The sequence below is a fragment of the Curvibacter sp. GW821-FHT01G03 genome (assembly GCF_059422285.1).
Genome location: NZ_JBWKWP010000025.1, coordinates 1 through 54,753 on the forward strand (window position 1 = coordinate 1; position 54,753 = coordinate 54,753).

55 protein-coding genes and 1 tRNA gene (1 of these 56 only partly in view) are annotated in these 54,753 nt (G+C 65.3%); 29 read left to right on the forward strand and 27 right to left on the reverse strand.

The window, feature by feature from the left end; genetic code table 11:
• Both argF and AC07VS_RS25930 read right to left on the reverse strand, forming a co-directional pair.
• The coding region (argF, locus tag AC07VS_RS25925) for an ornithine carbamoyltransferase (RefSeq protein ID WP_494752403.1) at window positions 1-876 on the reverse strand (876 nt) is incomplete at its 3' end.
• Window positions 873-2,078, reverse strand: a complete 1,206-nt coding sequence (locus AC07VS_RS25930) for an aspartate aminotransferase family protein (protein ID WP_492347963.1) — start codon at window positions 2,076-2,078, stop codon at window positions 873-875. The genes AC07VS_RS25930 and argF, both read right to left, overlap by 4 nt.
• Window positions 2,079-2,463: 385 nt before the next feature.
• Between AC07VS_RS25930 and AC07VS_RS25935 the strand changes: the two genes are divergently transcribed.
• Window positions 2,464-2,784, forward strand: coding sequence for a DUF3579 domain-containing protein (locus tag AC07VS_RS25935; protein WP_494656912.1), 321 nt, complete (start codon window positions 2,464-2,466; stop codon window positions 2,782-2,784).
• Window positions 2,785-2,880: 96 nt separating this feature from the next.
• A complete protein-coding gene (locus tag AC07VS_RS25940; protein WP_494752404.1) occupies window positions 2,881-4,119 on the forward strand; it encodes a mechanosensitive ion channel family protein in 1,239 nt (412 codons plus the stop codon).
• Between the two features lie 148 nt (window positions 4,120-4,267).
• Here AC07VS_RS25940 and rpsT read toward each other — a convergent pair whose 3' ends face one another.
• Window positions 4,268-4,567 (reverse strand): 30S ribosomal protein S20, encoded by a 300-nt coding sequence (gene rpsT / locus AC07VS_RS25945; RefSeq protein ID WP_027478026.1) that lies wholly within the window; start codon window positions 4,565-4,567, stop codon window positions 4,268-4,270.
• A gap of 111 nt (window positions 4,568-4,678) precedes the next feature.
• Between rpsT and murJ the strand changes: the two genes are divergently transcribed.
• Both murJ and AC07VS_RS25955 read left to right on the forward strand, forming a co-directional pair.
• Window positions 4,679-6,244, forward strand: a complete 1,566-nt coding sequence (gene murJ, locus AC07VS_RS25950; RefSeq protein WP_492347966.1) for a murein biosynthesis integral membrane protein MurJ — start codon at window positions 4,679-4,681, stop codon at window positions 6,242-6,244.
• A gap of 86 nt (window positions 6,245-6,330) precedes the next feature.
• Window positions 6,331-7,182 (forward strand): SirB1 family protein, encoded by an 852-nt coding sequence (locus tag AC07VS_RS25955; RefSeq protein ID WP_492347967.1) that lies wholly within the window; start codon window positions 6,331-6,333, stop codon window positions 7,180-7,182.
• A gap of 34 nt (window positions 7,183-7,216) precedes the next feature.
• Here AC07VS_RS25955 and AC07VS_RS25960 read toward each other — a convergent pair whose 3' ends face one another.
• From AC07VS_RS25960 to AC07VS_RS25975, 4 genes are all read right to left on the reverse strand, one after another.
• The gene (locus tag AC07VS_RS25960; RefSeq protein ID WP_494752405.1) at window positions 7,217-8,242 is read right to left on the reverse strand and encodes a GlxA family transcriptional regulator; all 1,026 of its coding nucleotides are present in this window, start codon (window positions 8,240-8,242) and stop codon (window positions 7,217-7,219) included.
• Entirely contained in the window at window positions 8,242-8,880 is a 639-nt protein-coding gene (locus AC07VS_RS25965; RefSeq protein ID WP_494752406.1) for a DJ-1/PfpI family protein, read from the reverse strand. Before AC07VS_RS25965 ends, AC07VS_RS25960 begins: the two co-directional genes overlap by 1 nt.
• Complete coding sequence (locus AC07VS_RS25970; protein WP_494752407.1) at window positions 8,877-9,443, reverse strand: isochorismatase family protein; 567 nt, start codon at window positions 9,441-9,443, stop codon at window positions 8,877-8,879. Before AC07VS_RS25970 ends, AC07VS_RS25965 begins: the two co-directional genes overlap by 4 nt.
• A 125-nt stretch (window positions 9,444-9,568) precedes the next feature.
• Window positions 9,569-10,441, reverse strand: coding sequence for an EamA family transporter (locus AC07VS_RS25975; RefSeq protein WP_494752408.1), 873 nt, complete (start codon window positions 10,439-10,441; stop codon window positions 9,569-9,571).
• Between the two features lie 75 nt (window positions 10,442-10,516).
• Between AC07VS_RS25975 and AC07VS_RS25980 the strand changes: the two genes are divergently transcribed.
• Window positions 10,517-11,032 (forward strand): MarR family winged helix-turn-helix transcriptional regulator, encoded by a 516-nt coding sequence (locus AC07VS_RS25980; protein WP_492347972.1) that lies wholly within the window; start codon window positions 10,517-10,519, stop codon window positions 11,030-11,032.
• A 75-nt stretch (window positions 11,033-11,107) separates the two neighbouring features.
• On the opposite strand, the gene purM is transcribed toward AC07VS_RS25980, so the two are convergent.
• Window positions 11,108-12,154: a phosphoribosylformylglycinamidine cyclo-ligase gene (gene purM, locus AC07VS_RS25985; protein ID WP_494752409.1), complete on the reverse strand. Its 1,047-nt coding sequence runs from the start codon at window positions 12,152-12,154 to the stop codon at window positions 11,108-11,110.
• 95 nt (window positions 12,155-12,249) lie between these two features.
• On the opposite strand from purM, the gene AC07VS_RS25990 reads away from it, so the two are divergent.
• The 5 genes from AC07VS_RS25990 to folK are packed head-to-tail and all read left to right on the forward strand — an operon-like array spanning window position 12,250 to window position 16,881.
• Window positions 12,250-13,320, forward strand: coding sequence for an AI-2E family transporter (locus AC07VS_RS25990; RefSeq protein ID WP_494656906.1), 1,071 nt, complete (start codon window positions 12,250-12,252; stop codon window positions 13,318-13,320).
• Window positions 13,321-13,346: 26 nt separating this feature from the next.
• Complete coding sequence (gene hda / locus AC07VS_RS25995) at window positions 13,347-14,033, forward strand: DnaA regulatory inactivator Hda (RefSeq protein ID WP_492348124.1); 687 nt, start codon at window positions 13,347-13,349, stop codon at window positions 14,031-14,033.
• A gap of 47 nt (window positions 14,034-14,080) precedes the next feature.
• Window positions 14,081-14,755, forward strand: a complete 675-nt coding sequence (locus tag AC07VS_RS26000) for a histidinol-phosphatase (RefSeq protein ID WP_492347975.1) — start codon at window positions 14,081-14,083, stop codon at window positions 14,753-14,755.
• Window positions 14,752-16,386, forward strand: coding sequence for a polynucleotide adenylyltransferase PcnB (pcnB, locus tag AC07VS_RS26005; RefSeq protein WP_492347976.1), 1,635 nt, complete (start codon window positions 14,752-14,754; stop codon window positions 16,384-16,386). The genes AC07VS_RS26000 and pcnB overlap by 4 nt, the downstream gene beginning before the upstream one ends.
• Window positions 16,387-16,404: 18 nt before the next feature.
• Window positions 16,405-16,881 carry a 2-amino-4-hydroxy-6-hydroxymethyldihydropteridine diphosphokinase gene (gene folK, locus AC07VS_RS26010; RefSeq protein WP_492347977.1) on the forward strand — a complete coding sequence of 159 codons (477 nt, stop codon included), beginning with the start codon at window positions 16,405-16,407 and terminating at the stop codon, window positions 16,879-16,881.
• Window positions 16,882-16,903: 22 nt separating this feature from the next.
• Here folK and AC07VS_RS26015 read toward each other — a convergent pair whose 3' ends face one another.
• Complete coding sequence (locus tag AC07VS_RS26015) at window positions 16,904-17,887, reverse strand: Bug family tripartite tricarboxylate transporter substrate binding protein (RefSeq protein WP_492347978.1); 984 nt, start codon at window positions 17,885-17,887, stop codon at window positions 16,904-16,906.
• Between the two features lie 136 nt (window positions 17,888-18,023).
• On the opposite strand from AC07VS_RS26015, the gene AC07VS_RS26020 reads away from it, so the two are divergent.
• On the forward strand, window positions 18,024-18,347 hold the full coding sequence (locus AC07VS_RS26020; RefSeq protein WP_494752410.1) for a hypothetical protein: 324 nt from the start codon (window positions 18,024-18,026) through the stop codon (window positions 18,345-18,347).
• A gap of 219 nt (window positions 18,348-18,566) precedes the next feature.
• On the opposite strand, the gene AC07VS_RS26025 is transcribed toward AC07VS_RS26020, so the two are convergent.
• Window positions 18,567-19,607: a CDP-6-deoxy-delta-3,4-glucoseen reductase gene (locus AC07VS_RS26025; protein WP_492347980.1), complete on the reverse strand. Its 1,041-nt coding sequence runs from the start codon at window positions 19,605-19,607 to the stop codon at window positions 18,567-18,569.
• A 48-nt stretch (window positions 19,608-19,655) separates the two neighbouring features.
• On the opposite strand from AC07VS_RS26025, the gene AC07VS_RS26030 reads away from it, so the two are divergent.
• On the forward strand, window positions 19,656-20,576 hold the full coding sequence (locus tag AC07VS_RS26030) for an SDR family oxidoreductase (protein WP_494752411.1): 921 nt from the start codon (window positions 19,656-19,658) through the stop codon (window positions 20,574-20,576).
• A 35-nt stretch (window positions 20,577-20,611) separates the two neighbouring features.
• Here the strand turns inward: AC07VS_RS26030 and AC07VS_RS26035 are convergent, their stop codons facing one another.
• Window positions 20,612-21,352, reverse strand: coding sequence for a TerC family protein (locus AC07VS_RS26035; protein WP_494656903.1), 741 nt, complete (start codon window positions 21,350-21,352; stop codon window positions 20,612-20,614).
• Between the two features lie 257 nt (window positions 21,353-21,609).
• Here AC07VS_RS26035 and ppk2 point away from each other — a divergent pair, with 257 nt between their 5' ends.
• Entirely contained in the window at window positions 21,610-22,857 is a 1,248-nt protein-coding gene (gene ppk2 / locus AC07VS_RS26040) for a polyphosphate kinase 2 (protein WP_492347983.1), read from the forward strand.
• 227 nt (window positions 22,858-23,084) lie between these two features.
• Window positions 23,085-24,644 (forward strand): AMP-binding protein, encoded by a 1,560-nt coding sequence (locus AC07VS_RS26045; protein WP_494752412.1) that lies wholly within the window; start codon window positions 23,085-23,087, stop codon window positions 24,642-24,644.
• 41 nt (window positions 24,645-24,685) lie between these two features.
• On the opposite strand, the gene AC07VS_RS26050 is transcribed toward AC07VS_RS26045, so the two are convergent.
• Together AC07VS_RS26050 and AC07VS_RS26055 are read right to left on the reverse strand one after the other, a co-directional pair.
• The gene (locus AC07VS_RS26050) at window positions 24,686-25,936 is read right to left on the reverse strand and encodes a CaiB/BaiF CoA transferase family protein (RefSeq protein ID WP_494656901.1); all 1,251 of its coding nucleotides are present in this window, start codon (window positions 25,934-25,936) and stop codon (window positions 24,686-24,688) included.
• A gap of 254 nt (window positions 25,937-26,190) precedes the next feature.
• Window positions 26,191-27,387: an acyl-CoA dehydrogenase gene (locus AC07VS_RS26055; protein WP_019574607.1), complete on the reverse strand. Its 1,197-nt coding sequence runs from the start codon at window positions 27,385-27,387 to the stop codon at window positions 26,191-26,193.
• 172 nt (window positions 27,388-27,559) lie between these two features.
• On the opposite strand from AC07VS_RS26055, the gene AC07VS_RS26060 reads away from it, so the two are divergent.
• Both AC07VS_RS26060 and AC07VS_RS26065 read left to right on the forward strand, forming a co-directional pair.
• Window positions 27,560-28,504 (forward strand): LysR substrate-binding domain-containing protein, encoded by a 945-nt coding sequence (locus AC07VS_RS26060; protein WP_494752413.1) that lies wholly within the window; start codon window positions 27,560-27,562, stop codon window positions 28,502-28,504.
• A gap of 143 nt (window positions 28,505-28,647) precedes the next feature.
• A complete protein-coding gene (locus tag AC07VS_RS26065; protein ID WP_494752414.1) occupies window positions 28,648-29,550 on the forward strand; it encodes a dioxygenase family protein in 903 nt (300 codons plus the stop codon).
• A gap of 562 nt (window positions 29,551-30,112) precedes the next feature.
• Here the strand turns inward: AC07VS_RS26065 and AC07VS_RS26070 are convergent.
• Entirely contained in the window at window positions 30,113-30,283 is a 171-nt protein-coding gene (locus tag AC07VS_RS26070; protein ID WP_169737782.1) for a hypothetical protein, read from the reverse strand.
• Window positions 30,284-30,479: 196 nt separating this feature from the next.
• On the opposite strand from AC07VS_RS26070, the gene AC07VS_RS26075 reads away from it, so the two are divergent.
• Window positions 30,480-31,040 (forward strand): DUF2889 domain-containing protein, encoded by a 561-nt coding sequence (locus AC07VS_RS26075; RefSeq protein WP_492347988.1) that lies wholly within the window; start codon window positions 30,480-30,482, stop codon window positions 31,038-31,040.
• A gap of 27 nt (window positions 31,041-31,067) precedes the next feature.
• Here the strand turns inward: AC07VS_RS26075 and AC07VS_RS26080 are convergent, their stop codons facing one another.
• Both AC07VS_RS26080 and AC07VS_RS26085 read right to left on the reverse strand, forming a co-directional pair.
• Window positions 31,068-31,952, reverse strand: coding sequence for a ParB N-terminal domain-containing protein (locus AC07VS_RS26080; RefSeq protein ID WP_492347989.1), 885 nt, complete (start codon window positions 31,950-31,952; stop codon window positions 31,068-31,070).
• Window positions 31,953-32,205: 253 nt separating this feature from the next.
• Window positions 32,206-32,469 (reverse strand): hypothetical protein, encoded by a 264-nt coding sequence (locus AC07VS_RS26085; RefSeq protein ID WP_492347990.1) that lies wholly within the window; start codon window positions 32,467-32,469, stop codon window positions 32,206-32,208.
• A gap of 72 nt (window positions 32,470-32,541) precedes the next feature.
• Here AC07VS_RS26085 and AC07VS_RS26090 point away from each other — a divergent pair, with 72 nt between their 5' ends.
• Window positions 32,542-33,705 carry a GGDEF domain-containing protein gene (locus AC07VS_RS26090; protein WP_494752415.1) on the forward strand — a complete coding sequence of 388 codons (1,164 nt, stop codon included), beginning with the start codon at window positions 32,542-32,544 and terminating at the stop codon, window positions 33,703-33,705.
• Window positions 33,706-33,716: 11 nt separating this feature from the next.
• On the opposite strand, the gene AC07VS_RS26095 is transcribed toward AC07VS_RS26090, so the two are convergent.
• Window positions 33,717-35,294, reverse strand: a complete 1,578-nt coding sequence (locus tag AC07VS_RS26095; RefSeq protein ID WP_494752416.1) for a methyl-accepting chemotaxis protein — start codon at window positions 35,292-35,294, stop codon at window positions 33,717-33,719.
• A gap of 275 nt (window positions 35,295-35,569) precedes the next feature.
• On the opposite strand from AC07VS_RS26095, the gene AC07VS_RS26100 reads away from it, so the two are divergent.
• On the forward strand, window positions 35,570-36,031 hold the full coding sequence (locus AC07VS_RS26100; RefSeq protein WP_492347993.1) for a DUF1569 domain-containing protein: 462 nt from the start codon (window positions 35,570-35,572) through the stop codon (window positions 36,029-36,031).
• Between the two features lie 400 nt (window positions 36,032-36,431).
• On the opposite strand, the gene AC07VS_RS26105 is transcribed toward AC07VS_RS26100, so the two are convergent.
• Window positions 36,432-37,322, reverse strand: a complete 891-nt coding sequence (locus tag AC07VS_RS26105) for an AraC family transcriptional regulator (protein WP_494752417.1) — start codon at window positions 37,320-37,322, stop codon at window positions 36,432-36,434.
• Between the two features lie 131 nt (window positions 37,323-37,453).
• Between AC07VS_RS26105 and AC07VS_RS26110 the strand changes: the two genes are divergently transcribed.
• On the forward strand, window positions 37,454-37,873 hold the full coding sequence (locus AC07VS_RS26110; RefSeq protein WP_494752418.1) for a putative quinol monooxygenase: 420 nt from the start codon (window positions 37,454-37,456) through the stop codon (window positions 37,871-37,873).
• Between the two features lie 102 nt (window positions 37,874-37,975).
• On the opposite strand, the gene AC07VS_RS26115 is transcribed toward AC07VS_RS26110, so the two are convergent.
• The gene (locus tag AC07VS_RS26115; protein ID WP_492347997.1) at window positions 37,976-38,446 is read right to left on the reverse strand and encodes an Lrp/AsnC family transcriptional regulator; all 471 of its coding nucleotides are present in this window, start codon (window positions 38,444-38,446) and stop codon (window positions 37,976-37,978) included.
• 69 nt (window positions 38,447-38,515) lie between these two features.
• Between AC07VS_RS26115 and AC07VS_RS26120 the strand changes: the two genes are divergently transcribed.
• The 4 genes from AC07VS_RS26120 to AC07VS_RS26135 all read left to right on the forward strand — a co-directional run bounded on the left by AC07VS_RS26120 (window position 38,516) and on the right by AC07VS_RS26135 (window position 42,154).
• Complete coding sequence (locus AC07VS_RS26120; protein ID WP_494752419.1) at window positions 38,516-39,169, forward strand: LysE/ArgO family amino acid transporter; 654 nt, start codon at window positions 38,516-38,518, stop codon at window positions 39,167-39,169.
• Between the two features lie 364 nt (window positions 39,170-39,533).
• Window positions 39,534-40,340: an AraC family transcriptional regulator gene (locus AC07VS_RS26125; protein ID WP_494752433.1), complete on the forward strand. Its 807-nt coding sequence runs from the start codon at window positions 39,534-39,536 to the stop codon at window positions 40,338-40,340.
• A gap of 81 nt (window positions 40,341-40,421) precedes the next feature.
• Entirely contained in the window at window positions 40,422-40,847 is a 426-nt protein-coding gene (locus tag AC07VS_RS26130; protein WP_492347999.1) for a cupin domain-containing protein, read from the forward strand.
• A gap of 335 nt (window positions 40,848-41,182) precedes the next feature.
• Complete coding sequence (locus AC07VS_RS26135; protein ID WP_494752420.1) at window positions 41,183-42,154, forward strand: IPTL-CTERM sorting domain-containing protein; 972 nt, start codon at window positions 41,183-41,185, stop codon at window positions 42,152-42,154.
• Between the two features lie 419 nt (window positions 42,155-42,573).
• On the opposite strand, the gene AC07VS_RS26140 is transcribed toward AC07VS_RS26135, so the two are convergent.
• Window positions 42,574-43,119, reverse strand: a complete 546-nt coding sequence (locus tag AC07VS_RS26140) for a uracil-DNA glycosylase family protein (RefSeq protein ID WP_494752421.1) — start codon at window positions 43,117-43,119, stop codon at window positions 42,574-42,576.
• Between the two features lie 193 nt (window positions 43,120-43,312).
• Window positions 43,313-43,397: transfer RNA gene (locus AC07VS_RS26145), tRNA-Leu, on the reverse strand.
• A gap of 39 nt (window positions 43,398-43,436) precedes the next feature.
• Here AC07VS_RS26145 and cysM point away from each other — a divergent pair.
• From cysM to AC07VS_RS26160, 3 genes are all read left to right on the forward strand, one after another.
• On the forward strand, window positions 43,437-44,339 hold the full coding sequence (cysM, locus tag AC07VS_RS26150; RefSeq protein WP_494752422.1) for a cysteine synthase CysM: 903 nt from the start codon (window positions 43,437-43,439) through the stop codon (window positions 44,337-44,339).
• A 55-nt stretch (window positions 44,340-44,394) separates the two neighbouring features.
• Window positions 44,395-44,928, forward strand: coding sequence for an NUDIX domain-containing protein (locus AC07VS_RS26155; protein WP_494752423.1), 534 nt, complete (start codon window positions 44,395-44,397; stop codon window positions 44,926-44,928).
• Between the two features lie 64 nt (window positions 44,929-44,992).
• Window positions 44,993-45,220 carry a sulfurtransferase TusA family protein gene (locus AC07VS_RS26160; RefSeq protein ID WP_492348007.1) on the forward strand — a complete coding sequence of 76 codons (228 nt, stop codon included), beginning with the start codon at window positions 44,993-44,995 and terminating at the stop codon, window positions 45,218-45,220.
• Window positions 45,221-45,336: 116 nt separating this feature from the next.
• On the opposite strand, the gene galU is transcribed toward AC07VS_RS26160, so the two are convergent.
• Window positions 45,337-46,224 carry a UTP--glucose-1-phosphate uridylyltransferase GalU gene (gene galU / locus AC07VS_RS26165; protein ID WP_492348008.1) on the reverse strand — a complete coding sequence of 296 codons (888 nt, stop codon included), beginning with the start codon at window positions 46,222-46,224 and terminating at the stop codon, window positions 45,337-45,339.
• Window positions 46,225-49,116 carry a valine--tRNA ligase gene (locus AC07VS_RS26170; RefSeq protein WP_494752424.1) on the reverse strand — a complete coding sequence of 964 codons (2,892 nt, stop codon included), beginning with the start codon at window positions 49,114-49,116 and terminating at the stop codon, window positions 46,225-46,227.
• Window positions 49,117-49,407: 291 nt separating this feature from the next.
• Here AC07VS_RS26170 and AC07VS_RS26175 point away from each other — a divergent pair, with 291 nt between their 5' ends.
• The gene (locus AC07VS_RS26175) at window positions 49,408-50,253 is read left to right on the forward strand and encodes a hypothetical protein (RefSeq protein ID WP_494752425.1); all 846 of its coding nucleotides are present in this window, start codon (window positions 49,408-49,410) and stop codon (window positions 50,251-50,253) included.
• Between the two features lie 14 nt (window positions 50,254-50,267).
• Window positions 50,268-51,347 (forward strand): adenylate/guanylate cyclase domain-containing protein, encoded by a 1,080-nt coding sequence (locus tag AC07VS_RS26180; RefSeq protein ID WP_494752426.1) that lies wholly within the window; start codon window positions 50,268-50,270, stop codon window positions 51,345-51,347.
• Between the two features lie 95 nt (window positions 51,348-51,442).
• Here the strand turns inward: AC07VS_RS26180 and AC07VS_RS26185 are convergent, their stop codons facing one another.
• The 4 genes from AC07VS_RS26185 to AC07VS_RS26200 all read right to left on the reverse strand — a co-directional run.
• Window positions 51,443-52,018, reverse strand: a complete 576-nt coding sequence (locus tag AC07VS_RS26185) for a YceI family protein (protein WP_494752427.1) — start codon at window positions 52,016-52,018, stop codon at window positions 51,443-51,445.
• 75 nt (window positions 52,019-52,093) lie between these two features.
• Window positions 52,094-52,672 (reverse strand): YceI family protein, encoded by a 579-nt coding sequence (locus AC07VS_RS26190; protein ID WP_492348013.1) that lies wholly within the window; start codon window positions 52,670-52,672, stop codon window positions 52,094-52,096.
• 73 nt (window positions 52,673-52,745) lie between these two features.
• The gene (locus tag AC07VS_RS26195; protein WP_492348014.1) at window positions 52,746-53,312 is read right to left on the reverse strand and encodes a cytochrome b; all 567 of its coding nucleotides are present in this window, start codon (window positions 53,310-53,312) and stop codon (window positions 52,746-52,748) included.
• A gap of 185 nt (window positions 53,313-53,497) precedes the next feature.
• A protein-coding gene (locus AC07VS_RS26200) for a heme biosynthesis protein HemY (protein WP_494752428.1) crosses the window boundary here: on the reverse strand, window positions 53,498-54,753 show its 3' portion. The gene runs 22 nt beyond the window's last position; only the last 1,256 of its 1,278 coding nucleotides appear in the window; its start codon lies off the right edge, out of view — the gene reads right to left on this strand; its stop codon occupies window positions 53,498-53,500.

The following is a 54,753-nucleotide window of genomic DNA, read 5'->3' on the forward strand; positions in this document are numbered from 1 at the left end:
CATTCGGTTCTCTGCTTCGTCCCAGACGACGGATTGGGGGCCGTCGATCACGTCGGCTTCGACCTCTTCACCGCGGTGGGCGGGCAGGCAATGCATGAACAAGGCGTCCGGTCGAGCCACCTTCATCATCTCGGTGTCCACGCACCAGTCGGCAAAGGCGGCACGGCGGGCCTCGTTTTCGGCCTCGTAGCCCATGCTGGTCCAGACATCGGTGGTCACCAGGTCAGCGTTGCGGCAGGCTTCCAGCGGGTTGCTGAACACCTCGAAGCAATCGCGGCGGCTGACACCGGCCACGCTTTCGTTCACCTCGTAGCCATTGGGGGTGCTGACATGGACCTTGAAGTCGAGCAGTTCGGCCGCTTGCAGCCAGGTGTTGGCCATGTTGTTGCCATCGCCCACCCAGGCCACGGTCTTGCCCTGGATCGAGCCGCGGTGCTCGATGTAGGTGAAGATGTCGGCCAGGATCTGGCAGGGGTGGAACTCGTTGGTCAGGCCGTTGATCACGGGCACGCGCGAGTGCTCGGCAAAGCGCTCGATCTTGTCCTGGCCGAAGGTCCGGATCATCACCAGATCGACCATGCGGCTGATCACCTTGGCGCTGTCGTCGATGGGCTCGGCGCGGCCCAGCTGGCTGTCGCCCGTGGTCAGGTGCACCACCGAGCCGCCCAACTGGTACATGCCGGCTTCAAAGCTCACCCGGGTGCGGGTGCTGGCCTTCTCGAAGATCATGGCCAGCGTGCGGTCGGCCAAGGGATGGTACTTCTCGTAGGCCTTGAACTTCTTCTTGATGATGGCGGCGCGCTGCAGCAGGTGCGCATACTCATCGGCGCTCAGGTCCTTGAACTGCAGGTAGTGGCGCAGGGCGGTCGTGCTCATTGGGTACCTCCTGCCAGGAAGGCCTTCACCAGCGGCGCCAGGATCGCCACGATCTGGTCGGCTTCATCGGTGCTCAGGATCAGCGGCGGCACGATGCGGATCACGCTGTCGGCGGTCACGCTCAGCAGCAGGCCGGCTTCGGCTGCCTGGCCGGTCAGGGCGCCACAGGGGCGGTCCAGCTCGACGCCGATCATCAGGCCTTGGCCGCGGATCTCCTTGACCCCGGGCAGGCTGCCCAACTCGCGGACCAGGGCGGCGCGCAGGTGGGCACCAACACGGGCGGCGTTGTCCAGCAGGCCGTCTTCTTCCATGATGCGGATGGTTTCAACCCCGGCGCGCATGGCCAGCGGGTTGCCCCCGAAGGTGGTGCCGTGGTTGCCGGGCTGGAAGATGGCCGCAGCCTTGGGGCCGGCCACCACGGCGCCGATCGGCACGCCCGAGCCCAGGCCCTTGGCCAGGGGCATCACGTCGGGCACGATGCCGGCCCACTGGTGGGCAAACCACTTGCCGGTGCGGCCCATGCCGCACTGCACTTCGTCGATCATCATCAGCCAGTCACGTTCGGTGCACAGGGCGCGCAGCTGCTGCAGGTACTCGATCTGCATCGGGTTGATGCCGCCTTCCCCCTGGATGGTCTCGAAGAACACGGCCACCACGTTGGGGTTGCCTTCGGTGGCCTTCTTGAGCGCTTCGATGTCGTTCACCGGCACCCGCAGAAAACCCTCGACCAGGGGGCCAAAGCCTTGCTGGATCTTGGTGTTGCCGGTGGCCGACAGCGTGGCGATCGAGCGACCATGGAAGGCCTTCTCGTAGACCACGATGACGGGCTTGTCGATGCCCTTGTCATGGCCAAACTTGCGGGCGAGCTTGATGGCGGCTTCGTTGGCTTCCAGTCCGGTCGAGCAGAAGAACACATTGCTCATGCCCGAGAACTCGACCAGCTTGGTCGCCAGGGCTTCCTGGCCGGGCACGTGGTAGTAATTGCAGCAATGGATCAGCTTGGCGATCTGGTCTTGCAGGGCAGGCACCAGCTTGGGGTGGTTGTGTCCCAGGGTGTTGACGGCAATGCCAGCCAGACCGTCGAGGTACTTTCGCCCATTCACGTCCCAGACCCAGGCGCCTTGCCCGTGCGACATCGCGATGGGCAGGCGGCCATAGGTGTTCATCACGTGGGGTGAAGAGGCCTCAATCAGTGCGGTCATGCTGTACTCCAAAACAGGGCTTAGGGTCGCCAAAAACCAGGGCTCGCTCTATAAAGGCGTGTCGGTCGGGCTTGGCATCGGTCTTGCGATGCCTTTCAGCCTGTGACGGGATGAATTCCCGGGCAGGCCTGAAGGGCATTTCGCTTGGCGGATTTCGAGCCCGGCTGGGTGCCAGCGGGGCCGGTTTGTGGCCGGTAGCTCAGCGACGGTCAAACCGCTGAAACGCAATTCTAGGCGCTGCTTGGCGAAGCTTTTTTGACCATTTCGCATTACAGCAATGCATGTCGTCAGGTGGTTTTTAGTCTTATATAAGATAGAATACTCATGCTGAACCGGCCAGTGATCCTGGCTGAGCTTCTTCCAACCCCCACAAGCCCTCACCCCCATGGTTTCTGATTCCGCCAAAGAAGTCTTCATCCAGGGTCTTACCCATGATGGCAAGACCTTCCGGCCCAGCGATTGGGCAGAGCGCCTGGCAGGGGTCATGAGTCAGTTCCGCCCTGGTGGGGCGCATCCGGGCAGTCACCTGAGCTATTCGCCCTGGTGCATCCCGACCACGCTCAACGGGGTCAAGTGCGTGGTGGTGCATCGGGATCTGCGCGATTTCGAGCCCATGGCCTGGGATTTCGTGCTGAATTTCGCCCGTGACAACCACCTGCAGGTGGCCGAGGCCTGCCTGGTTCCCGACGCGCCCAAAGCCAGCTGAGTTCCGGCCGTACGCCGGCATAACGCTGTCGGCGCAGCTGCAGACACTTGCACATGTAACGCTTGCGCTGGTTTCGACCCTCCTATCATCGGTCGCATGACGACCGATCTGATTTTGGCCTGGGGCTTGGCGGCTCTTGAAACCGCCTTGCTGTTGGCGTGTTTGTGGGGCATCTGGCGTGTGGCAGCGCGTTTGCGGCACTGGCTCGATGATTCGCTGCGATCCGGCGTGGAGGATGGGGTCGATCCCCATGCCGATCCTCATGGCGACTCCCATTCAGACCGGCACGTGCTGCCGGTGCATGTGCATGTGCCAGGCTGGATGCCGTATTTGCGCTCGCTGCTGGCGCGGATCGTCGAGCTGACGGCCATTTTCTTGTCGGCAACGCTGTTGTTCTCGTGGTTGAGCTCGGTGCTGCTGTTGTTTCCGCTCACCGAGGCGGCTGGCCACCGGCTGGGCAACTTTCTGGGTGATGCCTTGAGCGCCGTGGGGCAGAGCGTGCTCAAGCAGGCGCCCGGGCTGATCGTGGTGGTGGTGATCGTGGCCTTGGCTCAGGCGGCGGTGCAGACGTCCAACACCTTGTTCCGGGCGGTGTCGCGGCGGCAATTGCAGCTGTCGGTGATTCATCCGGAAACCGCTTCTGCCACCCGACGCCTGGTGGCGTTGGCGATCTGGGCCTTTGCTGTGGTGGCTGCCTATCCCTATTTACCGGGCTCACAAAGCGAGGCTTTCAAGGGCTTGTCGGTGTTGCTGGGGGCCATGGTCACGCTGGGCTCCAGCGGGGTAATGAACCAGCTGATGAGTGGATTGGTGTTGGTCTACTCGCGAGCGCTTAGGGTGGGTGACCACGTGGTGGTCGGGCAAGGCGCAGACGCTGTGGAGGGGGTCGTGCAGCAGGTGGGGGCCTTGGCGACCAAGTTGGTCAATGTGCGCAACGAGGAAATCACCATCCCCAATGCCGTGCTCATGAGCAATGCCATCAAGAACTACTCGCGACTGTCGGGCAGCTCGGGCACCTTGTTCAGCACCCGCATCAGCATTGGCTATGACGCCGAGTGGCGGCAGGTGCACGCCCTGATGTTGCAGGCGGCCACACGCACGCCGGGTCTGCGGACCTCGCCCAAGCCCTATGTGCTGCAGCGGGCCTTGGGTGATTTTTATGTCGAGTATGAGTTGCTGGCCCATCTGGACCGGCCGCTGCTGAGGCTGCAGGTGCTGTCGCACCTGCATGAAAACCTGCAGGACTGCTTTAACGAGGCTGGCGTGCAGATCATGTCGCCGCATTTCATGATGCAGCCAGGTCACCCGGTGATGGCCCGGCGTGAGGTTTCATGACCTCGAGCCTTTGTCGGGCATGACGCAAAAACGACAGACAACAAAAAACCGCCCGTAGGCGGTTTTTGCTTTGCTGACAGCGCACCCGTGGCAAACGGCGGACAGATCGCTTTGAAAGCGGCCCGTCCGGGCTGTTTTACCTGAAAACTCAGGCGGCGAGGGCCAGGGCCTTCACCTTGGCGGCCAGGCGGCTCTTGTCGCGCGCGGCCTTGTTCTTGTGGAAGATGCCCTTGTCGGACACGGTGTCGACCACGCTCTGGGCCTTGGCAAAGGCTTCAGCAGCCTTGGTCTTGTCGCCGGCGGCGACGGCCTTTTCGACGTTCTTCACAGCGGTGCGGTACTTGGAGCGCAGCGAGGTGTTGGCGGCGTTGATCTTGACGTCTTGGCGAACGCGCTTGCGGCCGGAGGCCAGACGCGGGTTCTTTTTCTTGGGCTTGGTAGATGCCATTTTTTAAATTCCTTGTGTGTTTGGAGATGTTGCCAGCAAAGCCCGCGATTGTAGCCCAAGTGTCATGAAGCGTCCAAGATTGGCGCCTTGTACTGCGCATACACTTGGTGCGTGACCCTTTTCAAAGCCGCCTCTACCGTTTCGCTGCTCACGCTGGCGTCCCGAATCACCGGTCTGGTGCGGGAACTGCTGGTGGCTTCGGCCTTTGGTGCCAGCGCGATGACCGACGCCTTCAACGTGGCGTTTCGCATTCCCAACCTGTTTCGGCGCTTTTTTGCCGAAGGCGCGTTCAGCCAGGCCTTCATTCCGGCGCTGGCGGCCAGCAAGGAGCAGCACGGTGAGGAAGCCACCCGGCGCGTGATCAGCCAGGTGGCCACGGTGCTGGCCTGGGCCTTGGTGGCCACCTGTTTGCTGGGCGTGCTGGGCGCGCCCCTGATGGTCTGGGGCATGGCCAGCGGCCTGCAGCAAGACCCGGCGGGTTATGACGCGGCCGTTTTCATGACGCGCTGGATGTTCCCCTACATCGGCTTCATGTCGATGGTGGCGCTGTCGGCCGGGGTGCTCAACACCTGGAAGCGCTTTGCCGTGCCGGCCGCCACGCCGGTGCTGCTCAACCTGTCGATGATCCTGGCGGCCTGGCAGGGGGCGCCCTGGCTGGCGCGCATGAACATCGAGCCCATTTTTGCCATGGTCGGTGGGGTGATGCTGGGCGGTGTGTTGCAGCTGTTGGTGCAAGTGCCGGCCTTGCGTCGTCTGGGCCTGTTGCCGCGCATCGGCTTGAGCTGGCGCCAATTGCGCCAGGCCTGGCGCGACCCAGCCACCCAACAGGTGGTGGGGCTGATGCTGCCGGCCTTGCTGGGCGTGGGCGTGGCTCAGATCTCGATGATGATCAACACCCAGATCGCCTCGCACCTGGCTCCCGGCAGCGTGAGCTGGATCACCTATGCCGACCGGCTGATGGAGTTCCCGACCGCGATGCTGGGCGTGGCACTGGGGGTGGTGCTGATGCCACAGCTGGCGGCCGCAAGATCGCGCAAGGACACCGCCGGGTATTCCGACCTGCTCGACTGGGGCTTGCGCCTGGTCATGCTGATGTCGGTGCCCAGTGCCGTGGCCCTGCTGACCTTTGCCAAGCCCCTGGTGGCCACGCTGTACCACTACGGCCATTTCAGTGATCGCGACGTGTTGCAGACCACCACGGCCCTGATGGGCTGGGGCGTGGGCCTGGTGGGCGTGGTGGCGATCAAGGTGCTGGCACCGGGCTACTTCGCCAACCAGGACACGCGCACGCCGGTGCGCATTGCCATCGGCGTGCTGGTGCTGACCCAGGTTTTCAACTACCTGCTGGTGCCTTATCTGCAGCACGCCGCACTCACCCTGTCGATCGGGCTTGGGGCGCTGGTGAATGCGGCATGGCTTCTGGTCGGCCTGATGCGCCGGGGTTCCTACCGGCCGCTGCCCGGCTGGGGCCTGTTCATGCTGCAGGTGGTGGCGGGCAGTGCGGTGCTGGCCATCTTCCTGATCTGGGCGGCCAACAACTACGCCTGGCTGACGCTGCGCGACACCCCCTTGGTGCGGGTGGCGCTGCTGGGCGGGGTGATGCTGGGCGCCATGTTGATCTATTTCGGCGCCTTGTGGGCCGCCGGGCTCAAGTTGCGACATCTGCTGCGGCGTTGATCTGCGGCGTTGACCCGGGGCCAGGCCTGCCGGCCGGTTGGCGTTGCGGGCTTGACGGTCGTGTTCACCCCATTTAAAACCTGACCATGGAACTGCGTTTTTCCACTCCCACGCCCTTGGCGTACTTCCGCACGCTGGTGCAGAGCGACGAGCAATTTCCGCTGCTGGAGGCCGTGGCCAGCCTGGGCCACGACGAGTACCCCGAGCTGGACGTGCAGCAGGTGCTGGGCGACGTGGATCAGTTGCAGGCCCGGCTGCGTCGGCGCATGGCCGCCGATGCCGGGGCCATGCAGAAGCTTCAGGTGCTCAACCAGTTCTTTTTTGCCGACCTGGGTTTTGGCGGCAACCTCAACAACTACTACGACCCCGACAACAGCTACCTGCACGCCGTGCTGCGCACCCGTCAGGGCATTCCCATCTCGCTGGCGGTGTTGTGGCTGGAGCTGGCCCAGGGCTTGGGGTTGCAGGCCCAGGGCGTGGGGTTCCCGGGGCATTTCCTGGTCAAGGTGAACCTGCCTGAGGGGCAGGTGGTGATCGACCCGTTCAATGGCCAGTCGCTCGGGCGCGAAGCCTTGTCCGAACGGCTGGAGCCCTTTCGGCACCGCAGCGGCCTGGGCGACGATTTCGAGGCCCCGCTGGGCCTGTACCTGCAGGCCGCGCGGCCGCGCGATGTCGTGGCGCGCATGTTGCGCAACCTCAAGGAGATCCACCGGGCCCAGAAAGACTGGGAGCGCCTGGTGGCGGTACAGAACCGCCTGGTGATTCTGCTGCCCGATGCCTGGATCGAGTACCGCGACCGCGGTCTGGCCTTGGCCGAGCAAGGCCAGGATGCGCTGGCCCGCGAAGACCTGCAGACCTACCTGCGCCATGCCCTGGACGCGATGGACGTGGCCGAAGTGGCCGATCGGCTGGCCAGCCTGCGCCCCTCGGGGGCCTGAACCTGGCCGGGAAGTCCGTCCTCAACCCGCGCCTTCAACCCGCGCCAGACAAGCCGGAGGGCAGGCCGGCCATGCCCAGGTCATGCCAGGTGCGCCGCAACTGGGTGTCTGAGCTGAAGCCCGCCATCGCAGCAGCCTGGGTGACGTTGTGACCGGATTGCAAGGCCGCCTGGGCCACGGCCAACCGTAGCTGGCGCAGATAGGCCAGGGGGGCGATGCCTGCATGCTCGGCGAACAGCCGGCCCAGGTGCCGGGCCGAGGTGTGGGCCACATCGGCCATGCGGGGCACGGTCCAATCCAGCTGTGGCGCCTGGCTGACGGCATCCTGCACGCGGTGCAGCGCCGGGTGCAGGTGGTTGCGGTGGTTCAGAAAGGGCGACAGCTCCGGGTCTTGCGGGCCGCGGCGCAGCGCCACCACCAGGGTCTGGGCCACGAGGGCGGTCACGGCCGGTCCGCATTCTCCGGCAATGCGGTGCAACATCAGGTCGATGCCCGTGGTCACGCCGGCGCTGCTGCTCAGGGGCGGGTCGAGCACAAAGACCCGGTTTTGCACCACCTCGCAGCGGGGCTCTGCTTCGCGCAGTTCGTCCAGGTGCTGGTGGTGGGTGGTGGCCCGGTGCTGGGCCAGCAGGCCCGCATGGGCGGCAATCACAGCACCGGCGCAGACGCACAGCAGCTCCAGCCGATCGGGGGCCAGCCGCAGGCCGCGCAGCCAGTGCAGCACGGCCCGGCCCTCGGCATGGTCCAGGTCCAGCCGGCGCCCGGGTTGTCCCACCAGCACCACCCAATCGCAGCGGGTGGCAGCGCCTGCCTCGGCCTGCGCCGTCGGCTGCAGCACGGGCAAGGGCTCGATCTGGCTGATGCAGGCCCCGACCGAGCTGCGCGCATCGGGGCTGGGCCCCACGAAATGCAGCTCGAACAGCGCCTCCTGCCCCTGGGCCAGCAGCACCTGATTGGCGATGCGCAAGGCCTCGGCCGGCCCGGCCCAGTCGAGGATCAGGCTGTCGGGCAGCAGCACGAAATGCACCGCCACCCGCCGCGGCTGTCGGGTTGCAGGCATCAGCCCGCCTGAGTCAGCCATCGGTAGTCCATCTGATGTGCGGTGCGCTCTGCCAGGGCCTGCCCAGCCAGGCGGGTCACCAGGTGCAGACTCATGTCGATGCCCGCGCTGATGCCAGCCGAGGTGAGCAAGCTGCCGTGTTCCACCCAGCGCACACCTGCTCGCACCTGCAGGGCCGGGTGCTGACGATGCAGGTCGTCCAGGTCTTCCCAGTGGGTGGTCACCGGCTCGTCGTGCACCACGCCGGCGCTGGCCAGGATGAACACCCCCGTGCACACCGAGGCCGTGAGCCGGGCGTGGCGCGCGGCCTCGGCCACCCAGGCCAAGGTGGCCGGGCAGCGAGCCGCCTGGTCAATCACCCCACCGGGCACCACCAGCACGTCGGGCCGTGGGCATTGGGCAAAGCTGCGCGAGGCCTGGATCACCAGCCCGGCACGGGCCCGCACGGCCTGGCCCTGGTGGCTGATGCAGTGCACCTGCCAACGGCTGGCCTCGTGCAGGCCGGTGCTGGCGCCGGGCTCAGCCATTCGGCTGGCCATGCGGGCCGCGGTGGTGAACACCTCGTAGGGTCCGGCCAGGTCCAGCACCTCGACCTCGTCAAAGCCCAGGATGCCGATCTGCAGCGCCGCCTCGCTCATGCGGCCTCCGTGGCGCGTTGCAAGGCTTCGTCGACGCTGCACAGGGTGCAGAAGCGGCCTTGCAGCACCGTGCCGGTGCGCAGCTTGATGTCGGCGGCGCTCAGGGTGCTGCCGTCGGGCTGGGGCATGTCCCAGGTCAGGGTGGCCTCGGTCACGTAGTCGACCGTCCAGCCCAGGTCCGAGGCGTGGCGGGTGGTGGTCTCGCAGCATTGCTCGGTGCGGATGCCACTGATGATCAGCCGCCCCACCCCGTGGCGGGTCAGCCACACGTCCAGCCCCGTACCCACCAGGGCGCTGTGCCGGTGCTTGATGAAAGTGGCTGCGGGTTCGAAAGCGGCCAGGCCCTCCAGCGGTCGTACCTGGCCGGAGGCCTGTGCAAACGGGTTGCTGGCCACTTCAGGCCCGTCGCTGTGCAGCACGCGGATCACCGGCAGGCCACTGGCCACAGCACCTTCGATCAGGGCGTTCTGCGCGGCCAGGTAGGCCGGCAAATCATGTTCGGTGAAGAAAGGGCGATGCCGGAAAGACTCTTGCACATCGATCACGATCAGGGTGGTGTTCATTTTCAGACTCCATCAAGGTGGTTTGGAGCCTTGATTCTTCCCAGTTTCATGGGGCTTGACCGCTCGGGTCAAGACCGGAATCGATCATTTTCAGACTTCATGATCATGGGTCTGGCGAATCGTCCTTACCGCTTCGTGGCGCTTGCCCATTGCACGGTCAGGATGCTGCCGAACACCAGCACCAGGCCCAGCAGCGACCAGCCCGTCATGGCCTGGCCCAGCCAGACCCAGCCCAGCACCACGGCGGTGAGCGGGCTCAGCAGGCTCAGCGAAGACACCGCCACCGAGGGCAGGCGGGCAATGCCGCGAAACCACAGCGAATAGGCCAGCAAGGCCCCGACCAGCGACAGGTAGGCATAGCCTAGGCCGGCGGTCCAGCCCAAGGTGGGCAGGGGTGGGTCGATCGCCCAGGCCAGTGGCGCCAGGATCAGGCCGCCCAGCAGCAATTGCCAGCCCGTGAAGGCCAGCACGGGCAGGTCGGTGCGCCAGTGCCGGGCCAGCAGGGTGCCTGCCGCCATGCAGGCCGTGCCGGCCAGCGCGGCGCCCAGGCCCACCGGGTTCCAGCTGGCTGTGGGCGACAGCAACAGGGCCGCCATGCCGAACACCCCCAGTCCAGCCGCCCCCAGGGCCAGCGGCATCGGCCGTTGCCGGTCCAGCAGCCAGGCCAGGCCCATCACCAGCAAGGGCTGGAGGGCGCCCACCACGGCGGCCAGCCCCCCGGGCAGGTGGTAGGCGGCGATGAACAGCAAGGCCTGGAAGAAGCCGATGTTCAGGGCCGACAGCAACAGCAGGCGCCCCCAGTCGCCGGCCCGCGGCCACTGGCGGCAGTAAAGCGTCAGCAGCAGGCCGGCCGGCAATGCGCGCAGCAGGGCGGCGGTGAAGGGGCGATCGGGTGGCAGCACCTCGGTGGTCACCAGGTAGGTCGTGCCCCAGATCATGGGGGCCAGCGCGGTCAGCAGGGCGTCGCGCCAAGGGGACGAGGGGGTGTTTTCAGGCATATTTATCTCTACTTCAAGATAAATAAGCGTAGCAGATAATCTTGAGATCGAGATAAAACCCTGTCAGGAGTGAGCATGTCCCCCCTTGAAAACAGGCCGCCGGATGCGGTCGATGCCATCCTGGCGCAGTGGCATCAGGAGCGCCCTGACCTGGATGTGAGCCCCATGGGCTTGATCGGGCGGCTCAAGCGCTGTGAGGTCTTGATGCGGCGCAGGCTGGACGAGAAGTTCGCCGAGTTCGGTCTGGCCGGCTGGGAGTTCGACATGCTGGCCACCTTGCGCCGCTCGGGCGCGCCGTACTGCCTGGCGCCAACGGCCTTGTTCTCCGCCATGATGGTGAGCTCGGGCACGATGACGCACCGCCTCAAGGGCCTGGAGTCTGCCGGCTGGGTGCAGCGTGTGGCCAACCCGGAGGATGCGCGCAGCACCCTGGTGCAGCTCAGCGAGGCGGGGCTGCAGCTGATCGACCGGGCCGTGGCGGCCCATGTCGACAACGAGCACGCGCTGCTGGCCGCCCTGTCAGCAGCCGAGCAGCAGGCGCTGGACGAGGGGCTGGCCCGCTTGCTGGCCTCGCTGGAGCCAGCCCCATGAAAAAACCAGCCTCGAGGGCTGGTTGATTCAGAAGCGGGCCATGCCGGGCCCGCTCGGTTCAGAAGGGCAGGGGCCTCAGGCCACCACGACGGCGGCACCGTCACCCCGCTCGGCGATGGCGCCGATGGTGTAGACGGTTTCGCCGGCAGCACGCAGCGTGGCGGCCGTGGCTTCGGCCTCAGTCGCATCCACCACCACCACCATGCCGATGCCGTTGTTGAAGGTGCGGTTCATCTCGATGTCGTCGATGCCGGCCACCTTTTGCAGCCAGGCGAACAGCTCGGTCTGCGGCCAGCTGCCCTTTTGCAGGTGGGCGGCCGTGCCTTCGGGCAGCACGCGGGGGATGTTTTCGAGCAGGCCGCCGCCGGTGATGTGGGCCAGCGCCTTGATGGGGTGCTGGGCCAGGGCTTGCAGCACCGGCTTCACGTACAGGCGGGTCGGGGCCATGATGGCCTGCTTGAAGGGCTGGCCGTCCAGGGTGGCGGGCAGCTCGGTGCCGGCGCGTTCGATCACCTTGCGCACCAGGCTGAAGCCGTTGGAGTGCACGCCGGCCGAGGCCAGGCCCAGCACCACGTCACCGGGCTTCACGTTCTGGCCGGTCAGGATCTTGGATTTTTCGACCGCGCCGACGGCAAAGCCGGCCAGGTCGTATTCGCCATCGGGGTACATGCCCGGCATTTCGGCGGTTTCGCCGCCGATCAGGGCGCAGCCCGACAGTTCGCAGCCGCGGGCAATGCCGCCCACCACGGCGGCGGCCGTGTCCACGTGCAGCTTGCCGCAGGCAAAGTAGTCGAGGAAGAACAGCGGCTCGGCGCCTTGCACCAGCACGTCGTTCACGCTCATGGCCACCAGATCGATGCCCACGGTGTCGTGCATGTTCCATTCAAACGCCAGCTTGAGCTTGGTGCCCACGCCGTCAGTGCCGCTCACCAGCACGGGTTCCTGGTAGCGCTTGGGCACTTCGAACAGGGCTCCGAAGCCGCCGATGCCGGCCAGCACCCCTTCGCGCATGGTTTTCTTGGCCAGCGGCTTGATGCGCTCAACCAAGGCGTCGCCAGCGTCGATGTCAACGCCGGCGTCTTTGTAGGACAGGGGGGTGGAGGAGGTATTGGAGGAGCTCATTTGAAATGGACGGCACGGACAGGCGTGCACGGCGACTAGAATTTGAGGTGATTTTAAGGGGTGCCCCGCCCGGGCAGCCTGCAACCCCCACCTTCATGCATTTTTCCACCACTCAAAAACGTGCCTTTACCTGGGTCGGTCTGGCCCTGGCGGCCTGGCTGTTGCTGTGGGCGCTCAAGCCTGTGCTGGCCCCTTTCGTGGTGGCGGCCGTGCTGGCCTACGCCCTGACGCCCATGGTCAATTGGCTCGACGGCCTGGGGCGTGGGCGCATGCCCCGGGTGGTGGCGGTGGTATTGGTCGAGGTGGTGTTCATTCTGCTGGCGCTGGGCCTGGTGATGCTGATCGTGCCCATCCTCACCAAAGAGCTGCCCTTGATGCGCGATCAGGTGCCGCAGTTGTTTGACCGCCTCAACGCGCTGCTCAAGCCCCTGGCGGCGCAGTTCGGCGTCACGCTGGCGGTGGATGTGGACACGCTCAAGGCCTTGGTCCTCAAGTACCTCAATACCAACACCGAAGACTTGCTGACCCCGGTGCTGTCCTCGCTCAAGCTGGGCGGCAGCGTGGCCCTGGCCCTGGTGGGCAATGCCGTGCTGATCCCGGTGGCGCTGTTCTACCTGCTGATGGATTGGGACACTTTTGTGCATCGCCTGGTCGAGCTGGTGCCCCCCCGCCTGCGCGAGGGCTACGACAGCTTCATGGACGACGCCGATGAGGTGCTGGGCCAGTACCTGCGCGGTCAACTGCTGGTGATGCTGTTGCTGGCCATCTTTTACAGTGCGGGCCTGGCGGCATTCGGGCTGGACCTGGCCTTGCCGATCGGCATCTTCACGGGCTTGGCCGTGTTTGTGCCCTACCTGGGCTTTGGACTGGGGCTGGTGCTGGCCACCGTGTCGGGCCTGATGCAGTTTGCCTCGCTCAAGGCGCTGATCATGGTGGCCGTGGTGTTCGGCCTGGGGCAGTTCGTTGAAAGTTTCATTCTCACCCCCCGCCTGGTGGGCGAGCGCATCGGTCTGCACCCGCTGACCGTCATTTTTGCATTGCTGGCCTTCGGGCAGGTGCTGGGCTTTGTGGGCGTGCTGATCGCCCTGCCTGCCAGCGCCGTGCTGCTGGTGGCCGTGCGGCGACTGCGTTCGGGCTACCTGGCCAGCCGGCTCTACACGGGTTGAAGAGGGGCTGGGAAACACGCGTCATGATGAAGCAACTGGCACTCGACATCGGCCTGGCCACAGGTCCCACCCTGGACCGGTTTTTTGCCGGCCCCAATGAAGCGGCCTTGCGCCACCTGCAGCTGTGGACCGGCGACGGCGCCCACGAAGCCCAGCGCTCGCCCGTGCCCACCTACCTGTGGGGCGACAGCGGCTGCGGCAAGACCCACCTGCTCAAGAGTGTGCAGACCGCGTTGCGCGAGCAGGGGGCCCGTGTGGGCTGGCTCGATGCCTCGATCCACGAGCCCCCCGAGTTCGACGAAACCTGGGCTGCCGTGCTGATGGACGAGGTGCACCTCTACACCGCGGTGCAGCAGCACGCCGCCTTCAATTGGTTCGTCAATGCCCACACGCACCAGCGCTGGGTGCTGGCCGCCGGCGAGCTGCCGCCCGCCGACCTGAAACTGCGCGAAGACCTGCGCACCCGCCTGGGCTGGGGCCATGTGTTCCACCTGCACGTGCTCAGCGAGCCCGAACGCCGTGCCGTGCTGCGCCAGGAGGCCGATGCCCGCGGCATCTTTCTCGGCGACGAGGTGATGGACTTCATGCTGAACCGTTTTTCGCGCGATCTGGGCAGCCTCATGCAACTGCTCGACCAGCTCGACGGCTATGCCCTGCGCACCCAGCGCGCCATCACCATTCCCCTCATCAAGGCCATGCTCGAATCCGAGTGAGGCCCTCACAAGCACCCAAAGCATCCCGAATGCCAAGTCAGCCCCGCATGAAACTGGTTCTGTTCGACCTCGACCACACCCTGCTGCCCATCGACTCCGATTACGCCTGGGGCCAGTTCACCACCCGCATCGGCTGGACCGACCCGGTCGAGTTTGCCCGCCGCAACGACGAGTTCTTTGCCCATTACCAGGCCGGCACCCTGGATGTGCACGACTACGTGCGCTTTGCCATCGAGGCCGTGCGCGTCAAAGGCCCGCAGGCGGCAGCCGAGGCGCATGAGCGCTTCATGCAAGAGGTGATCCAGCCGGCCATCACACCGCAGGCGCTGGCTCTGCTGCGCCAGCACCAGGACGCGGGCGACACCGTGCTCATCATCACCGCCACCAATGAATTCGTCACCCGCCCCATCGCCCGCGCCCTGGGCGTGAGCGAGCTGATTGCGGTGCAACTGGCCCGCGATGAGCAGGGCTGGTTCACCGGCGAAATCGACGGTGTTCCCTCCATGCGCGAGGGCAAGGTGCTGCGCATGGAACAATGGCTGGCTGCGCGCCAGCTCGACTGGACGCAGGTCGAGAGCACTTTCTACAGCGATTCCACCAATGATGTGCCGCTGCTGGAGCAAGTGAATCACCCTGTGGCCACCAACCCTGACGACCGTTTGCGTACCCTGGCCCAAAGCCGCGGCTGGCGCATTCTGGACCTGTTCACCGAGACACCATGATCAAGAAGTTCATCGACAAATTGCTGGGCAAGGGCGCTGCGGCAGCCCCCAAGGCGGGCCGCCCCAAGTTCGGCAAACGCGAGGAGGTGCCCTTCAGCGAGCACGGCATCAACCCCGACCTGGTTGACCGGCGTGCCAACGACGTGGTGCACACCCTGAAATCCGCCGGGTACGAGGCCTACATCGTCGGCGGTGCGGTGCGCGACCTGTTGCTGGGCCTGCGCCCCAAGGATTTTGACGTGGCCACCAACGCCACGCCCGAGCAGGTCAAGAGCCTGTTCCGCCGCGCCTTCATCATCGGCAAGCGCTTCCGCATCGTGCACGTGGTGCATGGCCGCGGACGTGAGCACGAGGTGATCGAGGTCTCCACGTTCCGGGCCTACCTCGACAACACCGCGGCCGAGCAGGTCAGCGGCAACGAGCGCACCAGCAAGCAGGCCCTGGCCGGCATGACGCATGCGGTCGACGCCAGCGGCCGCGTGCTGCGCGACAACGTCTGGGGCCCGCAGGAAGAAGATGCCGTGCGCCGCGACTTCACCATCAACGCCATGTATTACGACCCCGAGGCGCAGGTGGTGGTTGACTACCACAAGGGCATCCAGGACGCCAAGAAGAAGGTCCTGCGCATGATCGGTGACCCCGCCACGCGTTACCGCGAAGACCCGGTGCGCATCATCCGCGCGGTGCGCTTCGCCGCCAAGCTCAGCCCGCTGGGTTTCGAGATCGAGCCCAAGACGGCGGCCCCTCTGCGCTCGTCGCAGACCCTGCTGGCCGACGTGCCGCAAAGCCGCTTGTTTGACGAAATGCTCAAGCTGCTGCAGACCGGCCACGCGCTGGCCACGATCGCCACCCTCAAGAAGCTGGGGCTGGAGCGTGGCATCTATCCGCTGCTGGATGTGGTGGTGGAGCGTGCCGATCAGCCCTTCGTGACGGCAGCCCTGCAAGACACCGACCGGCGCGTGGGCGAGGGCAAGCCGGTGGCCCCGAGCTTCCTGCTGGCCACCGTGCTGTGGCATGACGTGCGCGAAGGCTGGGAGCAACGCCTGGCGCAACGCCAACACCCCTTCCCGGCGCTGCAAGACGCCATTGACGAGGTCTTCAATGCCCGCATCGGCGACGTGTCCGGTCGCGGCAAGCTGGCCGCCGACATGCGTGAGATCTGGGTGATGCAGCCGCGTTTTGAAAAGCGCACCGGCAGCGCCCCCTATGGCCTGGTCGAGCAGGCACGCTTCCGCGCCGGCTTCGACTTCATGCGTCTGCGGGCCGACATTGGCGAAGTGGATGAGGCCCTGGCCGAATGGTGGGAAGAGTTCAGCACCGGTGACGACACCACCCGAGAAGACCTGCTGGAGCAGGTGCGCGAAGAGCAGCGTGCACGCCAGAAGGCCAGTGCACCCAAGGTGCGCCGTGTGCCTCGCCCGGCCGAGCCGCGGGCTGAAGGCGAGCCTGCAGGCGCCAGCCGCGAGCCGGTCGCGGCCGCCCCGTCATCGTCCGAGCCCGCGCCAGACGGCGAGGGCGCCATCCCAGCACCGCGCAAGCGCCGCCGTCGCAAGCCGTCGGGTGCGCGGGGCGGCAGTCAGGGCGGGGGGCAAGGCGGCCCTTCCGACATGGGCGGCGACGCTCAGGGCTGAGGCCTGGATCTGAAAGCCATGACCGACACGCTTGCTTCGCCCGTGCTCGCCTGCATCGGCGTGGGCGGGAACCTGGGCGACGCCCAGGCCACCGTTCGCCAGGCCCTGGCCGACCTGGCCCAACTGCCGCACAGCCAGCTGCTCAAGGCCTCCTCCCTGTACCGCAGTGCCCCGGTGGATGCGGGCGGGCCCGATTTCATCAACGCCGTGGTCTTGCTGCAGACCCGGCTGGCGCCCTTGGCGCTGCTGCATGCCCTGCAGGCCCTGGAGCTGGCCGCCGGCCGCGAGCGCCCCTACCGCCACGCGCCGCGCACGCTCGATCTGGACCTGCTCAGCCATGGCGAGGCCCGGCTCGATGGTGCCGAGCTGACCCTGCCGCACCCCCGCATGCGCCAGCGTGCCTTTGTGCTGCTGCCGCTGGCCGAAATCTGGCCCGAGCAAGTGCCAGCTGCCGAACTGGCGGCGGTGGCCGATCAGGCCATCACGCGCCTTTGACGGCCTGAAGCGGCCCCGGGTCTCAGTCCACCTTGGCGCCAGACGCCTTGACCACTTTCTCGTACTTGGCCAGTTCACCTTTCATGAAGGCGCCGAATTGCTCGGGCGAGGTGGGCACCGGCTCGGCCATCAGGCCCGCAAAGCGGGTCTTGGTCTCGGGCGAGTTCAAGGCCGCCACAAAGGCCTGGTTCAGGCGCGCGATCACGTCCTTGGGCGTGTGCGCCGGGGCCACCAGACCCCACCAGGTGTCGATGCTGAAGCCCTTGTAGGTTTCGGCCACGGCCGGCACCTCGGGCAGCAGCGGGCTGCGCTGGGCGGTGGTCACGGCCAGGGCCTTGAGCTTGCCCGAGCGGATGTTGGGCGCTGCCGTGGCCAGGTTGTCGAAGTTGAAGTCGACCTCACCCGCCAGCAAGGCCAGTTGGGCCGGGTTGCCGCCGTTGTACGGGATGTGCAGCGCGTAGATGCCGGCCTGGGCCTTGAACATCTCGCCGGCCAGATGCCCTGCGCTGCCACTGCCGCCACTGCCGAAATTGAGCTTGGCCGGGTTGGCCCGCGCATAGGCCACCATGTCAGCCAGGGTGTTGATCTTGAGGCGCCGTGCGGTATCGGCATTGATCACCAGCACGTTGGGCACGCGCACGATCTGGGTGATGGGGCTGAAATCACGCAACGCATCAAACGGCATGCGGCTGTACAGCCAGGGGTTGACCGCATGGGTGGCGGTGGCTGCGATGCCAATCGTCAGCCCGTCGGGGGCTGCCTTGGCCACCTGATCGGCACCGATGTTGCCCCCCGCGCCGGGCTTGTTCTCGATGATCACGGGCCCAAGCGAATCTTTCACCCGTTCGGCCAGCACGCGGGCCGTCACGTCGATGGGCCCGCCGGGGGCGTAGGGCACGATGATCCGGATCGGGCGCCCGGCACCAGCGGTCTGGGCCAGGGCGGGCAGGGTGGAAAGCGCCGGCAGGGCGGCCAGCGGGCTGAGGAGGACGTTTCTGCGCTTCATGGGCTGATTGTCGTACGGTGAAGGCTGGGTACACAAATGCTTACATCCGTTTGCAATTCAGGCGTCATGCGCTTGAACAGCCCGGGGCGTTGTCATCCACATGGAGGTCGTCTCCATGTCAATGAAGGAAGTCATCATGAAAGTCCAAGCTCTCGTCTCCGCTGTGGTTGTTGCCCTGGCTGCCGGTGTGTCCGGTGCTGCGTTTGCCCAGGCTCCCGCTGCGGCGCCGGCTGTCGGCCCTGCACCTGCCACGGCCACCGTGAAGACACCTTCCACCGTCACCCCGGTCGCCGAGCCCGCTGCCGCCACCCCGGCCGCCCCGGCCGCCGGCACCAAGGCCGAGCACAAGCACAAGCACCATCACAAGCATCACAAGGATGCCGCTGCAGCGGGTGCCGCGGCGCCTGCCACCCCGGCCGCACCTGCAGCCCCCGCCATGCCTGCCGCGCCTGCCAAGTAAGCCGACCCACAGTCCGCCTTGCCTGAGGGGGTTCAGGCGGATGTGAAAAAGCCACCCTGATGAGCGTCAGGGTGGCTTTTTTGTTGAAGGCCCGCGTGCAAGCTCATGGCGGGCGATTCGTGCTGGGTGATGGGGGAATTTCGTTGCCTGTTGCGCATCATCTGCTGCTCAATAGGCAACAGAACAGGCTGTCGCAGGTTTGGCGGTGGTCGATACGACTCAGGCCGCAGCGTGCTTGTCGGCTTCGCTGGTGAACGCGTCGGCGTAGAACTCTTCGGCGGGCAGGCCACGCTGGGCGCTGTAGGCGACGCGGGCCGATTCGACCACGATGGGGGCGCCGCAGGCATAGACCTGATGGCCCGACAGGTCGGCAAAGTCGTCCAGCACCGCCTGGTGCACAAAGCCGGTGCGGCCACTCCAGCCGTCTTCGGGCAGGGCGTCGGACACCACCGGCACGTAGCGCAGCTGAGGCATCTCGGCCGCACGGGCCAGCACCCAGTCGTGCAGGTACAGGTCTTGCGGCCGGCGGCCACCCCAATACAGCGTGACGGCGCGGGTGCTGCCCTTGAACTGCAACTGCTCGATCAGGGCCTTGATCGGCGCAAAGCCCGTGCCCGAGGCCAGCAGCACGATGGGCTTGTCGCTGTCTTCACGCAGGTAGAAGCTGCCGAAGGGGCCTTCCACGCGCAGGATGTCCTTTTCCTTCATGGCGCCAAACACGTGATCGGTGAACTTGCCGCCGGGCATGTGGCGGATGTGCAGTTCGACGCCGGGAGCCTCGGTTTGGGTGTGCGGGGCGTTGGCCATCGAGTAGGCGCGGCGGGCGCCATCGCGCAGAATGAACTCGATGTACTGGCCGGCGTGGTAGCGGAAGGTCTCGGTGGCCGGCAGTTGCAGGCGCAGCTGCACCACATCCGCCGATTTCTTTTCAAGGGCGGCCACGCGCACCGGCATCTTCTTGATCGGAAAGGCGCTCTCGTCGGTCACCTGGCGCGACTCCAGCACCAGATCCGACTGTGGCACGGCGCAGCAGGTCAGGATGAAGCCCTGGGCCGCTTCTTCGGCGCTCAAGGCCTTGCTCTGGTGTTCGCCATGCACCACCTCGCCTTCGAGCTTCTTGCATTTGCACGAGCCACAGGCCCCGTCCTTGCACCCATAGGGCAAACCCACGCCCTGGCGGATGGCCGCGGCCAGCACGGCTTCTTCGGGGTTGGCGGTGAAGGCTCGCCCACTGGGCTGCACGGTGATGTTGAAGCTCATCTTTTCGGTATCCTCGGGGCCGTCTTTAGAAACTGGAAAGCCCCGATTTTGCCTTCAAACCAAAGCCCTCTCGGCGCCTTGCCCGCGCGGTTCCGGCGCCAACGCCTGTTGATCGTGGGCTGTGGTGACGTCGGTCAGCGCGTGGCGCGCCAGTTGCACGGGCGTGTGCGTGTGCTGGCGCTGACCTCGTCGCCCGCCCGGGTGCCCGGCCTGCGCGCCCAGGGCATCACGCCGCTGGTGGGGGATCTGGATCAGCCGGCGACCCTGCATCGCCTGGCCGGCCTGGCGCACCGGGTTCTGCACCTGGCACCACCGCCTTCGCAACCCAGGGGTGAGTGGTGGCGCGACCCCCGCAGCCTGGCGCTGGCCCGCAGCCTGCGGCAACGCAGCCTGCCCCGGGCCCTGGTCTATGGCTCGACCAGTGGCGTGTATGGCGATTGCGGTGGGGCGCTGGTGGATGAGACACGCACCTTGCAGCCCACCACCCCGCGCGCCCAGCGCCGGGTGGATGCTGAACGGGTGATGCGTCACCTGGGCCGCAGCCTGCGCGTGAGTGTCTTGCGCATTCCGGGCATCTATGCGCCCGACCGCGAGGGGGGCACACCGCGCGAGCGCCTGCTGCGCGGCACACCCGTGTTGCGGCACGAAGACGATGTCTACACCAGCCACATCCATGCTGACGACCTGGCTGCGGCCTGCCAGCTCGCCTTGTGGCGGGGTCGCCCGCAGCGGCTGTACAACGTGTGCGATGACACGCGCTTGCGGATGGGCGACTACTTTGATCTGGCCGCCGACCTGTATGGCCTGCCGCGCCCGCCCCGGGTGGCCCGTGATCAGGCCCGCGAGCAATTGCCTGTGAGCCTGCTGAGTTTCATGAGCGAGTCGCGCCGGCTGCTCAATACCCGGCTCAAGCGGGAGTTGCGACTGGCGTTGCACCACCCCACCGTGAACGAGGGGCTGGCAGGCTGAAAGGCGGGCGGCTCAGCCCCAGCCAGCCTGCGGATTCAGTCGGGCCGATGGGCCTCCACCTCGGCCTTGGAGACCCGTCGGCGCAAGCGGATGTTGAGCATTTCCACCGCCACCGAGAACGCCATCGCGAAATAGATGTAGCCCTTGGGCACGTGGTGGTCAAAGCCCTCGGCGATCAGCACCACCCCCACCACCACCAGAAAGGACAGGGCTAGCATCTTGATCGTGGGGTGCTGCGACACAAAGCGGCCGATGGCGCTGGCAAACACCATCATCAGGCCCACCGAGGCCACCACGGCCGCAATCATCACGGTGACGTTGTCGACCATGCCGACGGCGGTGATGATCGAGTCGAGCGAGAACACCAGGTCGACCAGCATGATCTGCACGATCACCGAGCCGAAACTGCTGCGCCCGCCAGCACTGTCGTGATGCTCTTCACCCTCCAGGGTCTGGTGGATCTCGCCGGTGCTTTTCCAGATCAGGAACAGGCCACCTGCGATCAGGATCAGGTCGCGCCCCGAAATGTCCTGGCCCCAGGCACTGAACACCGGGGCGTTGAGCCCGATGATCCACGACAGCACCATCAGCAGGCCGATGCGCATGAACATGGCCATGAACAGGCCCAGGCGCCGGGCCCGGTCGCGCTGGGCTTCGGGCAGCCGGTCGACCAGCACCGAGATGAAGATCACGTTGTCGATGCCCAGCACCAGTTCCAGGGCCGTCAGGGTGGCAAAGGCCAGCCAGGCCTGCGGAGAGCTCAGAAGTTCCATCATGGGGCGGTGTCTCGTTGAGAAAAGCCATTTCGAAAACGCGTTTGTAGCCGGTTTCGGCACTTCTGGGCAGGCTCAGATGTAAATGACGGATGCCTGGATGGGCGGCGGACCGCAGGCGGTTGTCCATTGATGCGGGTCAAGTCTGTGCAGCAGGCGGAGGTCGAAAATGACACTTTGATGACCGATGGGGCGGCCTTCGTGGTGCTGCCCCAGACAGGTTCTGAGCACGGCCACGATGTTTTTCCGGAGACCCTGACATGACAGAACGCCCATCGCCCTCCCGAGCGGCTCCCGCACCGACCCCACCCACCGCTGGCGCCCAAGCCAAGTCCGGCGTCAAGGCAGGCGCTGCTGCCGCCAAACCCCGCACGGCGCGCAGCGAACGCAGCACGCGCCGTGGCGACGTGGCCCCCTCGGTGGCGCCCCGTGCGCTGGCCCGTCATGTGGCCCGCGAGGCCACCGATGCGGCCCAGCACAAGCAGCTGTCGGTGCTGAAGTCGCTGGTGGCCGGGGTGTCGGCTGAGGCCGGTGAGGCTGGTGACGTGGCCGGCACGCCCGAGCAACGCACCGCCACGCTGCGCGCCATGCTCGACGGGGTGTCCCAGGACGACCTGCAGATGCTGCTCCATGAGCTGCGTCCCAACCAGGCCCTGACCGGCGAAAAAGACACCGGCAACCCCGACGAGGAACTGGCCCGCGACTGGCGCCAGGGCGGCTATCCCTACCGACATCTGATGCGCCGCGCCAGCTACGAGCGTGAGAAATTCAAGCTTCAGGTTGAATTGCTCAAGCTGCAGGCCTGGGTCAAGGAGACCGGTCAGCGCGTGGTGATCCTGTTTGAAGGGCGCGACGCGGCCGGCAAGGGCGGCACCATCAAGCGCTTCATGGAGCACCTCAACCCCCGGGGCGCCCGGGTGGTGGCCCTGGAGAAACCCTCCGAGATCGAACGCGGCCAGTGGTACTTTCAGCGCTATGTACAGCACCTGCCCACCCGGGGCGAGATCGTGATGTTTGACCGCAGCTGGTACAACCGTGCCGGTGTCGAGCGCGTGATGGGCTTCTGCACCGATGCCGAATACACCGAGTTCATGCGCCAGGCGCCTGAGTTCGAGCGCAACCTGGTGCGCAGCGGGGTGCACCTGATCAAGTTCTGGTTCTCCGTCAGCCAGAGCGAGCAGCGCCGCCGTTTCAAAGAGCGCGAAGCCCATCCGCTCAAGCAGTGGAAGCTCAGCCCCATCGACAAGGCCTCGCTCGACAAGTGGGACGACTACACGCGGGCCAAAGAGGGCATGTTCTTCGAGACCGACACCGCCGATGCCCCCTGGACGGTGATCAAGAGCGACTGCAAGAAGCGCGCGCGTCTGAACGCCATGCGCTATGTGTTGCACATGCTTCCGTATGGCAACAAAGACAGCGAGCATATCGGCAAGCTGGATCCCCTGATCGTGGGTCGCGCCCATGTGGTCTATGAGCGTGGTGAGCGCCCGGGCGGCGCCTTGCTCTGAACCGCGGGGCCTCAGACCCCCGAGCAGGGCGGGGGCCCGCATGTCGCAGAAGTGACCTGGGGGTGCCCTGGCGCCGATAGCATGGCCGACGGGTCCCCGGGCCCAACGGCCAGGGCCGGGGCGCTTGCGCAACCGCCGGGCGGCGGGCCAACGGGGGCTTGGCCTTGTCAGGGGGGCAGCCATGTTGTCTGGCAAGGCATTCATCACCGCCGAACCGGAGACAAGTCATGCCATTCCAGCCCTCTGTCATCCAGCGCATCGCCATTGGCGACATGCTGCGCCGAGCCGCCGCCCGAACGCCGGGCAAAACCGCCCTCATCGAAGGCGAGCGCCGACTGAGCTACCGCGAGCTCGATCAGCGCTGCAACCAGTTGGCCAACCACCTGCTGGCCCGGGGCTTGAAGAAGGGCGATGCGGTGGCCACGCTCTGCCTCAACAGCATCGAGCAGGTGGTGATGGCCTTCGGCATTGCCAAGGCCGGCCTGGTCTGGGTGCCCATGAACGTGATGCTGGCGGGCGAGCAGATCCAATACATCCTGGGCCAGGTCGAGGCCCGCCTGGTGATGGCCGACGACGAGTTGCTGGCGCCAGTGCGCGGCAGCATCGAGGCCGTCTGCCCTGGCGTGCTGGTCAACCGTGTCAGCGGCCAGTCCGGCATCGCTGGCCCTTGGCTGCATGAGGCCTTGCAAGCCGCCCCGGTGAGCGAACCCGAGGTGCAGATCGACGACCGCGATGTGGCCCAGATCATGTTCACCAGTGGCACCACGGCCCATCCCAAGGGGGTGGCCATCAGCCATCTGGCGGTGTTTGTGGCTTCGCTCAGCGGGGCGATCGAAGGGGGGATCCAACATGACGATGTGACAGGCGTGGTGATGCCGGTTTTTCACTGTGCCGAGCACTCCCTGGTGGCGGCCTTTGTGCACCTGGGGGCCACGATGGTCATCGTGCGCCGCTTCGATCCGGTGGCTTTCATGCGCACGGTGCAGCAGCACCGCCTGAGCTGGATCTTTTTGTTGCCCATGATGTACCGGGCCCTGCTGGACCACCCGCAGCGCGCCGAGTTTGACCTCAGCTCGTTGCGCCTGTGCCTTTACGCCATGCAACCCATGGAGCCGGCCCTGCTGCGGCGCCTGACCGAAGAGATCTGCCCGCGTTTTGCCCTGGCCAGCGGCCAGACCGAAACCTACCCCGGCACCACCTACTTCAAGCCCGAGTACCAGCTGAGCAAGCCCGGGCCTTACTGGGGTACGCCGGCGCTGATCAACGACATGGCCATCATGGACGACGAGGGGCGGCTGTTGCCCCAGGGCGAGGTGGGTGAGCTGGTGGTGCGTGGCCCCAACGTCATGAACGGCTACTACAAGAACCCCGAGGCCACGGCCGAAGCCTGCCGCCATGGCTGGCACCACACCGGTGACCTGTGTTTTTACGACCCCGATGGCCTGCTGGTGTTTGTCGATCGCAAGAAAGACATGATCAAGACCGGCGGCGAGAACGTGGCCTCGATCACCGTTGAAACCGCCTTGCTGGGCCATCCGGCCGTGGGCAACGCGGTGGTGGTGGGGCTGCCGCACGCGCATTGGACCGAGGCCGTGACCGCCTTTGTGGTGCTCAAGGCCGGTCAATCGGCCGATGCCGAGGCCGTGCTGGCCCATTGTCGGCAGCGCCTGGCGCGCCACGAGGTGCCCAAGGCGGTGGTGTTTCTGCCGGCGCTGCCCACCACGGCCACCGGCAAGATCCAGAAAAACGTGCTGCGCCAGCAATACCAGCAGCACTTTCAGGCCTGAAGCCGGCGCTGGCCGCGCTCCAGACCCTGTTCAGGGCGCCTTCAGAGCACGTTCTGGGCGCGTAACTCGGCGATGCGGGCCGCGTCCAGCCCCAGCTCGCGCAGCACCTCATCGGTGTGCTGGCCCAGGGCTGGCGGGGCGTTGCGCAGCACGGGGGGGTTGTCGGCCAGGCGCAGGGGGCTGGCCACACCCCGGATCTGGGCAATGCCATCGCCCGCGTCGCGCGGCAGGGTCACGGCCAGGCCACGGGCCTGCACCTGGGCATCGTCAAAGGCGCGCCCGATGTCGTTGATCGGGCCGCAGGGCACGGCCTTGTCTTCGAGCAGGGCGATCCAGTCGGCGGTGTGGCGGGTGCGGGTCAGCTCGCCCATCAGCGGGATCAGGGTTTCGCGATGCTTCACCCGCAGGGTGTTGGTCGCAAAGCGCTCGTCCTGGGCCCACTCGGGCCGACCGGCCGCGGCGCAGAAGCGCGCAAACTGACCGTCGTTGCCGATGGCCAGCAACATGGCGCCGTCGGCGGTCGGAAAGTCTTGGTAAGGGGCCAGGCTGGGGTGGCTGTTGCCCTGGCGTCCGGGCACCTTGCCGGTGTTGAGGAACCCCGCCGCCTGGTTGGCCAGGATGGCCATGCCCACGTCGAGCAGCGACATGTCGATGTGCTGGCCTTTGCCGGTCTGATGCCGCACGTTGAGTGCGGCCAGGATGGCGGTGGAGGCATAGATGCCGGTGAACAGGTCGGTCAGCGCCACGCCCACCCGCAGCGGGCCGCCGCCAGGCTGGTCATCGGCGCGGCCGGTGATGCTCATCATGCCGCTCATGGCCTGGATCATCAGGTCATAGCCGGCGCGCTCGGCATAGGGCCCGTCCTGGCCGAAACCGGTCACCGAACAATAGATCAGGCGCGGGTTCAGGGCCAGCAGGCTGGCATGGTCCAGCCCGTACTGCTGCAACCCACCCACCTTGAAGTTCTCCACCACGATGTCGGCGCGCAGTGCCATCTCGCGGATCAGGGCCTGCCCTGCGGCGCTGGCCATGTCGATGGTCACGGATCGCTTGTTGCGGTTGCAGGCCGTGAAATAACTGGCCTGATCCGTGTCCTGCCCCGCCGCATCCTTGAGGAAGGGAGGCCCCCAGTGCCGGGTGTCATCCCCCGCCCCGGGCCGCTCCACCTTCACCACATCCGCCCCCAGATCCGCCAGGATCTGCGTGCACCAAGGCCCCGCCAGCACGCGGGACAAATCAAGAACTTTGAGACCGGCAAGGGCCCCAGGCTGGGGTGTGGGGAGTTGAGTCATTGGGCAGTTTTTGGCGATAACAGACTGAATCTCCGAGTGCCGCTTAGGCAGACATGGTTGTCGGGCGATACAGAGTGCGAGGAATCAAGCGGGGGTTTGGAGAACAGGCGCTCGACATGTCGCACGGCCTTGTCTTCGACCGGCAAGCGAAGCGAAGCCCGTTCCAGGATACCGCGGAGCTGGCTCTGCCAGTCCGCAGGTATCGCCCCCTTGAGGGGGGACGGGCTACACGCAGTGAGCCCGACAGGGGTGGGTCAGTTCCCGAAAGCCGCGATCCCAGTCTGCGCACGGCCCAGGATCAGGGCGTGCACGTCGTGGGTGCCTTCGTAGGTGTTGACCACCTCCAGGTTCACCAGGTGGCGGGCCACACCGAACTCGTCGCTGATGCCGTTGCCGCCCATCATGTCGCGGGCCAGTCGGGCAATGTCCAGCGCCTTGCCGCACGAGTTGCGCTTGATGATCGAGGTGGTCTCGACGGCAGCAGTGCCTTCGTCCTTCATTCGGCCCAGGCGCAGGCAGCCTTGCAGGCCCAGTGCGATCTCGGTCTGCATGTCGGCCAGCTTTTTCTGGATCAGCTGGTTGGCGGCCAAGGGGCGGCCGAACTGCTTGCGGTCCAGGGTGTATTGGCGTGCGGTGTGCCAGCAGAACTCGGCGGCACCCAGGGCGCCCCAGGCGATGCCGTAACGGGCGCTGTTCAGGCAGGTGAACGGGCCCTTCAGGCCTTGTACTTCGGGGAAGGCGTTTTCTTCGGGCACGAACACGTCGTCCATCACGATTTCGCCGGTGATCGAGGCGCGCAGGCCGACCTTGCCATGGATGGCGGGGGCGCTCAGGCCCTTCATGCCTTTTTCAAGCACAAAGCCGCGGATCGGGCCCACGGCGCCGCCTTCAGACACTTCCTTGGCCCACACCACGAACACGTCGGCGATGGGGCTGTTGGAGATCCACATCTTGCTGCCCTTGAGCTTGTAGCCGCCGGCCGTCTTGTAGGCGCGGGTGGCCATGCTGCCGGGGTCGGAGCCGTGGTCGGGTTCGGTCAGGCCGAAGCAGCCGATCCACTCACCGGTGGCCAGCTTGGGCAGGTACTTCTGGCGCTGGCCTTCGGTGCCGAATTCGTAGATGGGCACCATCACCAGCGAGCTTTGCACGCTGGCCATCGAGCGGTAGCCCGAGTCCACACGCTCGATCTCGCGGGCGATCAGGCCATAGGCCACGTAGTTCAGGCCCGGGCCGCCGTATTGTTCGGGGATGGTGGGGCCCAACAGGCCCAGCTCGCCCATTTCGCGGAAGATGGCCGGGTCGGTCTTTTCGTGGCGGAAGGCTTCCAGCACGCGCGGTGCCAGCTTGTCCTGGCAGTAGGCCGCAGCGGCGTCACGGATCATGCGCTCGTCGTCGGTGAGCTGTTGGTCAAGAAGAAAGGGGTCAGCCCATTGGAAGGCGGCACGGCTCATGAGGGGTCTCCGGTCAGTGGCAGAAAAGTCAATGCTTGATGCTGTGCATCGTAGCCGGGCCCGCAGCCTTGCGCAAACGAGTATTTGACATCCAGATATTCCTTTGATGCATTTCTTGTTTCAAAAAAACCTGGAAAATGCGGCCAATCCGCTTCACAAGTTCCATAACGGCATGAAACGCAAAATCCCCTCCACCCAGGCGCTGGCCTGCTTCGAGGCCGCCGCCCGGCACGAAAGCTACACCCGTGCGGCACAAGAGCTGGCCCTGACCCAGAGCGCGGTCTCACGCCAGGTGACGGCGCTGGAAGAGTTTCTGGGCGTGGCCCTGTTCCGCCGTACCCGGCATGGTGTCGCGTTGACGCCCAGCGGCGCCAATTACTGGCGTCAGGTGTCGCGCCGGCTGCAGGGCCTGGAGCGCGACACCCTGGACGTGATGGCCCACCAGGGCCTGGGTGGGGGGCTGGTGTTGGCCGCCGTTCCCACCTTTGCCACGCGCTGGCTGATCCCCAGGCTGCCCGATCTGGCCCAGCGCCACCCTGATCTGGTGGTGCACATCGAGACCCGCACCCGCCCGTTTCTGTTTGCCGATACCGAGTTCGATGCCGCCCTGTACGCCGGTACCCCCGAGCAGGTGGCCAACTGGCCCGGGGTGCGGGCAGTGCCCCTGTTGAGCGAAGACGTGTTGCCGGTCTGCAGCCCCGCCTGGCTGCACCGCCGGGGCCTGAGCCCGGGCGGGCTCACGCCGCAGGCCCTGGCCGGCCTGCCCCTGCTGCAGCAAAGCACCCGGCCCTACGGATGGCGCCAGTGGTTTGATGCCCAGGGCACCGAGGCGCCAAGGGCCATGGAAGGGCCGCGCTACGAGCTGTTCTCGATGCTGGCGGTGGCCGCCTCGCACGGTCTGGGGGTGGCGCTGATGCCGCCGCTGCTGATTGAGTCCGAGCTGGCGCGTGGCGAACTGGTGCCGGCCTGCACGGCCTCGCTGCAGGGTGAGCGGGGCTACTACCTGGTCACGCCCGCACAAGACGACCCCCCTGTGCTGACCGCTTTTCGTGACTGGTTGATGGGGCAGGTGGCTGAGGTGAAACCGCTGCAGCGTGCCGCCGCCGTGACGCGGTGAAATCTGCGTTTTTTTAGCATTTGCAGGGGCTTTGTTCATCCGCGGCTGACCGCTTTCCGTTAGGCTTTTGAGCTTTGCCTGAACCGCTTGCCAAGGACGCTGCCTTGAACCCGAATTGCTCCGAAGTCCCCCTGACCTCTGTCTTGTTGCGTCGCCGTCTGTTGGGGGTGACGGTGGCTTTGCTGGCGGCGCCAGCCCTGGCGACCCCGCAAAAAACCAAAGCCCATGCGGCCCCGGCCGGCAAGGCCGCGGCAGGCAAGGGCAAGGCGGCTCCGGTGCACGGCGGGCGATCTGCGGCATCCGCGGCGTCGTCGACCCCGGCGCCCCGCATCGTGCAGCGTGAACCGGCCCTGGTGCCACGCCTGACCTCGGCCGCACCCGAAGGGCCGCATTACCTTGATGCCTCGGCCCTGATGCGTGCCGACATCAGCGAGGGGCTGCCTGGCGTGCCGATGGAGCTGCGTTTCGTGGTGGTCGACCAGACCGCCATGCCCTTTGCCGGGGCCCTGGTCGAGGTCTGGCATTGCGACGCGCAGGGCGTGTACTCCGGCTTTGCGGGGCAGGGCGACAACGGCGACGTCGATGCCCGCGGGCGCAGTTTTCTGCGCGGCCGCCAGGCCACCGACCGCAATGGCGTGGCGGCCTTTCGCACCATTTACCCCGGTTGGCATGCTGGGCGCACCGCACACATCCATTTCAAGGTCTGGAACGGCGAGCGCTGTGTGTTGACCTCGCAGCTTTTTCTGCCCGATGCCTTGAGCGAGTACCTCTTCAGCCAGCAGGAGGCTTACTTGCGCACCCGCCTGCGCGACACACTCAACAGCACCGATGCGGTGGCCCTGCAGGCCGGCAACAGCGTGGTGGGCTCGGTGCGCGAAGAGCGTGAGCAATACGTGCTGACCTTGGCCGTGGCGGTGGACCGATCGGGCCGTCCGGCCGGGGAGGCCGCCGACATGGCTGCGCCGGGGGCGCCTGCCAACGCCCTGCGCCTGGACCTCGACAGCCCCGAGCGCCGCCAGGCCCTGGTGCCGGGCCTGCGCCGCTGAGTTGGGCCGAACTATCCCCGCCCAAGCTGGACAACATTGTGGACAAGCCGTGGGGCGAGCGGGGAGGGCCTGCACAAGCCCTTGATTTCATTGGGAAAGCCTTGCGTTGCTCAAAAATTGAGCAGGTGGATGATTCAGGCTGGGTAAGCGCCTGAAACCACGCTGAAACACGGCCTTTCAGGCCCTGTTGTGCCTGCCAAGGCCGCTTGATCACACCCGCTGCCGGCTTGGGATGCGGGCCTGGCCGTGCGGCATCGCTTTGTCCCTGCGAAACGAGGAGAACCCTGTGGACAAGCCGTGGGGGGACCCCTATCAAGTGGGCTAAGTGCTTGATTTCAAAGGGCTGTTCTTGCGCTGCCTAAAAAATGGGCAGTATCGACACCCTCGGCAGTAGGGGCTGGTGCCTGTTCGACCCGGGCGGGCCCATCTGGGCCCCATGGGTTCGAGGGTGGCCCCACGAGAAGGCGCAAGCCCATGCAAAAAGCCCTCGGGCACAGGGCGCACGAGGGCTTTTGGGGCCTGGGGCAGGGGCCTGCTCCCAGTGGCTCAGAGAAAAGAGGCCTCAGCCGCCCTTCTTGGAGCGCTTGCCAGGGTTCTTCTTGCTGCGGGTGGCCACGCCACGCTCCAGGCTCACGCGTTGGCCGCGGCCACCGGTGGGGTTGGGCATGCCCGGCAGGGGGGTCGGGGCGGGAGTGCGCTTGCGATCAGCTTCGGTGACGATTTTGTTGCCCATGGCGTTCTTCTGTACAAAAGGTTGAAACCCCCTATTAGGCCACAGGTCGAAAGTCCCTCACTGAAACTCTGGCCCGGGCCGAAGGGTGGCTTGATGCGCAGGTGACCTGGCTCATGGGGCAGGCTCACTAGAATCGCGCTGCCCGCGGGCCCCTGGCCTGCTGTTTTCTCCAGCCAACAGAGGTGCCGATTTGCCCTTGCCCGAACCCAGCCCACGCCGCCCCTCGCACACCCGCGAGGTTCGTTATGAGGCTTTCCAGCGTGACGATGGCCTGTGGGACATCGAAGGCGAAATGCGTGACACCAAGAGCGAGGTGTTCGACATCCCGGGCGAAGGCCTGTGGCAGCCTGGCGAGGCCATTCACCACATGCACATCCGCCTGACGCTGGACACCACTTTCGTGGTTCAAGACATCCACGTGGCCATGGACAGCGTGCCGCATGGCGAATGCCCGTCGGCCCAGGCCACCATGCGCCGCATGGTGGGGTGTTCGTTGTCGGGGGGCTGGCGCCAGACCATTGAGCGCCAGCTGGGCGGCGTGCAGGGCTGTGCCCATCTGCGCGAGCTGCTCTTCAACATGGCCACGGTGGCCTTCCAGGCCCTGCCCAATGCGTTTTCGGGCGATGCCCAGCGCCCACCGCTGCACCTGGGGCGCTGCAAGGCCTGGGACTTTGACGGGCCGCTGGTGCAAAAGCACCATCCCGTGTTTTTTGGCTACCAGCCCAAGCCCAAGAAGCCGGCGCCGCCCCAGGCCTGAGGGGGGCCGGCGCGGTGCTGCCCCGGCTCAGGCCGCTTCGGAACGCAAACCCTTGAGGCGCTCGATCTCGGCCTTGAGTGCGCTGTTCTCGGTCGTCAGCTCCACGATGGTCTGGCGCAGGCGTGCAATCACCCCTTCAGGGGTTTCGGGCTCTGTGCGTTCCACCGCCTTGGCAGCACGCACCTTGCGGGCGGCCTGCTGCAATTCCTTCTTGCCGCCGGCTGCTGCGGCCACCTGCTCTTCGACCGGCAGGGTGGCCACGGTGGCGGCCGCATTGATCGAGATGGTGCCCGATTTGACCGCGGCCACCAGCTCGGGGGCGGCGGCCTTCTGGATCTTCTCGATCTGAACCATGGTGGCATTGCTCACGCGGGCTGCGCGGGCCAGGGCCTCGCGCGTGAGGGCCGCATCGGTCTCGACCGGGGGGGCGGCGCTGGCCGTTGCAGGGGTGGCCGGGGCTGCCGCGGCATCGCCCTCCCAGGGCGGGGTGTCTGTGCCTGCGCCGGACTCGGGGGCGGGCTGATGGGCGATGGGGTCGCTTGAGGCGGCTGCGGCTGCGCTTGCTGCGGGGGCCGCAGGGGCGGTCTCGCGGCCGGCGATGATTTCTTTTTTGCGCAAGGCCAGCACGCCACGCTGAAAGTCGCTCAGGCTGCGGCGGCCCAGGTGCTGGTCGATCATCCACAGGCGCACGTCGTCCATGGATTTGAACTGGGTGTTCTGCACCGTGTTGAAGGCAATGCCGTGCTTCTGGCAGATGCCGTAGCGGTTGTGGCCGTCCACCAGCACATCGCCCCACAGCACCAGGGCATCGCGGCAGCCTTCGGCCAGGATGCTGCGCTCCAGCGCGGCGTGTTCGTCGGGGGTGAGGGGGTCGATGTAGGCCAGCAGTTCTTCGTTGACGATGATGTCCATGGCGGTCAATAGCTTCGCGTGAGGCGCGCCATCGGGCGGCGCGGGGGGAGGGTGATGGGTTGGGGCCACCGGCGGCGGCCTGTTCAGGCCAGCCGTCTTGATCAGCGGCCAGGGCCTGCTCAACAGCGCCGCTGTTGGCGGCCTGACCGGGGGCGTCGGCGGGGTGCGGAGTATAGCCGCCAGGCACCGGCCCGCTGGCCCGGCCTGACGCCGACCGCGCATCGATGGCGCCAGGTGGCCGGTGGCACCGTTGTCAACCTTCTGCTGGGGGCTTGCGCGGGTTTTCCCTAGGATGTAAACTCAAGCCTTGTCTCCCGGTCAACCCTGTTGATCGTTCATCCTCAAGGCCCAAAACCTTGGGGATTTTTTCTTTCTGGGGCGGCTTCAACCCATCGAAGCCTATCTGCCAGGGCTTGGCCAGGCTTTTCAGCTCGCGTGGCCCTTGCTGCACCGCCCAGGCCTTCCATGCCGTCTGTGCCGTCAATCCCCCATTTGGATGCACCGGCCCCACTTTCATGCTGGGCGCCACAGGTTCATTGTTTCGCTGTTACAGGTTGCGCGGTCAACGCTACATTGGGCCGATGTCTGCTTGCCGCCCTGCCACGCCGTGATTCGCTTCGACCTGCCCACTGTGATTGCCTATGCGGGTGTCATGAGTTGCATGATGGGTTTGATCCTGGGCTTCATCGGCCGGGACCGCACGGCCGCCATCAAGGGCTTGAATTTCTGGGCCGCCGCCACCCTGGTGGCGGGGCTGGGCACCCTGACCCGCATCCTGTTGCGCAACTTCACCTCCGATGCGGTGGCCATTGGCGCGCAGAACGTGTGCCTGATCTTGACGGCCGCCCTGTTTCTGGCGGGCACCTGCGAGTTTTTTGATCGCGCCTTGCCGCGGCGATTTCTGTGGTGGCTGGTGGCGGTGGCTGCCACGGCCATGGTGGTTTTTGCGGGCTATGACGACGGGCCGATCCACCGGCGCATCTTTGCCAGGGCCGTGCTGGTGGCCCTTTTCGCGTACCACGCCTGGGTGATTTACCGGCAGGAAAAGACCTTTGCCCGCTACCTGACCCTGGCCACCATGGTCTCGCTGGTGCTGCTGATTTCGGCCCGCGCCTTGGTGGGCTATTGGGTCCCGGACGGCGATGGGGTCGACTCCATCGAGCTCATGCAGGTGGTGTATGCCGTGGGCTATTCATCGGCCGACGTGCTGATCCCGGTCTGCGCCATTTTGATGACCCATGAAAACATCCGGCTGATGCTGGAGGACATGGCCCTGCGCGACAGCCTGACCGGCACCCTGAACCGCCGCGCCTTGTTTCAGCTGGGCGACAGTGCGCTGGCGGGTTGCCTGCGCCGCGGCCAGCCGTTGTCGGTGCTGCTGCTGGACCTGGACCACTTCAAGCAGATCAATGACCTGCAAGGCCACCATGTGGGCGACCTGGTGCTGAAGGAATTTGCTGACCGGGTCCAGGGCATTCTGCGGCGCCCGGCCTTGCTGGCGCGCTACGGGGGCGACGAGTTTGTGGTGGTGCTGCCCGGCACCACGGCCGGAGACGCCGAACAGGTGGCCGAGCGCATCAGAAACGGCCCGGCCGTGTGGCGGGAGGTCCCCAGTTGCCACGTCAGCATCGGGGTTGCCAGCTTGGTGCAGGGGCACCACGAAACGCTGGCCGCGCTGATTCAGCGCGCCGACAAGGGGCTTTACCGCGCCAAGAACGCGGGGCGCAATCGGGTCGAGATGATTGGGGTTTAAGGCCGGTGAAATCAGTTCAGCAGCGCGTGCCGGCTGCCCGATGGGTCGAGCCGGAAGCGGGCCACCACCTGGTTCAGTCGCTGGGCCTGGTCACTCAGGCTGTGGGCGGCGGCCGTCGATTGCTCAACCAGCGCGGCGTTCTGCTGGGTCATCTGATCCAGCTGCGACACGGCGGTGTTGACCTGGTCGATGCCCTGGCTTTGCTCGGCGGTGGTGGTGGTGATGTCGCGCATCATCAGGGTCACCCGCTCGATGCTGTTGACGATGTCGTTCATGGTCTGGCCGGCATCGCCCACCTGGCGGGCACCGGTTTCCACGTTCTCGACGCTGGAGCCGATCAGCGCCTTGATCTCGCGGGCCGCCTGGGCCGAACGCTGCGCCAGCGAGCGCACCTCGCCGGCCACCACGGCAAAGCCCCGCCCCTGCTCGCCAGCACGGGCTGCTTCAACCGCGGCGTTCAAGGCCAGGATGTTGGTCTGGAAGGCGATGCCGTCGATCACGCCGATGATGTCGGCAATCTTTTTGGAGCTGCCATTGATCTGGTCCATGGTGCGAACCACCTCGGACACCACATTGCCACCGCGCTGGGCCACCTGGGCGGCCGAGCCCGCCAGGTTGGCGGCCTGCGAAGCGGCGGCCGCGCTCTGGTGCACCGTGCTGGTCAGTTGCTCCATGGCACTGGCGGTTTGCTGCAGGTTGCTGGCGGTCTGCTCGGTGCGGGCACTCAGGTCCTGGTTGCCCGAGGCGATCTCGCTGCTGGCCGTGGAAATGCTGTTGACCACCCCGTGCACCTCGCGCAGCGCCTGCTGCAGCGCCGAGCGCATGCGGTCAATTGCCTGCAGCAACTGGCCGGTTTCGTCGCCGCTGTAGCTGGCCTGGGGCTGGCCCGTCAGGTCCATGTCGGCAATCTGGTGGGCAATCGCCTGCGCCTTGCGCAGCGGGCCGGTGATGCTGCGGGCCAGGTACCACGCCAGGGCCACGCCCAACACCAGCCCCAGGGCCGTGCACAACATCAGCAGGGTGCTGGTCTGCGTGCGCAAGGCCTCGCTGCGTTGGGCCGAATCGTCCAGCCGCTTGCGCTGGCGGTCGGCCACCTCCTGCACCGAGGCCAGGTACTGGCGCGACGTGGGCTCGAACACCTCGGTAAAGGCGCGGGCCGCAGCGTCTGCATCGCCTGATTTCTTGTGCTTGCTGACCTCTTCACGCGCGCTGAGGTAGGTCTTGCGCAGCTGGGCCACCTTGTCGATCAGTTGCTTGTCGTCGGGGGCGGTCATCTGGGCTTCGACCTGCTTTTGCAGGTCATTTGTCAGGCGGATCGACTCGGCCGTGGCAGGCGCAAAGTACTCGATCAAGGCCGCATCGCCACTTTTGGCAATGGCCGCCGCCCGCTGGATGCCGGCCGTGGTGTGGCGCAGCCAGTCAGACGTGGCCCGCTCGGTCTTGAGGTTGACGGTCAGCATCGCCTCAGACACCTCGCCCATCTCTTTGAGCTTGATCACAGCCACCAGGCTGCTCAGCAGCGACAGGGCCAGGATCAGCCCCAAAACCAGCGCCAGGCGCTTTCCAATCGAGAGTTGTGTGAGGGACATGATGGCAATCGGCAACAAGCGGGGTTCAGAATGAACACTTGAATGTGCCATAAACCGGTGCAAGAGCGTGCACCTTGTGGGTGCAGTGCAGCATCGAATTCGTCGGCAGGGGGGCAAACCTGGCCTCGCTTTGTCGCCTATTTGTCTATTGACGCCGGTGTGGCCTGCGGGCTGGGGTGCCAGTCGTGTTGGGCGCGGCGATGAACGCTAGCATCGGCGCCATGCAACGCAGACACTTCTTGGCCCTTCAGGTGGGCGCCCTATCAGGAATGGCCATGGCAAACACGCCCCTCGACAAGATCCAATCACTCAGCGACGCCCTGCGCTGGCTGGACCAACTGGACCAGGCCCGCAGCGTGAGCAGCAGCACCGACTGGAAGATGCTGGCCGTCTTCGAGCACCTGGCCCAAAGCATCGAGTTCAGCCTGGACGGCTTTCCTGAGCCCAAGAGTGCGCTGTTTCAGCAGACCGCGGGCACCTTGGCCTTTTCGTTCTTCAAGTGGCGCGGCCACATGAGCCATGGCCTGACCGAGCCCATCCCCGGCGCGCCCGCACTCACCCAGCAAGAGGCCTGGAAGCCCGGCGCCCTGCGCCTGCGCGCCGCGATCGCCCGCTTTCAGTCCCACACCGGGCCGCTGCAACCCCACTTTGCCTACGGCGCCCTGAGCCGCACCGACTACGCCCTGGCCCACACCTTTCACATCGCCAACCACCAAGATGCGATCGTGGTGGCCTGAAGGCGCGGCCGCCCACGAGCCACAGCCCACGCTCAAGCCAAGGCCAAGGCCCAACCCTCAAGAATGATGTCAAAACCCTGACAAAGGCTTGTCTGTGCCTGCAGTGATGCGCCTGCGCCACGCTGGCAGACAGCCGGTAGACCCGCATGGACCAGAAGCGTAGGCTAGACCCATGCACACAAGGCAAGCCCGTGATGAAGCGCCGCAATCCCGGCGCCAGATCAAACGACAGGCCCAGCGCCAGGCCGCGCTGCCGCCGCCCCGGGACTACCCCGAAAGGGATGTGCCGCCGTGGAAGCCGATGGGGTGATGGGGCTGACTGCTGATTTACCCCCACCCAGCCTGACCCGATGGGCGCTCCTCTGATAGTGGGGCGTGGTTGGGGGTCAGCACAGGCAGGCTATCGGGCGGCTTTGATGGTTGCCGATCGGGCGGCCGCACTCTGCCTGTCCCTGTTTGGCGGCCGGCCGTACATGCGGGCATATTCCCGGCTGAATTGCGAGGTGCTCTCGTAGCCGACGTCAAAGGCAATCTGGCTGAGGATCTTGCCGGTGGAGAGGATCAGGCGGCGTGCTTCGATCAGCCGCAGCTGCTTCTGAAACTGCAGGGGCGTCAGTGAGGTGATGGCGCGGAAGTGTTGGTGAAAGGCCGAGCGGCTCATGCCGGCGGCCGCCGCCAATTGTTCGACTGGTACCGTCTTGGCATAGTTGACGCGCAAGATCGCCACCGCTCGGGCAACACGCCGTGCGTGACTGTCTGGCGAGCCCAGTTGGCGAATGGAGGGCCCTTGTCGGCCCAACAGCAGCCAGTGGTGAATTTCTCGGATGAGGCCATCTTTGAGCACGGCCAGCGACTCTGGGCGATTGAGTAGCAGCACCAATCGGCGAAGCGCGTCGTGCAGCTCGTCACGGGTGTCCTGCCCGCAAGGGCGTGCATGCACTTCAGGTGAGTGGGTGACCAGGTCGGTGATCACGGCAAGGTCCAGGTCCAACGCCAAGGCCAGGTAGGGGGTGGCCACGCTGGCCTCGCTGATTCGGCTGACCGTTGGGACATTGCCTGTGACGATCAGGGTCTCGCCGGCCGCATAGGACGATTCGCCGCTTCCCAGGCTGATTCGCTTGCAGCCCTGTAGCACCCAGCAAACCAAGGGTTGAGCCACGGTGTGCTCCAGTTCGCTGGGCGCTGTGCTTCGTACCAAATACAGGCCGCGCACGGGTGTCACCGCGGTCGTGGTGGCCTCGCGCTGCTCGTCTGTGTGGCGCCGGAGCACCCGTATCAGGTCATGGTCCATGGCGCATTTTGGCTGGGGCGTGGGGTGCAACCCAGCCAGTCTGGACATTCAGGCAAGGATTGTCGACGTTCCTGCACGTGCAGGCTTGGGCTTCAAGCCACAGTGGTGAACCCCATTCAGGAGATGCCCTCATGACCACGATCCCAGTCCCGGCGATTCAGCCTTCTTCACATTCGTCCATGGCCCCGCACCAGGGGGTTCAGGTCGTGGGCGAACAAGGATCGGAGGGCCGCAAGGCCTTCTTCATCCAAATCGAGGCCCGTCCCGGAAAGGAGGCGGCGGTTGTGCAGATGCTGCGAGACATTCGGGCATGCGTTGAATCAGAGCCGGCGACAGGGCCGTGGTTCGCCGTGAGGTTCTCGCAGACCCGTTTCGCCATCTTCGAGGCCTTTCCCGATTTGGCAGGGCGCCAGGCCCATGTCGACGGGGGTGGGGGCGACATCTTCCGAGACCTCGCACGCATGAACGCGATCCTGGCCGGCGCAGCCCAGGTGCACCGTGTGGATGTGCTCATGAGCAAAGACCACTTTTCTCATCGAAACGAAATTTGATCTGTTCGGCAGAACGGCAGGGCTGCCTGCGACGCGCTATTGCCGAAACGGTTCAACGAGCCGGATCTGCGTGCCGCCTGTGGCGCCGGTTCCGGTTTGGGTTCATTCGCGTGACGCGCCAGGGGCCACCAGCCCACGGCGTGGAATGGGGGTGGAAAACACAATGGAGGTTCGGGTCTCGCCGTACCCGTTGATGGACGAGAGAAACTGCTCCAGATCTTGCAGGCTGCGGGCCACCACCGTGAACAGGTACGAGTCTGCGCCGGCCACATGCTTGCATTCCAACACCTCGGGGGCACGACGCAGCTTGTCAAGGAACGCCTTCTTTCCGGGCTGCGCCACCGTGATGCCAATGATGGCGCTCACCGGGTAGCCGGCCAGCGCCGGGTCCAGCTCTGCGGTCACCGAGCGCACAACCCCTGCATCCTGCAGCCGCTTCAAGCGTTCGACCGTGGCAGGAACCGAAAGCCCCGCAGCGGAGGCCAGGGTCTTGAGCGGCGCCCGACCCTCAGCTTGCAAGGCCATCAGAAGGGCCCAGGCCTTCGCATCCAGTTCAACAACGGATTCAGTCATATCTCGTATTCACCTGAAAAATCGACGATGAAATCCATTTTTGCCTGAATTCTGTTCTGGGCGGCTGCCGTGTCTCTTCAGAAAATCCTAGGCATGGACACACATCACACTTTTCCATTGATGGGCCTGTTTGCCCAGTCGATGCTGATTGGCCTTTCCATCGCCGCGCCCGTGGGGCAAATCGGCATTCTTGCGATCCAACGCACCTTGGATCATGGTCGCGCATCCGGTTTGGCCACGGGCCTTGGCGCGGCCTTTGCAGATGCCATGTACGGTGCGATGGGTGCATTTGGCGTGACGGGCCTGATGGCTTGGCTGCTTGGCTTGAAGCTGTGGCTGGGTTTGTTCGGCGGGGGCTTTTTGCTGTGGCTTGCATGGCGAATCGCCAAGCAGCCGCCTGCCCGGGGCCGCCATGCGGCCCTGCCCAAGGGCAGCTTGCTGCGCTACGTGTCAGGGACGTTCTTTTTGACGCTGTCCAATCCGACCACCATCCTCTCGTTCATGGCCGTGTTTGGTGCATTGGCGGGGGGTGCCCCCGTTCTATCGCCTTGGGTGATGGTGCTGGGGGTGTTGGTCGGCTCAGCGTTGTGGTGGCTGATCTTGGCGACAGGCGTGGCTTGGCTGCGTGACCGCTTTGACGCCCGATGGCAGCGGGCGGTCAACCTGTGCTCTGCAGCGGCGCTCGCTGCGATGGGCCTATGGCAATTGAGCCAACTTATTTGAGGCGGCTCATTGTTTGATTGGACGTTGTGCCTGCGTATCTCGGCTCTCCAGGACAGCCAGTTCGGCACCGTGGTCACCGCTGGGCCGGCACCGCGAGCAGAGGGCTGTACATGGCCTACCGGACCCTCGCTGAGGCATGGCAGGGGCCGTGGGCTAGACTTTCGATAATGGCCCTCACCGCGCTATGAACGGTGCTGTCAGAATGCCGCCGTTCAACGCCGTTGTCGATACTTTGCCAAATGGGGCTTCAGTGATGCGAATGTCGTCTCAGCATTCGCCCGCTCTAAAATCGAACCGCGCACTTCATGTTTGCGCGCATTCCATTCCCTCTTTTGCGACTCACTTGTCCCAAACACCTGCATCCATGCGCTCGGACTGGGTGATGCGCGCACAGCCGTCAGAGGGCCTCGAACGCATCGAGGCTTGGTTTCACGGCAAGGCTTACGCCATGCATCGCCACGATACCTATGCGATTGGCCGCACGCTCGATGGGGTGCAGAGCTTTCACTATCGACGCAACAGGCGTGACAGCCTTCCGGGCAACACCATCGTGCTACACCCCGACGAAGCACACGATGGCCAGGCGGGTACGGACGAGGGCTTTCGGTATCGCATGATTTACGTGGAGCCAGCACTTTTCCAGGATGTGCTGGGTGGCCGGGCGCTTCCGTTCATCGAAGGCGGCGTGACCAATGATCCACATATTGCGGCCGCAGCCGAATCTTTGCTGCAACGCGTATGCCATATTTATGAACCGCTGGAACAGAGTGACGCGCTTGCTGCTCTTGCGCATGCGCTCGCCGCGGCCTCTGGCATGCGACTGGCCCGGGGCCAAGGGGATTATTTGGCGGCTCGCCGTGCTCGCGACCTTCTGCACGCGAACTTCACGCGCACGGTCACGCTGGAAGAAGTGGAAATGGCGACGGGCCGTGATCGCTGGAGCCTCTCGCATGATTTCCGCACCTTCTATGGCACAAGCCCGTATCGCTACCTCACGATGCGACGGCTCGATGCAGTTCGGCGTGAGCTGCTCTCGGGTGCATCGCTTGCAAGTGCGGCGGCTGATGCGGGCTTCGCCGATCAGAGCCACATGACCCGCCATTTCCTGAAGACCTTCGGTCTTACGCCAGGCCGCTGGATTCGGATCGTGAACAACCGGCCTATCGCTTGAAGGTTCTCCCACGATCGTTCAATACGGCTCTCCGGCGCTTCAGTATTCTCTGCGGCACATCCACATGGAACGGAGAAAACGATGCCTACACCAACTCATTCCCCAACCGCACCTGCCTCACGCGGTCAATGCGAGGCGATCAATCTGGCGGGCAAGATTTCACTGATCGACGGGCATTGGCAGCCACGCGTGGTCGCAGAAATGAACGATTACCAGTTCAAGGTCGTCAAGCTCGAAGGTGAATTTGTTTGGCACAAACATTCTGATACTGATGAGACCTTCATCGTGCTGGACGGCGAATTGCGCATCGACTTTCGTGATGGGCCCTTGGGTGACGGCTCCATCGTGTTGAGTGCCGGTCAAATGGCCGTCGTGCCGAGAGGCGTTGAACACAAGCCTTGTGCGCCTGCTGAAGTGAAGCTCCTGCTGATCGAGCCTCGCGGTGTCGCAAACACCGGCGACGGCGAAACAAGTGAGCGCACCGTTGTGAACGATCAGTGGATTTAAGGCGCACGCACGCAGCAACAAAAGTGGGCAGGTGCATCATTTGGGCCGGCAAGGCGACGCCGAGCACATCCGACGCAAGGGCGGGGCGTTGGGGATGACGCAGCAGGGGCATGTACAAAGCCGCAATTGAGGCGCGTTGCTCGATGGAGCGTCGCCTGCCGAGATCCGTTCAACATGCGATCCAGCGCAACCCTGTCGGGTGTTGGGTTCCTGACGACCCAACAGAGTCCATCTTGGTTTAATCGGCTTCCTTGGGGTGGTGGCTTTTGAAAAATTCCCCCACCATTTCTATGTAGACTGCTGTGATTGTTTCAAGTTCTTACAAGTTCACATCCATGATTCGTCCTTCCTTCAACCGCAACCTTGGCAAGGTCGCTCTTGGCGTTCTGATTGCGACTGGCGCACTTTTCGCCAATGCGACAACAGCGACTTTCAATACGGTGGGTGCCACAACGTGGACAGTCCCCGCTGGGGTGACCACCGTGAACGTCGTCGCAACTGGGGGCGGTGGTGGTGGTGGGTATGGCGCCAGGGGGGGGCACGGCGGGGTGGTCACTGTGGCTCTGCCGGTCACGGGTGGTCAGGTGCTCAATCTGTTCATCGGTGGTGGCGGAACAGGTGGTGTGACGACGGCACCTACTTCTGGTGGCGGCGGCGGCGGTTCAACGAACATTGATGCCGGTACGGCCAATCAAATCATTGCCGGTGGAGGGGGTGGCGGCGGTGCGGTCGCCGGTGGCAATGGCAATGGCTCCGCTGGTGCCAACGGGTCTGTGTCGGCAACAGGCGGAGGCGGAGGCTCCGGCGGTGTGGGCGGTGCGGGGGGGACAGGCGCCAATCCTGCGGGTGGGTTGGTCAATGGCTCGGCTGGTGGCAATGGCAACGGCGGTGCAGGCGGTACCGGCGGTCACGGCGGAAGTGCTTTGACTCCAGGAGGTACAGGCTCAGGTGCCGGTGTTGGTGGCGCTGGTGCAGACTCCCCGACGGTGGGGGCGGGAACGCTTTACAGCGGCAGTGGTGGTGGTGGTGGTGGGTACGGTGGCGGAGGCGGTGGTGGTGCAGACAGCAATGATTCTGGCGGCGGAGGCGGTGGCAGCATCGGGCCTGCCGGAGCGACCTACTCTGTGGCCGCCAATGGCGGGTTGACTACCGTTGCAGGTGGAGCAGGCTCCGTCGTTCTGACCTACACCGCAGTTGTCGCAAACACCTCAAGCGTGCCAACGCTCAGCGAATGGGCCATGATCTCGCTGGCTTCGCTGATGGCGATGGGTGGGTTGTGGACCGTGCGTCGGCGTGGTCAGGCATGAGTCCATTGGATCAGATCTAAAGCGACAGCGTGCCTAGCAGGCTGGGCACTCATGTTCAGCGAGCCATTGGCATTCACGACGACGCGGGTTGCGCTGCTTGGCTCGCCAGCGTATTCGTCCATCCTTGCACGAATGCGACAGCAAAGGTCGCTGGCAGGGCAACGAAAGACCGTTGTCGGCCTCTGTGCGATCGTATCGGTGTGATCACCGCAGCGCTGCTGGGTATTTCCACTTCGCTCGTAGAAGCCAATCTGATTGTTGCGTGCACGGCCTGGGTGGCTTTCGGCGTCTTGGCGATGACAGCATTTCGAATTCGTCCAAGGCTGACGGGTGCCATCGTCGGGCCGGTGCTCTCAATGCCCCTGCTGTGAGGGCTGCTGGGAGAGGGTGTTGGCATCCCTGGTCTGGCTCGGGTCCGCTCAACTGCCGGGTTGGCCCACCGCTTTGGCAAGATTTTCATTCGAAATGCCCCCGGTGGGGTGTCGGATGAAATGGATCCGTGGGTCGTCCCCTAAGTCCAACTCGCTAATAGATCGCTGGGCGTGGGAGCCAAAAACGATAACGCGTTTGTAAGGGTGGGCCTTGATATCTCGGCATAACCATTTCAAGCAATGGGTGCGCACCTCGGCGGGAGGCGCTCTATCGCGGGGCTTGGCGTTGCCAAGCGGCGGCTTCTTGCCAGGAAAGCACTGGACTGCATTTGTTATGTTGTAGTCCTGCCGCGTTCGATGAGCGATGCGAAATGCCGCCTCCAGGCGAGCGCCAGCCGAACTGGGTTTTGTACTGGCCACCGGCTTCCCGCTGGCCCATTCGTCGATGCCAGGCGCTTGGAATATGAGAAGTACCGAGGCGCCGTTGTCTTCCATGGAAAGCGGGGCTGAGCGGATCTGCCGCGAATTATCAGGAAGATGTGCTGCGTTCTGGTACGGACAGCCAATGCAGTGATGGTCGTAACAGGTGGGCATGATGCTGGCTATCTGGGCTGCTACCTGCTTGCAGGACACCCTGTTGGTGCGGATTCGTCTGAGGCGACCTTCAAGGCACAAAAAAGCCACCTCGATGGGTGGCTGTCTGTCAAAAGCGGAACATCACGTTGAACGGATGCGGAACGTTTCTTTGCTCTTACCCATCAAGCGCACGTAAGTGCTTGATTTGTAATGGTGCCCGGGGCCGGAATCGAACCGGCACGCCTTGCGGCGGGGGATTTTGAGTCCCCTGCGTCTACCAATTTCACCACCCGGGCAAAAAAACGCTAGAACGAAATTATGGCACAGTGTTGGGCATGAATTACCCAACCATTGAAGATGCAGTCGGTAAAACGCCTTTGATTGCGCTGCAGCGCATCGGTGTGGCCGACAACCAGCGGCGTGGCAATGTGGTGTTGGCCAAGCTGGAGGGCAACAACCCGGCAGGTTCGGTGAAAGACCGGCCGGCACTGTCGATGATCCGCCGTGCCGAGGAGCGGGGCGAGATCAAGCCCGGCGATACCTTGATCGAGGCCACCTCGGGCAACACGGGGATTGCGCTGGCGATGGCGGCGGCCATCCGGGGTTACCGCATGGTGTTGATCATGCCCGAGGACCTGTCGATCGAGCGTGCCCAGACCATGAAGGCTTTTGGTGCCGAGTTGTTGCTGACGCCCAAGAGCGGTGGCATGGAGTACGCCCGCGATCTGGCCGAGCAGATGCAGCGCGAGGGCAAAGGCCGGGTGCTGGATCAGTTTGGCAACGCCGACAATCCGCGCATCCATTACGAGACCACCGGCCCCGAATTGTGGGAGCAGACCGGCGGGCGCATCACCCACTTCGTGAGCGCCATGGGCACCACCGGCACCATCACCGGTGTGGCCCGGTTTCTGAAAGAAAAGAACCCGGCGGTGCGCATCGTCGGTGCCCAGCCCAGCGAGGGGTCGCGCATCCCGGGCATTCGCAAGTGGCCCGAGGCTTACCTGCCCAGCATCTATGACGCCAGCCTGGTGGATCAACTGGTCTATGTGTCGCAGGACGATGCCGAAGAGACCTGCCGTCGCCTGGCGCGTGAAGAAGGTATTTTTGCCGGCATTTCTGCCGCCGGGGCCTGCTGGGTCGCGCAAGAGATTGCACGGGGCTGCGAAAACGCCACCATCGCGTTTGTCGTGTGCGACCGGGGCGATCGCTACCTGTCCACGGGCGTGTTTCCGGCCTGACAGCGCAGGCCAACGCCGTTCAACACCGCTTGCCGATCGCCCGAGGAGGGGTTTCATGGCTGCAGAATTCCGCTTTTGTCCGCAATGCGCCACATCGCTCGAATGGATCTCCCAGGCTGAAGACGGGGGCGACAAGCACCGGCTGCGTTGCATGGCCTGCGACTGGACGCACTGGAACAACCCCACGCCGGTGCTGGCCGCCATCATCGAGTACCGGGGGCAGGTCTTGCTGGCCCGCAATGCGGCCTGGTCGGGGCGCATGTTCGCCTTGATCACGGGCTTCATGGAGGCCGGCGAAACCCCCGAAGAGGGCATTGCGCGCGAGATCAAGGAAGAGACCAACCTGGATGTGTTGTCGCTGGACCTGGTGGGGGTGGCTGATTTTCAGCGCATGAACCAGGTCATCATCACCTACCACGCGGTGGCCGAGGGCGAGATCAGCCTGTCGCCCGAGTTGGTCGAATACAAGTTGCTTGATCCGCAGGATGTGATGTGTTGGCCGGCCGGCACCGGGCTGGCCCTGGCCCAATGGTTGCGGGCGCGTGGCATCGAGCCGCGCTTCATCGAGTTTCCACGACGCGAAGATTGATCGGCCATGACCGCCATCCACCGGGCTGGTCCTGCGTAGAATTGCCCAAGACTGAGGAACCCAGATGGACATCCACAAAGAAATCGACACGCGTGGCCTGAACTGCCCGTTGCCCATCCTGAAGGCCAAGAAGGCGCTGACGGACATGCTGAGCGGCCAATTGCTCAAGGTGGTGGCCACCGACCCGGGCTCGACACGCGACTTCCAGGCCTTTGCCAAGCAGACCGGCAACGAGCTGGTGGAGCAGAAGGCCCAGGGCGACGAGTTCATTCACGTGCTGCGCCGCCGCTGAGCCGGGCACGCCGCCAAGCAAAACAGCCACCCGGGTTGGAGCCCGGGTGGCTGTTTTTTTAAGCGTCACGTTGACTGGGGGCCAGCGCTTTGGGGCCGGGCCTGGCCCCGGGGGCCTCAGAGCGTCAGGCCCTTGAGGTATTCGCGGAAGCCGGCGCCCACCTCGGGGTGTTGCAAGGCCAGTTCCACGGTGGCTTCCAGAAAGCCTTCCTTGCTGCCGCAGTCGTAGCGCTTGCCTTCGTACTGCCAGGCGTAAACGGCCTCGGTGGTCATCAGGCGGGCGATGGCATCGGTCAGCTGGATCTCACCACCGGCACCGCGGGGCTGGTTGGCCAGCATGTCGAAGATGGCCGGGGTCAGCACGTAGCGGCCTGCCACGCCCATGCGTGAAGGGGCAACTTCGGGCATGGGCTTTTCAACAATGTGGCTGACCTTGAGCACGCGGTCATCCACTGGCTCGCCCACCACGATGCCGTAGCGGCGCACGTGTTCCAGCGGCACTTCCTGCACGGCCAGGATCGATCGGCCCAGCTTGGCAAACTGGCGTGTCATCTGCGCCATCACGGGCTCGCCACCGGTGGGGGCGGACATCAGGTCGTCGGCCAGCAGCACGGCAAACGGCTCGTTGCCCACCAGGTGGGCGGCGCACAGCACGGCGTGTCCGAGGCCCATGGAGCGGGGCTGGCGCACGTACGAGAAGGTCATGCCCTCGGGGCGCAGCTCGCGCAGTCGAGCCAGCATCTCGGTTTTGTGAGCGGCTTCGAGTTCGGCTTCCAGTTCGTAGGCGGTGTCGAAGTGGTCTTCGATGGCACGCTTGCTGCGGCCGGTCACGAAGATCATGTGGTCGATGCCCGCGGCATGGGCCTCTTCAACGGCGTACTGGATCAGCGGCTTGTCGACCACGGGCAGCATTTCCTTCGGGCTGGCCTTGGTGGCCGGCAGGAAGCGCGTGCCCAGCCCTGCGACCGGAAAAACCGCCTTGCGAACAGTCTGCTTGATATTCATTTATTTCATCCTCCTGAGTTGATCTTCGATGCCGGCCAACTTGGTCGAGAAGTCGGCCATCCGCTTTTTCTCTTGTTCAATCACCGCCGGTGGGGCCTTGGCCACAAAGGCTTCGTTCGACAGCTTGCCTTGCGCCTTCGCAATCTCGCCTTCGAGGCGGGCCGCCTCTTTGGCGAGGCGGGCCTTCTCGGCGGCCACATCGATTTCCACGAACAGGCACACCCGGGCCTGACCCACCACCGCCACCGGGGCGGCCTGGGCGGCTTCGGCCCATTCGGCTTCGGTGGCGAACAGCTTCACTTCGCTCAATTTGGCCAGTGCCTGCAGTATGGCGGCCGATTGTTGCAGGAAGGTGGCTTCCTCGGGCTGGCTGGCCACAGCCAGCAAGGGCAGGCGGGTGGCGGGCGACACGCCCAGCTCGCCACGCAGGTTGCGGCAGGCGTCGACCAGGGCCTTCAGGCGCTCGACATGTGCGATGGCGTCGGGGTCGATCTTGGACGGCTGCGACTCGGGGTAGCGCGTCACGCTGATCGATTCGCCCTGGAGGCCGGCCACAGGGGCCACGATTTGCCACAGTTCTTCGGTGATGAAAGGAATGATGGGGTGCGCCAGACGCAGGATGGCTTCCAGCGTGCGGATCAGCGTGCGACGGGTGCCCCGTTGTTGTGCCACATCACCGGTCTGGATCTGCACTTTGGCGATTTCCAGGTACCAGTCGCAAAATTCGTTCCAGACAAAGTCGTACAGGCGGTTGGCCACGTTGTCGAGGCGGTATTCCTCAAACCCCTTGGCCACATCGGCCTCGACCTGTTGCAGCACCGAGGCGATCCAGCGGTCGGGCTGGCTGAAGCTCATGTAGCCATGGGCCTTGCCACCCACGGCGCAGTCGGCCTTGGTGTGCTCCATCAGGCCGCAGTCGTGGCCTTCGCAGTTCATCAGCACAAAGCGAGTGGCGTTCCAGAGCTTGTTGCAGAAGTTGCGGTAGCCCTCGCAGCGCTTGCTGTCGAAGTTGATGCTGCGCCCCAGCGAGGCCAGCGCCGCAAAGGTGAAGCGCAGCGCATCGGCACCGTAGGCCGGAATGCCTTCGGGGAACTCTTTCTGGGTGTTTTTGCGCACCTGCGGGGCGGTTTCGGGCTTGCGCAGGCCGGTGGTGCGCTTCTCCAGCAGGGGCTCCAGCGAGATGCCGTCGATCAGGTCCACCGGGTCGAGCACATTGCCTTCCGACTTGCTCATCTTCTTGCCTTGTGCATCACGCACCAGGCCGTGGATGTACACATGCTTGAAGGGCACCCGGCCCGTGAAGTGGGTGGTCATCATGATCATCCGGGCGACCCAGAAGAAGATGATGTCGTAGCCCGTTACCAGCACGGTGCTGGGCAGGTACAGGTTGAAGTCGTCGGTGGCCGAATCACCTTGGTTGGGCCAACCCATGGTGCTGAAGGGCACCAGCGCCGACGAGTACCAGGTGTCCAGCACGTCCTCGTCGCGGCGCAGCGTCTTGCCCGGGGCCTTGGCCTGGGCTTCGGCTTCGTTGCGGGCCACGATCACGTTGCCGTCTTCGTCGTACCAGGCCGGAATCTGGTGGCCCCACCACAGTTGGCGGCTGATGCACCAGTCCTGGATGTTGTTCATCCACTGGTTGTAGGTGTTGACCCAGTTCTCGGGCACAAACTTGACCTCGCCGCTGGCCACGGCGTCGATGGCCTTCTGGGCGATCGATTTGCCCGTGGGGTCTTGCTCGCTGACCTTGCTCATGGCCACGAACCATTGGTCGGTCAACATCGGTTCAATGACCTGGCCGGTACGGGTGCAGCGCGGCACCATCAGCTTGTGCTTTTTCACCTCGACCAGGGCGCCAGCGGCTTCCAGGTCGGCCACCACGGCCTTGCGGGCCACAAAGCGGTCCAGTCCCTGGTACTTGGCGGGGGCGTTCTCGTTGATCTTGGCTTCGAGCGTCAGCACGCAGATCATCGGCAGGCCGTGGCGCTGGCCCACGGCATAGTCGTTCTGGTCGTGCGCCGGGGTCACCTTGACCACGCCGGTGCCGAACTCACGGTCCACGTAGTCGTCGGCAATCACCGGGATCTCGCGGTCGGTCAGCGGCAGCTTCACCATCTTGCCGATCAGGGCGGTGTAGCGTTCGTCTTCGGGGTGCACCATCACGGCCACGTCACCCAGCAGGGTTTCGGGGCGGGTGGTGGCCACGGTCAGGCTGCCCGAGCCATCGGCCAGCGGGTAGGCGATGTGCCACAGGCTGCCGTCTTCTTCTTCGCTTTCAACTTCGAGGTCGGACACGGCCGACATCAGTACCGGATCCCAGTTGACCAGGCGCTTGCCACGGTAAATCAGGCCTTGCTCATACAGGCGCACAAAGGTGTCGGTCACCACGCTGGAGAGCTTGTCGTCCATCGTGAAGTACTCGCGGCTCCAGTCGACGCTGTCGCCCATGCGGCGCATCTGGGTGGTGATGGTGTTGCCGGATTTCTCTTTCCACTCCCACACCTTGCTGACGAAGTTCTTGCGGCCCAGGTCATGGCGGCTGAGCTTTTGCTCTTGCAGCTGGCGCTCCACCACGATCTGGGTCGCGATGCCGGCATGGTCGGTGCCAGGCACCCAGACCGTGTTGAAGCCTTTCATGCGGTGGTAACGCGTGAGGCTGTCCATGATGGTCTGGTTGAAGGCGTGACCCATGTGCAGCGTGCCGGTCACGTTGGGGGGCGGCAGCTGGACGGCGAACGAGGGTGCTTCGGCCTGGGCCGCGCCGGTGCCGCGGAAGCCGGCGGCACCGTAGCCTCGCTTTTCCCATTCGGGGCCCCACTGGGCCTCGATGGCAGCAGGTTCAAAGGATTTCGAAAGGCTGTTCAGCCCGGGCTGTTGAATGGTGTCGCTCATGGCGTGGCAAATGGAAACGGCACCCTGGGGTGCCGTTGGAGACTGTTGCAGGATGAGGCCGATTTTAGCGGCCCAGCGGCCCATATCCCCGGCGCCCGTTCAGATTCGCATGGCCCGGCCCGTGCCGGCGGGTCAAACAGCACCTGCTATTGAAACTGAAGCGGCGGCTGGGCCCCTGGCCCACAGGGCGCTGCGGGGGCGTCTGGGGGCCGTGTGAGTGGGGGCTTGGTGGGCGGGCGCATGCCGCTCAGCAGCGCTGGCCGGTTGATCCGGACCCATAATTGCGATCCTATGAACTCGATCGTCACGGAGCATCGCCTGGCCTGGCCCAAGGTCTTGGCCGCGCCATGGGGCAGCCGGGGGTGTGGGGCGCGGATGCTGGCTTGTGCGGCCTTCAGCAGCCTGCTCGGCGCCGCCTGGGCCGAACAAGGCACTGCCGACGCGCCAGAGCCTGCGTCGGCGCCCACCTCGGCTGCGGCACCCGATCACCCCTACAAACTCACCTTCGGTCTGTACCCCATGCAGGGTGGCGGGCAGGCTGCCAGCACGGGTGCCGACCTGAACCTGCGCTATGGCTACGGCAGTGGCAATGTCTGGCTGGGGCGCTATCAGGCCGATGGCCAGGGCACGCAATGGCGTGGCGGCTGGGACCGATCGGTGCCGCTGCCCGGGGGCTGGCGCCTGCAACCCTCGTTGCAGCTGGCCTCGGGCGGCTTTGCCGGGGGCAGCCTGGGCCTGGAGCGCGGGGAGCATTGGGTGGCGGGTGCGGGCCTGGGGCGCACCAATCTGCGGCCTTATGTCAACCTCAACTTCGACCCCAACGATGCCTGGATGGCCTGGGCGGCTTACCGCCCCTCTGAATCCCGCTCGTTGTCGGTGCTGGTGGTGCGCGACAACCGGCAGAACCCCGATCAGCAGCACCTGCACCTGGTCTATCGAGGTCCGGTGGCCGATGGGCTGCGGCTGACGGTGGATGTGTTGCGCAAGACCGGGCTGGTCGATGGCCAGGGCATCCGGCGCCTGGGGTGGTCGCTGGGGCTGGACGGCGCGCGCACCTTTGTGCACCTGGCCTGGGACCCCAACGTCAATTTCAGCAGTCAGAACATGTGGCGCCTGTCCACGGGCTGGCGGTTTTGAGGGAGCCAGAACAGATGGACAGGATCGACATCGATACCTCGGCCCAGGCCTTGCGCGTGCAGGCCCTGGTGCGCCGTGACACCGGGCAGGTGCTGAGCCCCGACGGCCTGGCCGAGTTGCTGGCGCTCACCGGCCAGGGCGTGCAGGCGCCCTGGAGCGACCCGGTGCATCAGCGTGAGGTGACGGTTGTGCTGGCCGATCTGCGCGGCTTCACGGCGCTCACGGCCACCCAGCCCGCCGGCGTCATCATTGCTTTGCTGAACCGTTGCCTGGCCGTGCTCAGCGAAGTGATCCTGCGCCACGGCGGCACCATCGACAAGTTCATGGGTGATTCGGTGATGGCCTTGTTCGGGGCGCCCGAGGGGCGTCCGGACGACGTGGAGCGGGCCCTGGTGTGCGCGGTCGAGATGCAGCTGGCCATGGCCGAACTCAATCGGGAGGGGCCGCCGCAGGGCCTGCCCGAGCTGTACATGGGCATCGGCATCAACACGGGGCAGGTGATCGCGGGCCGCTTTGGCTCGGCTGCCTATTCGCAGTACACGGTGATCGGCGATGAGGTCAACCTGGCCTCGCGCATCGAATCCTTCAGTCTGCGCGGGCAGGTGCTGGTCAGCGAGCACACCTACCAGCGCTGCGCGCATCTGGTCGAGGCCTCCGGCCCCATGGAGGTGCATGTCAAGGGCAAGAGCGAGGCCGTCCGGGTGCGTGAGGTGGTGGCCATCCCGTCGCGCGGGCTGCATGTGCCACGCGCTGAAGTGCGGCGCAGCCACCGTGTGGAGGTGCGCCTGCCCTGCACGATGCAGGAGCTGCAGCACAAGGTGGTGCTGCCGTCGCACTGGCCTGCCGTGATCATCGACGTGGGCTACTACGGACTGCAGATCGAGCTGGACCAGCCACTGGAGCCCTTTTCCGAGCTGAAGCTGGAGTTCCCCTTGCTGCTGGTTGATTTCACGGTCAGCGATGTGTACGCCAAGGTGGTCAAGTGTCGCCCCTTCGAGGCGCGTTGGCGCGCCGGGCTGGAGTTCACCGCCATCGGCGTTGAGAGCAGCGCCCGGCTGCAGACCTTTGTGCAGCTTTTGGTGGCGGCGCGCTGAGGCGGCCCCAGTGCAGGGCAGGCGCAAAAAAGCCGCCGGCACCCAGGGGCTGCGGCGGCTTGTTCAGGCAGGCATCAATGATGCCCGCTGGCCGATCACTGCTTGACGGCTTCCACTTGCACCACCAGGTGCACGTTCTTCGGGAAACCCCAGTCGATGCCGTAGTTCATGCCCCATTGGGTGCGGTCGATGGTGGCTTCGAAGTCGCCGCCGCACACTTCGCGCTTGAGCATGGGGCTTTGGTAGCAGTTGAACTGCTTGGCGGTCAGGGTCAGCGGGGCGGTCTTGCCCAGCAGGGTCAGGTTGCCGGCCACGCTGCTCACCTTGTCACCGTCGAAGGTGAACTTGTCACCCACGAACTTGAAGGTGGGGAACTGCGGCGCGTTGAACAGGTCGGCGCTTTGCAGGTGCTTGTCGAAGGCAGCGGTGCCGCTGTTGATCGAGGTGGCGTCGAAGGTGATCTCGACCTTGCCGGTCTTGGCGGCCTTGTCCAGTTGCACGGTGCCTTCCTTCTTGTCGAAGCGGCCACGGTTCACGGCGGCACCAAAGTGGCTGATTTCGAAGGTCGCGAAGGTGTGGGTCGGGTCAACGCCGTAGGTGGCGGTTTCAGCCTGGGCCAGACCGGCAGAGAGGGCGGCAGCAGCGGCCAGGACGATCATCGAAATACGCATGGTAGAAAACTCCTGTTGGAAAGGAAAAGGGAACGGGGGAAAAGAAAATGGACGGGATTCAGGAAGCAGCACGGATCAAAGCTTGCCCACGCCAGTCAGCGCAAACTTGAACTTCACCTGCACGTCGTCGGCCACCATGCCGGTGTCCGACCATTCGCCCTCGCCGATCTTGAAGACCAGGCGCTTGATGGGCAGCACGCCAGTGGCCAGGGTGGTGGCGCCGTTCTGGGTCAGGGTCACGGGCACGACCACATCCTGGGCATGGCCCTTGATGCTCAGCTTGCCGCTGATTTCAAACTTGCCGCCGCCCAGGCCCTTGGCCGAGGTCGACTGAAAGGTGGCCTGCGGGAACTTGGCGGTGTTGAACCAGGGGGCCTTGGGCAGTTCGGCATCGCTTTCAGGCACGCCCAGGGTGGCGCTGGCCACATCCACCGTCATGGCGATCTTGCTGGTTTCGGGCTTGGCCGGGTCAAAGCTCAGTTGGGCGTCGAACTTCTTGAAGCGGCCTTCCACCGGCACACCCATCTGCTTGCTGACGAACACGATCTCGCTTTGGGCGGGGACCAGCTTCTGGTCGGCGTGAGCCGGGGAAAAGGCTGCGATGGCACTCAGGGCCAGTGAGGCGGCGAGAGCACGCTTGAAAATCGTCGTCATGGTTCACTCCTGTTGCGGCCAACGGGCCGGCTGGAAAAGATGGAAATCGGAGAGCAGAAAGAAGGGGCCTGGTTCAGCCGCGGCCTGGCAGCATGCGGTTGATCAGACCGTCGCGGTCGATCAACTGGTGCTTGAGGGCGGCCGCCACGTGCAGGGCTGCCAGGGTCGCCAGAGCCCAGGCCGCGATCTCGTGCCAGGGCTTGACCAGCTCGGCCAGGGCCTTGTCGGGGGCCAGCAGGTCAGGCATCGGCAGCACGCCAAACAGCACCACCGGGAAGCCGGCGGCCGAGCTGTAGGCCCAGCCGATCAGGGGCACGGCAAAGAACAGCAGGTACAACAGGTGGTGGGTGCCATGGTGGGCAGCACGCTGCCAGGCCGGCATGGCTTGCTCGACGGCCGCCGGCAGTGCGGGCGGGCGGTGCGTGAGGCGCCACAGCAGCCGCAGCACCGACAGGATCAGGATCGACATGCCGGCCCATTTGTGCCAGCTGTAGTACTTGAGACGTTGCGGTGAGAAAGGCAGATCAGCCATGTACAGGCCGAGGCAGAAGGTCCCCAGCAGCGCAGCCGCCAGCAGCCAGTGCAGGGCCATGGCCAGCGCGCTGTAGCGCTTGGGGGTGCCGTGTGAAACAGAGGTCATGGATGAAACCCGGATTGAAGACGTTGTGTGGACTGTTTGATCAACAACAAGTTCCTGAACTGTCTGCAGTGTAGGAAGCGCGTCCGCCTCCGGGTTTCAGCGTGATTGACGCTTCGATTCAAAAAAATTGAATGCCCAGTGCGATGGCGCGGGGGCCAAACCGCCTTCAGGGCATGAAGCGGCGCTCAAGGGCAAAGGGCGGCGTTGCGCCAGGCAGCCGCCGCGGCAGGCTCGTCGCCGCGCCGTTCGGCCAGCAGGGCCAGTGCCCGCCAGGCGTTGCGCTGCATGGGGCCGGCCTCCAGGTGCTGGCTGGCCTGGCTCAGCAGTTGCTGGGCCTTGCCCCACAGCTGGCGCTTGAGGCAGGCCACGCCGGCCAGATACTCCAGCCGGGCGTTGCGCGGGTTGCCCTGCTGGGCACTTTCGATGCGCGCCAGCCAGGAGGCGTCCAGCGATTCCATGCTGTGTTCCAGGGCTTCGATCAACTTCTGTTGCAGGTGCTCCGGCAGCGAATCGGGCAGGCTGACCATGCGCTCCCACACCGGCAGCAGCCAATGCCGGGCCTGCACGTCGTCACCGCCGAGGTGGTTCAGTCGCAGCGCGGCCTGCAGGGCCAGTTCGGGCATCTGGCGTTCAGCCGGGTCGAGCTGCTGCCAGACCTGCTGCAACTGGGCCGGGTCGTGGGCCGAGTTGAGCAGCTCGGCCGCCAGTCCGCGCACGATGCTCTGGGCGGCGGCCGTGGAGAAGGCGCGGTGCTTGGCCAGCAGGCGGGCGGTTTCCAGGGCCATCAGGGTCTGCCCGGCCAGGCGCGCTGCCTTGAGGCGGGTGCGCAGGGCGATGGTGCGCCGCGAGGCGCCCTGGGGCAGGTCTTCGAGTCGGGCCAGGGCCCCGGAGGCGTCGCGGTCGTCCAGCATCCAGCGGGCCGAGCGCAGCTGGGCGCCTTCGTGCAGTTCCTGGGTCTGCGCGTTCTGGCGCAGCGCGGTTTCTTCCAGCGCCTGGCGCAGGTGCTCGTCGCGGCGGGGTCGGTCTTGCAGCGCGTGGGCACCATCGGCGGCCACCAGGTGGGCCAGGGTGCGCAGTTGGTGGCCGGCACCGCCGTAATGGGCACTGGCGCTGAGCGAGTGCTCCTGCGCCAGCGCGGCCTCGGCCGCCTTGCTGGCCCGCACGAAGCGGCCCGACAGCAAATGCATCATGCCGTCGAGCAGGGCGCCATGCATGGCGCGCTCTTTCTGCTGCAGGCGCCAGCGGCGCGCCTGGTGGGGCATCTCGAACAGGGCGGCCAGGGCCTGCAGGGCGGCATGCAGCACCACGAAGCCGCCCACCAGCAGCAACAGCACCATGTTCAGGGACAGGTCGATCCGGTAGGGCGGCCAGAACAGGGTCACCGTGCCCTGGTTGTTGCCGGCAAACAAGGCCATGGCGACGGCAATGCCGAACAGGGCCA

Coding starts and splice junctions, on each gene's coding strand:
- AC07VS_RS25935 (WP_494656912.1), top strand. CDS start 2,464: ATGGTTTCTGATTCCGCCAAAGAAGTCTTCATCCAGGGTCTTACCCAT.
- AC07VS_RS26000 (WP_492347975.1), top strand. CDS start 14,081: ATGAAACTGGTTCTGTTCGACCTCGACCACACCCTGCTGCCCATCGAC.
- purM (WP_494752409.1), bottom strand. CDS start 12,154: ATGAGCTCCTCCAATACCTCCTCCACCCCCCTGTCCTACAAAGACGCC.
- AC07VS_RS26070 (WP_169737782.1), bottom strand. CDS start 30,283: ATGGGCAACAAAATCGTCACCGAAGCTGATCGCAAGCGCACTCCCGCC.
- AC07VS_RS25965 (WP_494752406.1), bottom strand. CDS start 8,880: ATGAGCGAGGCGGCGCTGCAGATCGGCATCCTGGGCTTTGACGAGGTC.
- AC07VS_RS26095 (WP_494752416.1), bottom strand. CDS start 35,294: ATGTCCCTCACACAACTCTCGATTGGAAAGCGCCTGGCGCTGGTTTTG.
- AC07VS_RS26035 (WP_494656903.1), bottom strand. CDS start 21,352: ATGATGGAACTTCTGAGCTCTCCGCAGGCCTGGCTGGCCTTTGCCACC.
- AC07VS_RS25940 (WP_494752404.1), top strand. CDS start 2,881: ATGACGACCGATCTGATTTTGGCCTGGGGCTTGGCGGCTCTTGAAACC.
- cysM (WP_494752422.1), top strand. CDS start 43,437: ATGAATTACCCAACCATTGAAGATGCAGTCGGTAAAACGCCTTTGATT.
- AC07VS_RS26050 (WP_494656901.1), bottom strand. CDS start 25,936: ATGACTCAACTCCCCACACCCCAGCCTGGGGCCCTTGCCGGTCTCAAA.
- AC07VS_RS26170 (WP_494752424.1), bottom strand. CDS start 49,116: ATGAGCGACACCATTCAACAGCCCGGGCTGAACAGCCTTTCGAAATCC.
- rpsT (WP_027478026.1), bottom strand. CDS start 4,567: ATGGCATCTACCAAGCCCAAGAAAAAGAACCCGCGTCTGGCCTCCGGC.
- AC07VS_RS26190 (WP_492348013.1), bottom strand. CDS start 52,672: ATGACGACGATTTTCAAGCGTGCTCTCGCCGCCTCACTGGCCCTGAGT.
- AC07VS_RS26045 (WP_494752412.1), top strand. CDS start 23,085: ATGCCATTCCAGCCCTCTGTCATCCAGCGCATCGCCATTGGCGACATG.
- AC07VS_RS26085 (WP_492347990.1), bottom strand. CDS start 32,469: ATGAAAGTGGGGCCGGTGCATCCAAATGGGGGATTGACGGCACAGACG.
- AC07VS_RS26130 (WP_492347999.1), top strand. CDS start 40,422: ATGCCTACACCAACTCATTCCCCAACCGCACCTGCCTCACGCGGTCAA.
- AC07VS_RS26080 (WP_492347989.1), bottom strand. CDS start 31,952: ATGGACATCATCGTCAACGAAGAACTGCTGGCCTACATCGACCCCCTC.
- AC07VS_RS26160 (WP_492348007.1), top strand. CDS start 44,993: ATGGACATCCACAAAGAAATCGACACGCGTGGCCTGAACTGCCCGTTG.
- AC07VS_RS26015 (WP_492347978.1), bottom strand. CDS start 17,887: ATGAAGCGCAGAAACGTCCTCCTCAGCCCGCTGGCCGCCCTGCCGGCG.
- hda (WP_492348124.1), top strand. CDS start 13,347: ATGAAGCAACTGGCACTCGACATCGGCCTGGCCACAGGTCCCACCCTG.
- ppk2 (WP_492347983.1), top strand. CDS start 21,610: ATGACAGAACGCCCATCGCCCTCCCGAGCGGCTCCCGCACCGACCCCA.
- AC07VS_RS26175 (WP_494752425.1), top strand. CDS start 49,408: ATGAACTCGATCGTCACGGAGCATCGCCTGGCCTGGCCCAAGGTCTTG.
- AC07VS_RS26060 (WP_494752413.1), top strand. CDS start 27,560: ATGAAACGCAAAATCCCCTCCACCCAGGCGCTGGCCTGCTTCGAGGCC.
- AC07VS_RS26195 (WP_492348014.1), bottom strand. CDS start 53,312: ATGACCTCTGTTTCACACGGCACCCCCAAGCGCTACAGCGCGCTGGCC.
- AC07VS_RS25990 (WP_494656906.1), top strand. CDS start 12,250: ATGCATTTTTCCACCACTCAAAAACGTGCCTTTACCTGGGTCGGTCTG.
- AC07VS_RS26115 (WP_492347997.1), bottom strand. CDS start 38,446: ATGACTGAATCCGTTGTTGAACTGGATGCGAAGGCCTGGGCCCTTCTG.
- AC07VS_RS26185 (WP_494752427.1), bottom strand. CDS start 52,018: ATGCGTATTTCGATGATCGTCCTGGCCGCTGCTGCCGCCCTCTCTGCC.
- folK (WP_492347977.1), top strand. CDS start 16,405: ATGACCGACACGCTTGCTTCGCCCGTGCTCGCCTGCATCGGCGTGGGC.
- AC07VS_RS26100 (WP_492347993.1), top strand. CDS start 35,570: ATGGCAAACACGCCCCTCGACAAGATCCAATCACTCAGCGACGCCCTG.
- AC07VS_RS25955 (WP_492347967.1), top strand. CDS start 6,331: ATGGAACTGCGTTTTTCCACTCCCACGCCCTTGGCGTACTTCCGCACG.
- AC07VS_RS26105 (WP_494752417.1), bottom strand. CDS start 37,322: ATGGACCATGACCTGATACGGGTGCTCCGGCGCCACACAGACGAGCAG.
- AC07VS_RS26135 (WP_494752420.1), top strand. CDS start 41,183: ATGATTCGTCCTTCCTTCAACCGCAACCTTGGCAAGGTCGCTCTTGGC.
- AC07VS_RS26110 (WP_494752418.1), top strand. CDS start 37,454: ATGACCACGATCCCAGTCCCGGCGATTCAGCCTTCTTCACATTCGTCC.
- AC07VS_RS25975 (WP_494752408.1), bottom strand. CDS start 10,441: ATGCCTGAAAACACCCCCTCGTCCCCTTGGCGCGACGCCCTGCTGACC.
- pcnB (WP_492347976.1), top strand. CDS start 14,752: ATGATCAAGAAGTTCATCGACAAATTGCTGGGCAAGGGCGCTGCGGCA.
- AC07VS_RS25970 (WP_494752407.1), bottom strand. CDS start 9,443: ATGAACACCACCCTGATCGTGATCGATGTGCAAGAGTCTTTCCGGCAT.
- AC07VS_RS26020 (WP_494752410.1), top strand. CDS start 18,024: ATGAAAGTCCAAGCTCTCGTCTCCGCTGTGGTTGTTGCCCTGGCTGCC.
- AC07VS_RS25980 (WP_492347972.1), top strand. CDS start 10,517: ATGTCCCCCCTTGAAAACAGGCCGCCGGATGCGGTCGATGCCATCCTG.
- AC07VS_RS26055 (WP_019574607.1), bottom strand. CDS start 27,387: ATGAGCCGTGCCGCCTTCCAATGGGCTGACCCCTTTCTTCTTGACCAA.
- AC07VS_RS26125 (WP_494752433.1), top strand. CDS start 39,534: ATGCGCTCGGACTGGGTGATGCGCGCACAGCCGTCAGAGGGCCTCGAA.
- AC07VS_RS26155 (WP_494752423.1), top strand. CDS start 44,395: ATGGCTGCAGAATTCCGCTTTTGTCCGCAATGCGCCACATCGCTCGAA.
- AC07VS_RS25960 (WP_494752405.1), bottom strand. CDS start 8,242: ATGCCTGCAACCCGACAGCCGCGGCGGGTGGCGGTGCATTTCGTGCTG.
- AC07VS_RS26180 (WP_494752426.1), top strand. CDS start 50,268: ATGGACAGGATCGACATCGATACCTCGGCCCAGGCCTTGCGCGTGCAG.
- galU (WP_492348008.1), bottom strand. CDS start 46,224: ATGAATATCAAGCAGACTGTTCGCAAGGCGGTTTTTCCGGTCGCAGGG.
- AC07VS_RS26140 (WP_494752421.1), bottom strand. CDS start 43,119: ATGCCCACCTGTTACGACCATCACTGCATTGGCTGTCCGTACCAGAAC.
- AC07VS_RS26025 (WP_492347980.1), bottom strand. CDS start 19,607: ATGAGCTTCAACATCACCGTGCAGCCCAGTGGGCGAGCCTTCACCGCC.
- AC07VS_RS25930 (WP_492347963.1), bottom strand. CDS start 2,078: ATGACCGCACTGATTGAGGCCTCTTCACCCCACGTGATGAACACCTAT.